Genomic DNA, 55,432 nt, shown 5'->3' on the forward strand with positions numbered 1-55,432 from the left:
GGAAGCTAAGCCTTTCAGCGCCGATGGTACTGCAGGGGGGACCCTGTGGGAGAGTAGGACGCCGCCGAACAATTTTTCCGGGAAAGCCCCGTGCCTTGTGGCACGGGGCTTTTCTGCGTTCTGAACGTCTAGGGTCGAACCATGCGCTACGAACTGGTCATCTTCGACAACGATGGTGTGCTCGTCGACAGTGAGCCGCTTGCCAACACCGTCCTCTCCCGCTACCTGACCGAACTCGGTCACCCCACCTCGTACGACGAGTCGCTCCGTGACTACATGGGGTCCGCCGTGCACCGGGTCCACGATCTCGTCGAGGAGAGGACCGGGCAGAAGCTGCCCGAGGACTTCGACTCCACGCTCAACACCCGTACGTTCGCCGCTTTCCAGCGGGAGCTCGTCGCGATCCACGGGGCCGAGGAACTGCTCGGGAAGCTCGTCGCGGACGGGGTGGACTACTGCGTCGCCTCCTCCGGGAGCCACGAGCGGATCCGGGTCGGGCACCGCAAGACGGGCATCGACCAGTGGTTCGAGGAGGAGTGGATCTTCAGCTCGGAGGATGTCGGGCGGGGAAAGCCGGCGCCGGACCTGTTCCTGTACGCCGCCGAGCGGATGGGGGTCGCTCCGGAGAGGTGTGTCGTCATCGAGGACAGCCCGCTCGGGGTGGAGGCGGCCCGTGCCGCGGGGATGGACGTGTACGGGTTCACCTCGATGATGCCCGCGGACCGGCTCGTCGGAGTGACCGGGCACTTCTCCGACATGGCTCACCTTCCCGAACTGCTCACCTGATCCCTCTACCCCCGGGTAGAGCCTGGCTCTACGCTCGCGGCCATGACTGATGCGGGGTTGCGGCACGGCAGGGCCTCCCTGGGGTTGAGCTTCGGCGTTCAAGGGGTGACCTTCGCCCTTCTGGTGACGCGCATCCCCGCCGTTCAGGACCAGTACGGGATATCCGACGGGCTGTTGCCCGTCTTCCTCGCCGCTGTCCCGATCCTGGCGGGGGCCGGCAGCGTGGCCACCGGGAAGGTGGTCGCCCGGGTGCGGCCCGGTGTCGTCCTGCGGTGGTCCCAGCCCCTGGTCCTGCTCGCCCTGCTCGGGGTGGGTGCTGGGCGGGAGGTGTGGCACGTCGCCGTCGCGCTCGGCGTCTTCGGGCTGGCCGTCGGAGCGCTGGACGCCTCCATGAACATGCTGGGCGTCAGCCTCCAACGGGCTTACGGGCGCAGCATCATGATCGGCTTTCACGCCGTCTACAGCCTCGGCGGGATCGCGGGGGCGTCCCTGGCGTGGGCCGGGGCGCGGTGGGACCTGTCGTTGCTCGTGTCCTACCTGCCCGTCGTGGTGGTGCTGTTGCCCGCCGCGCTGGTCGGGAGCCGGTGGTACACGGAGGGAAGGAGGCCGCGGGGGAAGGAGCCGCGCCCCGCCGACGCCGGTGGGGCGCTGTCGTTCAGGCTGCTGCTGCCGCTGTGCCTCGTCATGAGCTTCGCGTACATCGGGGACTCCACCGTCTCCAACTGGAGTGCCAAGTACCTCCAGGACGTGCTGGGCGGTTCGGAGGAGCTTGCGACCGTTCCGTACAACGTCTACATGGTGACGACCCTGCTGGGGCGGGCCGTGGGGGACCTCGGGGTGCGGCGGTTCGGGGCGGTCGCCGTGGTGCGGGGCGGGAGTCTGCTGGCGGCCGGCGGGTTCGCGGTCGTGGCGGTGGCTCCCGGGGCCCGGGCGGGGATGCTCGGGTTCACGATGCTCGGGTTCGGGCTCTGTGTGATCGTTCCGCAGACCTTCGCGGCGGCCGGGCGGATGTTCCCGGGGAACAGCGACGCGGCCGTGGCCCGGTTGAACATCTTCAACTATGTGGGGTTCTTGGTCGGTTCGCCGCTGGTGGGCGCTCTGGGGGATGTGTGGAGTTATCGCGGGGCCATGCTCGTACCGATGGTTCTGGTGCTGGCGACGCTCGTGTACGCCCGCGCGTTCGGGCCGGAGCCCGCCCGATACGGTGGCGGGCATGAGCGGCCGCACACAGCTGATGTGGGATGACGCAGTCACGGGGTACGACTTCGGGGAGACGCACCCCATGGACCCGGTCCGGCTGGCCCTGACGATGGGGCTGGTACGGGCGTTCGGGCTCGACGGTGCGGTGGATCTGCGGTCGGCGAAGTCCGCCGGGGACTCCACCCTGCGGCTCGTGCACCGTGAGGACTACGTGGCGGCGGTGCGGGCCGCCTCCGTGGATCCGCGGGCTGCCGACCAGGGCTACGGGCTCGGGACCGTGGACGATCCGGCGTTCACCGGGATGCACGAGGCGTCCGCTCTGATCGCCGGGCTGTCGGTGGGCGCCGCCGAGGCCGTGTGGCGGGGGGAGTGCGAGCACGCGGTGAACTTCACCGGGGGGCTGCATCACGCCATGCCCGGGTCGGCCGCCGGGTTCTGTGTCTACAACGACCCCGCTCTCGCCATCGCGAGGCTGCTGGAGCTGGGCGCCGAGCGGGTCGCGTACGTCGATGTGGACGTCCATCACGGGGACGGGGTGCAGGCCGCGTTCTGGGAGGACCCGCGCGTCCTGACGATCTCGCTGCACGAGCACCCGAGGACCCTCTTCCCGGGGACCGGGTGGCCGGAGGAGACCGGGTCCGGGTCGGGTGAGGGCGCCGCGGTCAATGTGGCGCTGCCGGCCGGGACCGGGGACGCGGGGTGGCTGCGGGCGTTCCACGCGGTGGTGCCCGAGCTGCTGGCCGACTTCCGGCCCCAGGTACTCGTCACCCAGCACGGGGCCGACACGCACTTCGAGGACCCGCTCGCCCACCTCGCGGTGTCCCTGGACGCGCAGCGGTCGGTCATGGAGTCCTGCCACGAACTGGCCCACCGGTACGCGGACGGCGGGCGTTGGGTGGCGCTGGGAGGCGGCGGGTACGCGGTGGTGGATGTGGTGCCCCGGTCGTGGACGCATCTCGTCGGGATCGCGGCGCACGCGCCCGTCGATCCGGCGGCGGTGGTGCCGCAGTCCTGGCGGGACCTGGTCCACGCCCGTACGCGGCAGTTGGGGCCGGGGAGGATGACGGACGGGCGTACGCCGTCCTGGAAGGCCTGGGAGGACGGGTACGACCCGGCGGACCGGCTGGACCAAGCGGTGCTGGCGTCCCGGAAGGCCTCGTTTCCGCTGCGGGGGCTGCTGACCTGAGGTCCGGGCGGCGCGGGGGCATTGTGCCGTGCGTTACGCCAACGGTGGGGCGTAACGGGATTCCCGCCCGCCGGGTCTCCGCCGTACGGCAGCATCCCAGGGGTGTTGAGCACCGGGGCGCTGCGCGCCCATCTGCTGGCGGCCCGGCTGGCCGGGCCCGTGGCCACTTCGCGCGAGACCAGTCTGCGCAGCTACCGGCTGTTCGCCGCACGGGATCCGCGGGTGATGCTGGGACTGGCGCCCGAACGGGCCTGGGGCGAGGGCGAGTTGTTGCGGCTGATGGCGGACCGGTGCGGGGTCTCGGCCGATCCCGCGCATCTGAGCGGGCCCGACGTGATCGATCCGGAGCGGACGGTGGCCGCGCTGGACGCGTTCGCCGAGCGGTTGGCGCTGCTGGCGGAGCGTCGGGCTCCGGTGCTGCTGGGGACCGGCCATCCGCACCGGCTGCTCGGTTTCTACGCCGGGCTGGCAGACGCTCTGTCGGCGGCGGGCTGTCCTGTGCTCACCCCCGCGCAGGGCAGATGTGTCGACATAACGACCCGGTTTGGCGTACGTACGTACCACCTCGACTACGTACGGGGTGTCGCCCTGGTGCGCGAACCGGGGGGGCGGCCCACGGGGGGCGAGACCGGCGCGCACACGCATTCGCCGCTTCCGGTGCGGCTCGCGCTCCAGGACGCGGCGGAGCGGCTCGGGGTGCTGCCGGAGTTGGTGATCGGGGATCACGGCTGGGTCTGCGGCGCAGGTCAGCTGGGGATCGAGGCGATAGGGCCCGCGGACACGGACGATCCGGCGCTGTTCGTGGGCGAGGCCGAGGGGCGGGTGTCCCTCGTCGTTCCGTTCGACGACGGCGTACGGGCGCCGTTTTACCGGCCGTTGACGCGCTATGTACTCAATCGGGCCCGTCTGTCACCGTAGGCCGTTGGCCGCCCCTCCTCTTCCCCACTCGCACCACGCGCCCCTAATCTGTGGAGTGAGCGCACAGCGACGAAGAGTCACCGGAGGGGAAGCCGGTGCGCGTCCGGTGCGGAAGGTACAGGTGGGTCATGGCTGCTGGCAGCGAGAGGCCTCTCAACGAGGTCAAGTTTCTGACCGTGGCGGAAGTCGCCTCGGTCATGCGAGTGTCGAAGATGACCGTGTACCGCTTGGTGCACAGCGGTCATCTGCCGGCGATCCGGGTGGGCAGGTCCTTCCGGGTGCCGGAGCAAGCGGTTCACACGTATCTCCGCGAGTCCTTTGTGGGGGTGGAATCAGCCTGAGGTTGCCTGCGGATTACGCCCCTCGGACGGTGGCGGGTAGGCTAGGCCGACGTAGGTCGTGTGGGCCCAGACGCCCCGCACCAGTGAAAATGAAGTGAGCGAGGGTAGTCGTGGGCTCTGTTATCAAGAAGCGGCGCAAGCGGATGGCCAAGAAGAAGCACCGCAAGCTGCTCAAGCGCACGCGCGTTCAGCGTCGCAACAAGAAGTAAGCGAACGCAGTTCGTGAGATCCGCAGCCCTTTCGCCGTCCTGGCGGGAGGGCTGCGGTGCGTTTCGGAGCCCGGGGTCGTCACAGGGCGGCGTCCACCCGCTACGGTGACGGCCAGGGAAGTCACCGCGGGAAGCAGGGGAGCCGGGTCTTGGGAAAGGTCGTGCTCGTCACAGGAGCGGCCCGGCAGCTGGGCGGCCGTTTCGTCCGGCGCGTCCAGTGCGAGCCCGGGGTGGACCGGGTGGTCGCCGTCGACGCGGTCGCGCCCGCGCACGAGCTGGGCGACGCGGAGTTCGTGCGGGCGGATATCCGGCAGTCCGCCCTGGCGCGGATCCTGGCCGAGCACGCCGTCGACACGGTCGTGCACCTGGACGTCTCCGGCAAGGCGCTCGGCGCCGGCGGCCGGACGGCGATCAAGGAGACGAACGTCATCGGCACCATGCAGCTGCTCGGCGCCTGCCAGAAGTCCCCGACGGTGCGCCGGCTCGTGGTGAAGTCCAGTACGAGCGTGTACGGGTCGGCGCCCCGCGATCCCGCCGTGTTCACCGAGACCACTCCGCCCAAGTCGTTGCCCAGCGGTGGCTTCGCGAAGGACGCGGTGGAGGTCGAGGGATACGTACGGGGCTTCGCCCGCCGGCGGCCCGACGTGGCGGTGTGCGTGTTGCGGTTCGCCAACATCCTGGGGCCGCGGCCGGACTCGCCGCTCGCGGACTATCTGTCGCTGCCCGTCCTGCCGACCGTCTTCGGCTACGACCCCCGGCTCCAGTTCGTGCACGAGGACGATGTGATCGATGTGCTGGGGATCGCGGCGGGCGAGCCCCGGCGCGGGACGCTGAACAGCGGCACGTTCAACATCGCCGGCGACGGTGTGCTGCTGCTGTCGCAGTGCTCGCGGCGGCTGGGGAGGCCGACCGTCCCGGTGCTGCTGCCCGCCGTCACGTGGGTCGGCTCGGCGCTCCGTACGATCGGCATGACCGACTTCTCGCCGGAACAGATCCGCCTGCTCACCCATGGCAGGGTGGTCTCGACGGCGCAGATGCGCGAGACCCTCGGTTTCCGGCCGGAGTTCACCACGGCGGGGACGTTCGCGGAGTTCGCGCGGAGCCGGGGTCCGGGGCTGCTGCCGCCGGGGACGGTGGGCAGGGCGGTGGACCGGCTGGCGGCGTTGCCGCTCCCGGGAGGCGCCGGACCGCGGGAGCGCGGGGCCGGTGCGGTACAGACGACTCACGGCGCCAGGTAGAGGAGCGCATCGACGATGGCGGACGCCAAGGTCATTCCGTTCGACGAGGACCGTTCGCGGTCCGGTGGCGCGTCGCGTCCGGCTCGGCGCCGGACCGGGGCGGGCGGCCGGGGTGACGGCTCCGCGGCTCCGGTGAGCGCGCTGCCGGGGGCGCAGGTCCCCGAGCTGTCCGGGCTGGCTCGGGAGGCCGGGGAGGGGGATCAGGAGCTCCGTCAGGACGCGGTGGGCACGGACGGTTCCCCGGCCGGCGGCTGGGAGCGGCGGATCGCGGGCGGGCTCGCGTTCCTGCGGCGGCGGGTCACCGGTGACTACGACGTCGACGAGTTCGGTTACGACGAGGAGCTCACCGACCAGGTCCTGATGTCGATGCTGAGGCCGCTGGCCGACAAGTACTTCCGGGTCGAGGTGAAGGGTATCGAGAACATCCCGTCGGACGGCGGGGCGCTCATCGTGGCCAACCACTCCGGGACGCTGCCGCTGGACGGGCTGATGCTCCAGGTCGCGGTGCACGACAACCATCCGGCGGACCGGCATCTGCGGCTGCTCGCGGCGGATCTGGTCTTCCATCTGCCGGTCGTCAACGAGCTGGCGCGCAAGGCGGGGCACACGCTGGCCTGTGCGGAGGACGCGCAGCGGCTGCTGGAGCTGGGCGAGATCGTCGGGGTGATGCCGGAGGGGTTCAAGGGCATCGGCAAGCCGTTCGGTGAGCGTTACAAGCTTCAGCGCTTCGGCCGGGGCGGGTTCGTGTCGACGGCGCTGCGGGCGGGTGCGCCGATCGTGCCGTGCTCGATCGTGGGCGCGGAGGAGATCTACCCGATGATCGGGAACGCGAAGACGTTGGCCCGGTTGCTGGGCCTTCCGTACTTCCCGATCACGCCGACGTTCCCGTGGTTGGGGCCGTTGGGCGCGCTGCCGCTGCCGACGAAGTGGACGATCCAGTTCGGTGAGCCGATTGCGACGGACGGGTATCCGCCGGAGGCGGCGGAGGATCCGATGCTGATGTTCAACCTGACGGACCAGGTGCGTGAGCAGATCCAGCACACGCTGTACAAGCTGCTGGTGCAGCGGCGGTCGGTGTTCTTCTGATCTGCTGGGCCGGCCGGATGAGAAGGGGGCCGGTACGCGGATCGCGTACCGGCCCCCTTTTTTCTGTGCGCCGGGCCGGTCGTTCTACGGCCTGAGGTTCTCGCCGTCGATGCCGAGGCCGGGGAGGAGCCCCGGGAGGAGCGGGGGCAGGGTGACGTCCGGGGCGTCGGGTGCGCCTGGCCGGTCTTCGGGGGAGGGCGGGGCGAGGCCGTCCGTCGGGAGGTCGTCCAGCAGGCTGTCCGTACCGCCGCCCAGCAGACCGTCCTCCGGGGTGGCGTCGGCTGAGTCCGACGGGCCGGAGGGCTCGGGGGTGGTGCTGCCGTCGGTGCGGTTCCCGGGCTTCTCGGGGGTGGCGGGGGGTGCGGGGGGGCCGGTCCGGGGTGAGCCGGTGTCCGGGGTGGTGGCGTCGGAGCGTCCGGTGTCCGATCCCTTGCCCGGGGGGCGGGGGAGGAGGGACTGGAGTGGTGCGACTTCGTCCTCTATGGCGTCGAAGACGGAGCTGACCTCGTCGCGGACGTCGGTGAGCTGGACGGGCAGCCGGTCGCGCAGGCTGCTCCAGGCGTCGCGGTGCGAGCGGGAGAAGGTGTCCAGGGTCTGGATGGGGCCGATCGCTCCGTCGCGCTGGTAGGCGGAGTGGAGCAGTCGGTGGCCCTCGGAGGCGTCGTGGGACATGCCGTTGAGCGCGCGTCTGACGGCGCCGAGGGATTCGTGGTCGAGGGCGCCGGACCGGCCGCGCTCCATGAGTCTGCGGGCCTCACTGAGCCGGGTGGAGGCCTGGTCGAGATAGGCCTCGCCGCGGTCGGCGTCGCCCTTGGCCATGCCGAGGCTGATGTCCTCCATCCCGCGCTTCAGTCCGTAGAGCGAATCACCGGGGAGGGCGTCGGAACTGGCGGCGGCCACGCCGCCGAACGCTCCCGCGGCCACGCCGACGGTGAGCCCGCCGGCAGTGAGCCCCTTCGCCCAGCGTGAGCGGGGTCGCAATTTCCGCAGTGGTGAGGCCCGGTGGGCCCCTTTGCCCCGTTGCACGGGCACCGTAGTGCCCGTGGGCGCGCCGCCCTCGGCGAGCATGGTCTCCATGGCCGCGACGAGCTGGGCTCGCTGCACCATTTTGACCTCGGGGTCCAACTGCGGCTTCGGTAGCTCGCCGAGGCCGTTCGCCAGGGCCAACAGCGGTCCGCGGTCGGCCTGGTCGGCCGGCTCCGCGGGCTGTACGGCCGCCGCACCCTGGGGGGTCTGTTCTTCCAGGGCCTGGGCGAAGGCGTTCGCCCGCCGGTGTGCCGAAACGTTTGCGATCACTGGCGGCACCTCCTCTCGTCATGACGGTCGACTCCCCTGACGGTCCGGAAGGTTGCGCACCTTGAGCGTTTCCACTCGATGGAGTGAGTGGGTACGGACAAGGGGCGACGGCAGGGGGCCTGCAACCGGCACAACGAGACGCTCGGCACTTGGGTTACGCACGAAAGATGATCGGACCAGTGCGTGACGGGACGGTCACGCGGAGGCCGGATCAGCGGGCGTCGTCCGGCAGGAGTCGGGCGAGCGTCCGTACGGCTCGGTACTGGAGGGTCTTGATCGCGCCCTCGTTCTTGCCCATCACCCGGGCGGTCTCCGCGACCGAGAGGCCTTGGAGGAACCGCAGGGTCACGCACTCCTGCTGCTGGGGGTTGAGTCGCCGCACGGCCTGGAGCAGTGCGGCGTTGGAGAGGGACTCCAGGACGGAGTCCTCGGGGCTGCGCGCCACCTCGTTGGCGTCGAGCATTTCGCCGGTGGTCACTTCCAGTCGGAATCGACTGGATTTGAAGTGGTCGGCGACCAGGTTGCGAGCGATCGTGACCAGCCAGGCGCCGAAATCGCGGCCCTGCCAGGTGAACGTGGAGATGCGGCGCAGCGCGCGGAGGAAGGTCTCGCTGGTGAGGTCCTCCGCGGTCGCCTTGCCGCCCACGCGGTAGTAGATATAGCGGTACACGGTGTCGCTGTACTGGTCGTACAGGCGGCCGAAGGCATCCGCCTCACCGGCCTGTGCGCGTTCGACGAGATCCATCATGCGCGCGCTGTCGCTGTCGGCGGTGGGACGGCGGACGGTCGACGTGGTCGAGGCGGCGCGGGTGCCGCGTCTTCCGACCGCCGCACCGCGTTCGGCCAGGGCGTAGCAAGGGCCGGCAGGTGCAGGGGTGGCAAATGCGGGGACGGCGTACGCGGTGGGGACGAGGCCGCGCAAGCGGTCAATGACCGATGCGCGCAGCGTAGCCAGGCCCGAGGCGTCAACCCCGACGTGTGGGTACACGGGACTCCCAGAGGCAGAGCTTCCATCACGAGCAGTTCGAAAAACGTCACCCGTGGAAGCGGGTGGCGGTGTCCATGGTGCGTCTGAGGAGAATAACGCTTCGTGCAGGCGGCACTACACCCAGTTGTCTAAATCACCGATTCCGTCGCTTCTGTTATCACTAAGTGACGTATCAAGTGGCACATGGTGACCGTTTGTTGATCGAATTACTTCGTGATCTGTCTATGGGGGCGACGGGTTGTGGCCGGGCGTCGGCGATCCGGCTGGCCGGAGCGGGTCCTGCCCGTGTCGGCTCACCGGCTCGCGATCGGGGCTCCGGCTCCGGGCGTGGCTGCGCCCCGTGACCGATCGCGGTGGGCGCGGAGGGTGCGGAAGGGGGCGGGTCAGCGGCGGCGGCGGTGGAGGGCGACGGCGGCGGCGGTGCCCCCCGCGAGCGCGCCGACCCCGGCGGCGGCCGGGATGCCGACCTTGGCCGCCTTGCGGCCGGTGCGGTAGTCGCGCAGCCGCCAGTCGCGGGCGCGGGCGTACTTGCGGAGTTTGGTGTCCGGGTTGATCGCGTAGGGGTGGCCGACCAGCGAGAGCATCGGGATGTCGTTGTGCGAGTCGCTGTAGGCGGCGCAGCGCCCCAGTTCCAGGCCCTCCGCGGCGGCGAGGGCGCGGACGGCCTCGGCCTTGGCGGGGCCGTGCAGGGGTTCGCCGACCAGGCGGCCGGTGTAGACGCCGTCGACCGATTCGGCGACGGTGCCGAGCGCGCCGGTCAGGCCGAGGCGGCGGGCGATGATGGTGGCGGTCTCCACGGGGGCCGCGGTGACCAGCCAGACCTTCTGTCCGGCGTCGAGGTGGGCCTGGGCCAGGGCCCGGGTGCCGGGCCAGATGCGGTCGGCCATGTACTCGTCGTAGATCTCCTCGCCGATGGACATCAGCTCGGACACGCGGTGGCCCTTGACGATGGACAGGGCGCTGTCGCGGGCGTCCTGCATGTGTTCGGGGTCCTCGACGCCGGCCAGTCTGAACCAGGCCTGCTGCCAGGCGAACCGGGTGAGCTCGCGGCGTTCGAAGAACTTCCGCTTGTAGAGGCCGCGGCCGAAGTGGAAGATCGCGGCGCCCTGCATGACGGTGTTGTCGAGGTCGAAGAAGGCGGCGGCGCGGTCGTCCCCGGCGACGGGGAACGCGGGCTCCCGCGGAGGCGTCGCGTCCGCCTCTTCCGGGGCCTTGGCCAGGAGGGCGGATTCGTCGTCGGCGGCCGAGGTCCTGCGCGCGGCCTCGGCGGCGGCCTCGCCTGCCAGGACGCTCCGTGCGGTAGCGGAACGCCTACGGGGTGTGAGCCATCCAAGAGCGGCCATGCCGTGAGCATAACCAGTCCGTCCGCACCTGCCCGACCTGCCGCGATGCGCGGGCGTGAACGGTGCGGGGCGGAAGGGTGAATCGGTCGATTCCGGGCGGTCCGGGGTGGTGGCCGGCGGGCGCAGAATGAAGGCATGAGTGCTCTGTTGCGACGTAAGAGGAAGAGGCCCGCCGAGCGGGTGGTCACGCTGGTGGGGAAGCCCGGGTGTCATCTGTGCGAGGACGCGCGGGCGGTGGTGAGCGCGGTCTGCGAGGAGACCGGCGCGTCGTGGGTGGAGAAGGACATCACCGAGGACGAGGGGCTGCACGAGAAGTACTGGGAGCAGATTCCGGTGGTGCTGATCGACGGCGAACAGCACACGTTCTGGCGCGTGGACCCGGCCAGACTGCGCAAGGCGCTGGGTGCGGACGTGAAACCCGGTTAATATTGCGGGCGCTTTGCGTGGCCTCGGGGGCTGAGTTGTGAGGAGTGTGTACCGCTTTGCCCCCTTGGAGGCTGCAACGGGCCGGTGCGGTCCCTGGTTCCGGGATCGCGCGGGAAATGCGCGTGACCCCGGTCACTTTGACCGGACAAAGCGGACACCATCTTTGTGCACGCGTTCACAAAGACATAGCCTGCATTCGACGGGGCGGTCTTGGGACATACGGCCGCCTGCAGCCCCGCTCATCCCGCAGGAGCACCGTGGCAACTGGCCGAACTCACCGACCGGCGACCCGTAGCCGAGGAATTCCCGAGGCCACCGTCGCCCGACTTCCGTTGTATCTGCGCGCCCTGACCGCGCTCTCCGAGCGATCGGTCCCCACGGTCTCCTCCGAGGAGCTGGCCACGGCGGCCGGGGTCAACTCGGCGAAGCTGCGCAAGGACTTCAGCTACCTGGGGTCCTACGGCACCCGCGGCGTCGGGTACGACGTCGAGTATCTCGTCTACCAGATCTCGCGCGAGCTCGGGCTCACCCAGGACTGGCCGGTCGCCATCGTCGGTATCGGCAACCTCGGCGCGGCCCTCGCCAACTACGGCGGCTTCGCCTCGCGCGGCTTCCGGGTCGCGGCGCTGATCGACGCGGACCCCGCCATGGCCGGTACGCCGGTGGCCGGGATCGCCGTCCAGCACACGGACGACCTGGACCGGATCATCAGCGACAACGGTGTGTCCATCGGCGTGATCACCACCCCGCCCGGCGCGGCCCAGCAGGTCTGCGACCGGCTCGTCGCCGCCGGTGTGACCTCCATCCTGAACTTCGCGCCGACCGTGCTGTCGGTGCCCGAGGGCGTCGACGTGCGCAAGGTCGACCTCTCCATCGAGCTCCAGATCCTGGCGTTCCACGAGCAGCGCAAGGCGGGCGAGGACTCCGCCGCCGAGGACGAGGGCGCGCCCCCGATGCGCGCCACGCCCGTCGGCCGGAAGGGACCTGACGGGGACATGCCCGCGGTGATGCCCGCATGAGCCTCCTCGTCGTCGGGCTGAGCCACCGCAGCGCCCCCGTCTCCGTACTGGAGCGGGCCTCCCTCGCTGTCGAGACCCAGGCCAAGCTGCTCCAGGACACCCTCGCCGCGGAACCCGCGACCGAGGCCGCCGTGCTCGCCACCTGCAACCGCATCGAGCTGTACGCGGACGTGGACAAGTTCCACGCGGGCGTCGCCGAGCTGTCCACGCTGCTCGCCCAGCACAGCGGTGTCGGTCTCGAAGAGCTCACTCCGTATCTCTATGTGCACTACGAGGACCGGGCCGTCCACCACCTCTTCTCGGTGGCCTGCGGGCTGGACTCGATGGTCGTCGGCGAGGGCCAGATCCTCGGCCAGATCAAGGACGGGCTCGCGCGCGGCCAGGAGCTGCACACCGCCGGACGGCTGCTGAACGACCTCTTCCAGCAGGCCCTGCGGGTCGGCAAGCGCGCCCACAGCGAGACCGGGATCGACCGGGCCGGGCAGTCCCTCGTCACCTTCGGGCTCCAGCAGCTCGCCGCGGGGGCCGACCCCGAGCGCTGGGCCGGCGGCAAGCGCGCCCTGGTCATCGGTGCCGGCTCGATGTCCTCGCTGGCCGCCGCGACCCTCGCCCGCACCGGCGTCGCCGACATCGTCGTCGCCAACCGGACCCGCTCCCGCGCGGACCGCCTGGTGGAGATCCTCCAGCAGGGCGACGGCACGGCGGTGCGCGCCCGGGCCGTCGAGATGTCCGCGGTCGGTGACGAACTGACACGTGCCGACATCGTCGTCTCCTGCACCGGCTCCACGGGCCTCGTGCTCACCGCCGACGTCCTCGCCGACGCGCTGGGCGTGACCGTGGGCGCCGCGCCCGAGCGGCCGACGGTCACCGTCACCCCGGCCCCGGCCGACGTCGACCAGCACGCCGCCTGGGTGGAGAACGGTTCCTCCGCCGCGCAGGCCGCTCCGGCGACCGTGCCGCGCCGGGTCACCGTGCCCGCCCAGTCGACCGGCCCGGTCCGGCTCGCCCTGCTCGACCTCGCCATGCCGCGGGACATCGACGGCGCCGCCCACCGCATCGACGGTGTGCGCCTCGTCGACATCGAGTCGCTCGCCGAGGCGTCCGCCGATGCCCCGATGGCCGCCGATGTGGACCGGGTCCGCACCATCGTCTCCGACGAGGTGGCCGCCTTCGGCGCCGCCCAGCGCGCCGCGCACGTCGCCCCGACCGTGGTCGCCCTGCGCACCATGGCCGCCGGTGTGGTCGCCGGCGAGATCGCCCGGCTGGACGGCCGCCTTCCCGACCTGGACGAGAAGCAGCGCGCCGAGATCACCCAGACCGTGCGCCGCGTCGTCGACAAACTCCTGCACGCGCCCACCGTGCGGGTCAAGCAGCTCGCCAGCGAGCCCGGCGGCGCCGGGTACGCGGACGCGCTGCGAGAACTCTTCGACCTCGACCCGCAGACGGTGGCCGCCGTCTCCCGGGCAGACCTGAACGACCCGAATAGAGGGCGGTCATGACCGACAACTCACCCCCGGGCGCGCGGAACCCCGCGCCGCTCCGGCTGGGTACCCGGCGCAGCAAGCTCGCCATGGCCCAGTCCGGACTCGTCGCCGAGGCGGTTCGCGAGGTGACCGGGCGCGCCGTCGAGCTCGTCGAGATCACCACGTACGGGGACACCTCCCGCGAGCACCTGGCACAGATCGGCGGCACCGGTGTGTTCGTCGCGGCCCTGCGCGAGGCGCTGCTGCGGGGCGAGGTGGACTTCGCCGTCCACTCGCTCAAGGACCTGCCGACCAGCCAGCCCGACGACCTCGTGCTGGCGGCCGTGCCGCAGCGCGAGGACCCGCGCGACGCGCTGATCGCCCGGGACGGGCTGACCTTCGGGCAGCTGCCCGAAGGCGCCCGCGTCGGCACCGGTTCGCCGCGCCGCATGGCGCAGCTCAACGCGTACGCCCGTTCCCACGGACTGCGGATCGAGACCGTCCCCATCCGGGGCAACGTCGACACGCGGATCGGGTTCGTGCGCGACGGGGAGCTCGACGCGGTGGTTCTCGCCGCCGCCGGGCTCAGCCGTCTCGGCCGGAGCGGTGAGGTGACCGAGTTCCTCCCGGTCGACACCGTCCTGCCCGCTCCCGGCCAGGGAGCACTGGCGATCGAGTGCGCCGCGTCCAGCGCCGACCTCGCCGCCGCGCTCGCCGAGCTCGACGACCCGTTCACCCGGGCCGCCGTGACCGCCGAGCGTGCCCTGCTCGCCGCCCTGGAGGCCGGCTGCTCCGCACCTGTGGGTGCGCTGGCCGACCTCCTGGTCGACGGGCAGGTTGTCAACGAACTGCGCCTGCGCGGAGCCGTCGGTACCACCGACGGTTCCTCGTTGGTACAGCTGTCCACCACCGGTCCCGTCCCCACGTCGCACGACGACGCGGCGGCCCTCGGTCGCGAACTCGCGGCCGAGATGCTCGCCAAGGGTGCGGCCGGTCTTATGGGGGAGCGAGCACTTTGAGCCCCACCGGCCCCGCCGCATCCGACTTTCCTGCCCTGTCCGCCCAAGGCCAGGTCACCTTCCTCGGCGCCGGTCCCGGCGACCCGGGACTGCTGACCCTGCGCGCCGTCGAGGCGCTCGCGAGCGCGGACGTCCTTGTCGCCGAGCCCGATGTGCTCGACGTCGTCCGCAGCCATGCGCGGGCAGGCGTGAGCATGCCTGAGCTGACGGTTGCTGACACCTCGTCAACAACCGTCGGTGTACCCGTTCTCAGGGATGCGGCCAATCTTGTCATGGAGGCCGCGAAGGGCGGCAGGCGGGTGGTCCGTGCTGTCGCGGGCGACCCGGGCCTGGACGGGGAAGCGGGGGCGGAAATGCTCGCCTGCGCCGCCGCCGGGGTGCCCTTCGAGGTCGTCCCGGGCGTCGCGAACGCCGTCGGCGTGCCCGCGTACGCCGGGGTGCCGCTGCGGGACGCGCAGGGCGCGGACGTCCGCTTCGTCGACGCCCGTACGGCCTCCGACCGGTGCTGGAGCGAGGTCGGCGCGAGCGATGCGACCGCCGTCGTCTCCACCACACTGGACTCGGTCGCCGCCGCCGCCGGTGAGCTGGTCTCCGCGGGCCGCAAGCCCGACACCCCGCTCACCGTGACGATCGCGGGCACCACCACCCGCCAGCGCACCTGGACGGCGACCCTCGGGACGATCGCCCAGGTCCTCAAGCAGGCCAAGGTGCTGCCCTCGCCCGAGGGGCACCGGCCGGTCATAGCCGTGGTCGGAGAGCGCAGCTCCGCCGCCCAGCGCGACCAGCTCTCGTGGTTCGAGTCGAAGCCGATGTTCGGCTGGAAGGTGCTCGTCCCGCGTACGAAGGAGCAGGCCGCGTCGCTCTCCGACCAACTGCGTTCCTACGGTGCGGTGCCGCACGAGGTCCCGACGATCGCCGTCGAGCCGCCGCGTACGCCCCAGCAGATGGAGCGCGCGGTCAAGGGCCTGGTCACCGGGCGCTACGAGTGGATCGCCTTCACCAGCGTGAACGCCGTCAAGGCGGTCCGGGAGAAGTTCGAGGAGTACGGGCTCGACGCCCGTGCCTTCGCCGGCATCAAGGTCGCCGCCGTCGGCGAGCAGACGGCCGCGGCGCTGATCGACTTCGGCGTGAAGCCGGACCTGGTGCCGTCCGGCGAGCAGTCCGCCGCCGGGCTGCTGGAGGACTGGCCGCCCTACGACCCGGTCTTCGACCCGATCGACCGGGTGTTCCTGCCGCGTGCGGACATCGCCACCGAGACCCTGGTGGCCGGGCTCATCGAGCTGGGCTGGGAGGTCGACGACGTCACCGCGTACCGCACGGTCCGCGCCTCGCCGCCGCCGGCCGACACCCGCGAGGCGATCAAGGGCGGCGGTTTCGACGCGGTCCTGTTCACCTCGTCCTCGACGGTGCGCAACCTGGTCGGCATCGCGGGCAAGCCGCACAACGTGACCGTGATCGCGTGTATCGGCCCGGCCACCGCGAAGACCGCCGAGGAGCACGGCCTACGGGTCGACGTGCTGTCCCCGGAGCCGTCCGTGCACAGGCTCGCCGAGGCGCTCGCCGCCTTCGGCGCGCAGCGCCGGGACGCGGCGAAGGAGGCCGGTGACCCGGTGACCAGGCCGAGCGAGCGGCGCCCGGGTGCGCGCAGGCGTCGGACGACGACGTAGTGGTACGAGGGTGAGCGGGCCCGGTCGCTTCGGCGGCCGGGCCCGCTGTCTTCGCCGGGGCCGGTCGGCGGGGCCGGTCGGCGGGCCTTTCCCGGCGCGGGTGTCGGTAAGACCTGACCGCGTACAGGTCTATCGTCGAAGGATGACTGCGTACGGAAACTTCCCCGGCTCCCGCCCCCGGCGGCTGCGGACGACCCCGGCGATGCGGCGGATGGTCGCCGAGACACGGCTCGACCCCGCGAACCTGATCCTTCCCGCGTTCGTGCGGGAGGGTATCGACGCCCCGGTCGCCATCTCGTCGATGCCCGGTGTGTACCAGCACACCCTGGACACCCTGCGGAAGGCCGCCGTCGAGGCGGTCTCGGCCGGGGTCTCGGGGATCATGCTCTTCGGTGTGCCGGAGGACGCGAAGAAGGACGCCCGGGGCACGGCGGGCACGGACCCGGACGGCATCCTCCAGGCCGGACTGCGCGCGGTACGCGAGGAGGTCGGCGACGACCTGGTCGTGATGTCGGACCTGTGCCTGGACGAGTACACCGACCACGGCCACTGCGGGGTCCTCGACGAGGACGGGCGCGTGGACAACGACGCGACCCTGGAGCGGTACGCGGAGATGGCCCAGGTCCAGGCGGACGCCGGGGCCCATGTGGTGGGCCCCAGCGGGATGATGGACGGCCAGGTCGGCGTGGTCCGCGACGCCCTGGACCAGACCGGGTACGAGGACGTGTCGATCCTCGCCTACACCGCGAAGTACTCCTCCGCCTTCTACGGCCCCTTCCGCGAGGCTGTCGGTTCCTCGCTCACCGGCGACCGCAAGACCTACCAGCAGGACCCGGCCAACGCCCGCGAGTCGCTGCGGGAGCTGGCGCTGGACCTGGGGGAGGGCGCGGACATGGTCATGGTGAAGCCCGCCGGACCGTATCTGGACATCCTCGCCAAGGTCGCCCAGTCCGTGGACGTGCCGGTCGCGGCGTACCAGATCAGCGGCGAGTACGCGATGATCGAGGCCGCCGCCGAGCGGGGCTGGATCGACCGGGACAAGGCGATCCTGGAGAGCCTGACCGGGATCCGGCGGGCCGGGGCGCAGATGATCCTCACCTACTGGGCGACCGAGGCCGCCCAGTGGCTCGGGCGGGACGCGCGGCGCTGAGCCGCCCCGCCAAGGCCTCTCGTTCGAAAGACCCCAGGCCTGTCGTGGTTCACGGCCCACCCGCTCCGGTGTCCGACCGCTCTCTGGCCGAGAGGCTCTTGTCCGGTGCCGTCATGTCCTCTCCCGTGGTGTCCTCTTCCGTGGTGCCTGGTCCCGCTGCCTGTGGTTCCGCTGTCTCTGGTGCCGCCGGGTCTAGTCCCACCAGAACGACCACGCTTCCTGGTTGAGCACGGCCTTCTCGGCGTAGACGCCGAGGTCGTACGGCGGGGACTGGTCGATGGTGTCCGGGCAGAACGCGTAGTGCTCGGCGGCCAGGGCGCGGGCCTCCTCCATCGTGGCGGGCGGGCGGCCCACGGACACGATCATCGTGTCGAAGCCGAGCACCACGACCCGGGCGTCGTACCGGTCCTCCCAGGAGCGGAGCACCGCGCAGAGCCGCGCCACGTCGTTCTCGTGGTTCATCGGGCCCGACCAGCCGATCGCCGCCGGTATGTCGGCGCTGCGGCGGGCCGGCACGAGGGCCGTCCGCGCCCCACCGAGCCACGCGTCCGGATCGGCGGCGATCACGCCCGCGAGGCCGGCGGCCACCGTGTCCGCGTCCTCCGTCGCCTCCCGGGCGGGGACGGGCGCGAGACCGGGCCAGGGGCCGGGTCCCCCGGACCGCTCCCCGCTCTCCCCGGCCGCAGTGCCGTCGCCCACCTCGTCGTCCGCGTACTCCGTCCAGTAGCCCGCGAGGACCTCCTCGGCGTCGTGGTCGCCGGGATACGACGTGCCGTCCGGGCAGAGGTCCCACTCCTCGGGCCACTGCTCGCGCCGGCCGCCCGTGACCAGCACCGGCAGCAGCCCGACCCGCCGCCCGGCCGTCCGCAGTGCCGACCAGTCGCGCAGGCCGGCCGGGCCGTCCGCGTACCAGAGCAGCGGCTCGTGCCAGGGGCCGTCCAGCGTGGCGTCCACCAGGGAGCCGGGCGGGAGGTCCAGGCCGGAAGTGGCCAGGGAGGGCAGTGGATTCGGGAGAGTCGCCATGGTGGTGAGCCTAGGCGGCGGCACTGACAACGCGTCCGGGGCCGCGAGGAGCGGGCGGGGGACCGTACGGAGGAGCGGGCCGGGGAGCGTACGGCTGGACGGGCGCGGCTAGGGCCCGGTTGTCGGTGCCCGGGGCTATCTTCGAGGCCCGTTGCGCGCCGCCCGGTCGTCCCCGTCGGCCGGGCCGATCCGGCAGGAGCCGCTGTGAACAGGATCGTCACGTCCATCTCGCTCTCCCTCGACGGATTCTTCGAGGGGCCCGACCACGACATCGACTGGCACACCGTCGACGAGGAGGTGCACCAGCACTTCAACGACTACTTCCGGACGATGGGCGGCTTCGTCGAGGGGCGTGTCACCTACGAGCTGATGGAGGAGTTCTGGCCGACCGCCGATCAGGACCCGGACAGCGAGGGCCCGATGGCCGAGTTCGCGGGGATCTGGCGGGACATGCCGAAGTTCGTCTTCTCGCGGACGCTGGAGAGCGTGGGGCCGAACGCGACGCTGCTGCACGAGGTCGACCCCGAGCAGGTGCGCGGTCTGCGGGACGCCGCGTCGGGTGACCTGGCGGTGGGCGGGGCGGATCTGCTGGAGTCGTTCCGGCGGGCCGATCTGATCGACGAGTACCGGATCTACGTCCACCCGGTCATCCTCGGCCGGGGCCGCCGCTTCTTCCGGGACACGGAGGACCGGCAGCCGCTCCGGCTGGTGGAGACCCGGACCTTCGGGAACGGGGTCGCGATGCTCCGTTACAAGACGGTCCGGGCGGGATGACGACGGTGAGGGGTCAGGCGGTGGCCGCGTAGGCGGCGAACGCCGACCAGGCGGTGGGCGCGACGGTGAACGTCGGGCCCTCGATGTCCTTGGAGTCACGGACGTGGACGGCGGCGGGGTGGGCGGCGATCTCGACGCAGGCCCCGCCTTCGTCGGCGCTGTGGCTTGACTTCTGCCAGTTGTACGCGACTTCGAGGCACTGGCCGCCCTCGCTGCCGCTGTGGCTCGACTTCCGCCAGTCGTAGGCGACTTCGAGGCATTGGCCGCCTTCGTCGCTGCTGTAGCTCGACTTGAACCAGCTCAGTGCGGTGCTCATGTCTCTCCCAGTAAGCGGGCCAGTAGGCGCAGGGTCTCCACAGGGCTGAGCGCCTAGGCTCGCAGCATCGCATATTTCTGGGCGAGGATGCTGACCTCATTCCGGTCGGAGATCAGCTGGCTGCCGCGTTGGGTCTCGGTGTACGCGACGTGTTGGTGGTCCGGGGTCTCCAGGAGGGTGAAGGGGCCGGCGAGGCCCGCGTGGACCCTGCTGTCGAGGGGCAGTACCTGGAGGCAGACCCCGGGCAGTTGGGCCATCGCGTAGAGGTGGCGCAGCTGTTCCCGGTGGTCCTCGTCCGAGGTCAGCTTCATCATCAGGACCGGTTCCCAGATCACGATGCTGGTGGTCGGCGGCTTCTTCCGGTCCAGGATCTGCTGGCGTTGCAGCCGCGTCGCCGTCTGCGTCTCGATCTCCTCCGGGCTGTAGACCGGGATCTTGTTGCCGAACACCGCCTGCGCGTACGCCTTCGTCTGGAGCAGGCCCGGGATGACCTGGTTGTCGTACCAGGACAGCGCCAGCGCGTCCTGCTCCATGTCGATGTAGTCCTCGGCCCACAGCGGGATCAGGTCGACTTCCGGCATGTTGTCGACCGCCGTCGCCAGCGCGCCCTTGGTGTCCAGCAGATCGTCGATCGCCTCCGCCAGATCCGGGACGAGTGACCGTCTGCCCTGCTCGACGGAGGCGATCGTGTCCTCCTGTACGCCCGAGGCCAGGGCCAGTTCGACCTGGGTCATGCCCGCCTCGGTACGGAACCGGGCGAGGAGCTTGCCCACGAGCTTCATCGTCGACGCGTTCTTACGCTGTCGCTTTCTGGGGTGCATACGGTTCCCACTCCCACCCCGGGACCCGGTTCACGCATGCGCGACCCGTACAACAAATCTGTACGGGTCGCGCACAGTTACCGCACGTCAGGCACTGGCCTGGGATGGGTCGTTCGCTCAGTACATCAGGGCGCTCTCGACGTCCGACTGCCAGTAGGTGACGAAGCCCAGGCCGTCCGTGTAGGTCTCCGCCGGGAGCTTCACCGTGGACTCGCCCTTCGACCGGTTGTTCTTGTCGACCATGCCGACGCCGAGGTTCGCGCTCTTGACCGGCTCGTTCTGGCCGGGCTCCCCGAGGAGCGCGATGCCCGCGTACGCCTTCTTGCCGGGGGAGAGCGTGACGACCGCCTGCGGCTTGCTGTCGTCGAGGACCGGGTAGACCGCCTGCGCGCCGTCGAAGCGGAGGAACGGCGCGTAGTAGGCGTGGCAGGTGGTGGAGCCGGTGTTGGTCACCGTGAGCAGCAGGTGGTTGATCGGGCGGCTCACCGAGGAGACCTTGACCGTGGAGTTCTTGGGCGTGCAGGCGGGGATCGCCGCCGCGGCCTTCTTGTTCGGCGCGGTCTCCGGCTTCCTGCCCTTGTTGTCGCCGTTGCCGTTGCCCCCGGCGTGCTTCCCCGCGGCGGGGACGGTCTGCGTCTCGGGCAGGCCGGCCTCCGGTGCGTCTGGCCGCGCCTTGTCGTCGGTGCTCGTCGCCGCGGGCTTCGCCGTCCCGGTCGAGGCGGCCGCCTCGGTCCCCATGGCCTTGTCCTCGCCGCCGCCGCAGGCGGTGAGTGAGAGAGCGGCGGCGAGGGCGGTGGCGGCGAGGGCGGTGGTGCGGATGCGGTTGGTGCGCATGGCGGTGGTACTCCCCGTGATCGATTGACGTGTGGGTCCGGTTGAACGGCCGGTCCGCGGTGGTGCTGCCGTGGTCTGGTCCGAGCTTGTGGGGCGGCGGATTCCGGCCGCAACGCCTGGCGAACCATTGGGGACGCTGGAACGTCTACCCGTACGGTGACCTGCGGGAATTCCGCGTCCCTGGAACGCCGTTCCGGGACGCACGAGGAAGGGGAACGCCGTCGTGGCGACGCCGGAGGCCGTTGAGTTCGCGGCTCTGCTGAAGGATCTGAAGGACCGTTCGGGGCGCAGCTACGGTGTGCTGGCGGGAAGGCTGCACGTCAGCACGTCGACCCTCCACCGGTACTGCAACGGGGACGCCGTGCCGAACGAGTTCGCTCCGGTGGAGCGGTTCGCGCGGGTTTGCGGGGCGTCGCGCGACGAGATGGTGGAGGTGCACCGGCGGTGGATCGTGGCCGACGCGGCCCGGCGACGTCCACCGGCGGGGCCGGGGGCGGCGGCATCCGCCCCTGCCGCTGTGCCTGTCGCCGGCCCTGTTCCGGTGCCTGTTGTTGCTCCCGAGGCCGCTGGGCCCGCTGAGTCCGCTGAAGCCGTCAAGCCTTCCGATCCGTCCGAACCGATCGTCGCGTCTGGTGGCGGTGGCGCTCGACCGGGGGCGGGCTCCCGGTGGTCCCGGCTCTCCCGGCGTACCCGGGTGTTCATCGCCGCCGCCGGGGTCGCCGCGCTCCTCGTGCCCACCACCGTCGTCGCCGCCGATCTCGTCGGGTCGGAGAAGAAGGGCGGCGGGAGTGCCGCTGCGGAACGGGTGGAGGACGCGGGCGGAGACCTTGTAGCGGCGCCGGAGGGCTCCGTCCCGGCCGCGCCCCGCCCCTCCGCGAGCCCGAGTTCGGCCGCTCCTTCGGCGAGTGCCTCCGCTTCCCCCTCGGGGCCGCCGTCCGTGAAGCCCTCGGCGGGCTCCGGGCCGGGGCGGTCGCAGGGCGGTGGCGGCTACAGCGGTGGCGGTACGGGCCTCGGGGCTCCGCCGGCCGTCAGCATCTCCTCGTACAACTGGGACGAACCCTGCGGCCAGCACTACCTGGTGAACCGGGGGCCCGACGAGCTGGACCCGCCGCCCGCGCCGCAGGACCGGCGCGGCTGGGCGCAGTCCTACGGCGGGGTCGATGCCGGGAACATGCTGCTCCAGCTCACCGTCCAGGGGACCTCGCGCGAGGCGGTCGTCCTCAAGGGCATGCACGTCCGGGTGCTCTCCCGCAAGGCTCCGCTGCCCTGGTCGGCGTATCTCATGGGCAACGGCTGCGGCAGCGGGATCATGCCCCAGACGTTCGTCTCCCACCTCGACGCCGGGCATCCCACCCTCCGGCCGGTGCCGGGCAAGCAGGGAGACACGGTGGTACCGGCCGTGGACTTCCCGTACAAGGTGACGTCCGAGGACGTGGAGGTCTTCAACCTCGACCTGAAGGCCGTCGGTTACGACGTCACCTGGTACCTGGAGCTGGAGTGGAGCAGCGGCGGGAAGGAAGGGTCGTTGCGGATCGACGATCGCGGGAAGCCGTTCCGGCTGAGCGGGATGAAGGGGCGGCCGGAGTACGTGTACGGCAACGAGGAGGTCGGGTGGCAGCCCGCGTCCTGACGCGCGGCCAGGACACTATCCGAGTGATCTGTCCGATGCCCGCTGGGAGTTGATCGAGTCGGTCCTGCCCGCGTGGCGCTTCCAGCGCAGGCCCGCGCCGAGGCCCGAAGCTGACCCGATGCGCGGGAGCCTCTCCGGGGCCGGGAAACCGCCTGGACCGCCACGGGTCCGGGCAGCGGCTCAGGTTTCCCGGGACCGGTAGCGTGCCGCCACGGCGGAGATCCACACCATCGCGGTGATCGCGCCGATCGCCAGTGTCAGGGTCCCGGCAGTGCCTCCGCTCATTGCCCAGCCGTTGCCGAGCAACAGTGCGGTCGCGGCGACGCGGGAGGCGATCGCCCGTCCCCGCTCCGCGGTGCGGGAGAAATGCCGGCCGAGCACGTAGTTGGTGGCGATCAGTGAGGTGAAGGTCAGCGTTCCGGCGGCCATGTGTGCGTAGCTCGGCCAGGTGAACTCGGTGGGCGTTCCCAGCGGGGTGCCGGTCGGGAAGCCGTCCGCCGGGTCCATCACGAAGGCTCCGGCCGCTATCAGGCCGATTCCGCTGAGCAGGGTCAGCCGGGGTGCCCAGACGCCTCCGGGGGTGCCCCGCAGGACTCGGCGGAGTCCGATCGAGCCGATGACGGTCAGGACCCCGGTGAGCAGGAAGTTGCTGATCTGGAGCCAGCCGAGCGGGCCGTTGCTGAGGATGCTCAGTGGATGGCGGAGGAGGCTGAACCCTTCCCGGGTCGCGGCCTGGGTGAGGGAGAGCACGGCCCACAGGGGCGCTGCTGCGGCGGCGGATCCCAGCAGGGCCCGGGTGGAGATACGGGCGTTCACGGTGGTGGCGTGTGCGGTGGTGGTCATAGCGGCGGGTCCCTCGTCTGTTCGGTGGGTGATCGCTTGTTCTGCCTTCACGTCGAAGAAGGTGATGTGACAGGGAATCCCGCCATTCCCTGTCACATAAGCTGTTCGACGTATGGGCAGAACAGCGATCACCCACCGAGCAGACGGAGATCCCCATGCGCTACCTGATGACGACCAAGCCGAACGATGTCGCCCCCGACGAGAACCTGTTCGCCGCGATGGGCGCGTTCGTGGAGGAGCTGACCGCCTCCGGCGTTCTGCTGGCCACTGGCGGGCTCGCCCCGAACGGAGTGCGCCTGGTCTCCTGCGGCGACGAGATCACCGTCACCGACGGCCCCTTCGCCGAGGCCAAGGAAGCCGTGGCCGGGTTCGCGCTGATCGAGGTCCGCTCCGAGGACGAAGCCGTGGAGCTGGCCCGCCGCTTCCGCCGGATCGTCGGCGACGGCGAGAGCGTTATCCAGCAGGTCTTCGGCCCGTGACCACGCAGACCCCGCCCGCGGAAACCCGAGCGCGACGGATCTGCGCTCCATGAGCGAAAGCGCCCTCCCGGCCGGCGTCCACCCGGCGGAAGCCGGTCATCGGGTCGATCCGCACCGAACCGTCGACGCGGTCTGGAAGCTGGAGTCCGCCAAGATCATCGGCGGACTCACCCGGATGGTCCACGATGTCGGCCTCGCCGAGGAACTGGCACAGGACGCGCTGGTCGCGGCGCTCGAACAGTGGCCCCGGTCAGGCGTCCCGGAGAACCCGGGCGCCTGGCTGGCGGCCATCGCCAAACGCCGTGCCGTCGACCACATCCGCCGGGCCCGCCGCCTGGACGAGAAGCACCACCAACTCGCCCACGAGCAGGACCAGAGGGAGCAGCGGGGCCGGTTCGCCGAGGAACCGGCCCAGGACGACGCCCTGCGGCTGATGTTCCTGTCCTGTCACCCGGTGCTGCCGACCCCCGCCAGGGTCGCTCTCACCCTTCGCCTTCTCGGAGGACTCACCGCGGGGGAGATCGCCCGGGCCTTCCTCCTCCCCGAGACCGCGATCACCCGCCGCATCGCCGACGCCAAACGCGGGCTCGCCGAGGCCCGCGTCTCCTTTGAACTCCCCGACGACAGAGCGGAACTGGCTGACCGGCTCTCCTCGGTCCTCGAAGTCATCTACCTGATCTTCAACGAGGGGTACTCGGCCACTTCCGGCGACGACCTGTTGCGCCCCGGACTCACCCTGGAGGCTTTGCGCCTGGGCCGTCTGCTCGCCGAGCTCGCTCCCGACGAGCCCGAGGCTCATGCCCTGGCCGCTCTGATGGAGATCCAGGAATCCCGCTCGGCCGCCCGGACCGGCCCCTCCGGCGAGCCGGTCCGCCTCCATGAGCAGAACCGGGGCCGCTGGGATCCGCTTCTGATCCGCCGGGGCTTCGCCGCCATGCTCCGGGCCCGCGACACCCAGCACGGCTGCCCGCCGGGCCCGTACCTCCTCCAGGCGGCGATCGCCGTCACCCACGCCCAGGCGCGCACCGCCGAGGACACCGACTGGCCACAGATCACCGCGCTCTACGAAGCGCTGGAGCGGCTGATCCCCTCTCCGATCGTCCGCCTGAACCGCGCGGTGGCCCTCTCCATGGCCCGGGGGCCCGGGGCCGGCCTCGCCCTGCTGGACTCCCTCACCACCGACCCGGCACTGCGTGACTACCATCTGCTGCCCGCCGCCCGGGGCGATTTCCTCGTGAAGCTGGGGCGATATGGGGAGGCACGCCCCGAATTCGACCGCGCGGCGGCCCTCACCCGCAACTCCGCCGAACGCGCGTTCCTGAGGCGCCGCGCGCAGGACCTCGCCCTGGCCGAGACCGAGGGCCCCACCCTGGGCGAAGCGGCGACCGCGTTCCTGGCCCGGGACGGTCTGGACGCCTCCACCGTTCGCGCATACGGCCAGACCCTGCGCCGTCTGTGTACCGCCTTCGGGGAGCGGCATCCCCTGGCCGACCTCACCGCCGACCAGATCACCCGGACTTTCACCACCGCCTGGGGCGGTGCAGCCGCCGCCACCTGGAACCGCCATCGCTCCGCCGCCCGCTCCTTCGCTCTCTGGGCCTCGCTGGGTGACCTGGCGGCCGGGCTGGAACGACGCACCGAACCCCCCTCGCGTACGCTGCCGATCCCCTCGGAGCGACTCGCTGCGCTCTGGTCCCGACCGGGGCTCCCGTTGCGGGAGCACTCCCTCTGGCGCCTGCTTCATGAATCGGGTGCCACGGTGAAGGCCGTGCTGCTGCTGGACGTCGGGGACGTGGATCTCGCCGACCGCCGTGCCCGCACCCCGGACGGGTGGGTGACCTGGCGCTCGGGCACGGCCCGTCTGCTGCCGATGCTGATCGCGGACCGCACCCGGGGCCCGCTCTTCCTCACAGACCGGCGGCCCGGCCCGGCCCGCCGCCCGCGCGACACCGATCTGGACCCGGAAACAGGCCGGGTCCGGCTCTCCTACGAACGCGCCGAGTACGTGTTCAAGCGGGCCACCACCTCGCTCGACCCAGCGGGCAACGGCTGGACGCTGAGCCGGCTCGGAGCCAGGTGACCGGGTACTTGTGGACGTGCAGCGGAAACAGCAATCGGCATCCATCTCTTCGACGGAGGAGAAGTTCGAGGAACTGCACCTGCGGCACCTGTGCTTGTCCTCACGTCAGCGCGAGAGCCGTGGCGGGTTGGCGGGCAGCGCCGGGCCGAGTGTGCGCCCTGGTGCTGGTGTCCTGGCGGTATCCGGACCGAGTGCGGGGTCGGGGGTCCGGCGGTGTTCTTCGAGGAGCACGGTAAGGAGCGGCCCGTTGAGGGTGTCTGTGCCGAGTGCGGCGGACGGCCGGAAGCAAGGGCCCTGCCACGGCGCTGGAAGCGCCACGCGGGCAGGACCGGCTCGATCAACTCCCAGCGGGCATCGGACAGATCACTCGGATACGCACGTCGCTTCGGCATGCATCCGGCGTACCGCGCCGGACCGAATGCGCCCAGGCGCACAACGATGACGACGGAAGCACACAACCGCGAAGACCGAACATCCTGGGATGAGACAGGAGTACGTAGCCTTCCGCCCCATCTGCAACCCCACCCGCCCCGCAGGCATCGCCCGCTACCGCCGACCCCGACTTCGCCTCCCGCACTCGGGACGCGCGCGAGCAGACCGTGCAGCCGGTCACCCCGAACCCGGCGGTCTACGACGTCGTCGTGGAACTCACCGCTCCCTGACCCGGACGGACCTACGTGTGTGGGCCCCGGCACATCACCCGTGCCGGGGCCCACACACGTAAGAACGTTTCGGGTCAGAGCCGCTCGGGCGTCCGGATGCCCAGCAGCGCCATCCCCCGGTGCAGGGTCCGGGCGGTCAGCTCGACCAGGAAGAGCCGGTTCTCGACGACCTCCGGGGCGTTGTCGGGGCTGAGCACCTGGCACTGGTCGTAGAACGTGGTCAGGTGGGACGCCAACTGGTAGAGATACGCGGCCAGCTTGTGCGGCTCGTACCCCGCCCCGACCTCGGCGAGCACCTCGCCGAACTGGTCCAGGTGCAGACCGAGCGCCCGCTCCGCCGGGGCCAGCTCCAGCTCCGGGTGGGCGGCCGGGACCGCGTCCCCCGCCTTGCGCAGGATCGACTGGATCCGGGCGTACGCGTACTGGAGGTACACCGACGTGTCGCCGTGCAGCGCCACCATCTGGTCCAGGTCGAACTTGTAGTCCCGCACGGCGGAGGTCGACAGGTCCGCGTACTTCACGGCGCCGATGCCGACGTACCGGCCGTTCTCGACGATCTCCTCCTCGGACAGGCCCACCTTGTCGGCCTTGTCCCGGACGACCGCCGTGGCCCGCGTGACCGCCTCGTCGAGGAGGTCCTCCAGCCGCACGGTCTCGCCCTCACGGGTCTTGAACGGCTTGCCGTCCTTGCCGAGGACCGTGCCGAACGCGAGCTGCACGGCCTTGACGTCCTCGTTCAGCCAGCCGGCCCGCCGGGCCGTCTCGAAGACCATCTTGAAGTGCAGCGACTGCCGTGCGTCCACCACGTACAGCAGGGTGTCCGCCTTGAGGTCCCGCACCCGGTTCCGGATCGCGGAGAGGTCGGTCGCCGCGTAGCCGTAGCCGCCGTTCGTCTTCTTCACGATGAGCGGGACCTTGTTGCCGTCCGGGCCCTTCACATCGTCGAAGAACACGCACAGCGCACCCTCGGAGCGGACGGCGACGCCCGTCTCCTCCAGGATCCGGCAGGTCTCCTCCAGCATGTCGTTGTAGCCGGACTCACCGACGATGTCCGGGTCGTGGATCTCCATGTCGAGCTTGTCGAACACCGAGTGGAAGTAGATCTTCGACTCGTCGACGAAGCGGTGCCACAGCTCCAGCGTCTCGGGGTCCCCGGCCTGGAGGGCCACCACCCGGTCCCGGGACCGGGCCTTGAACTCCTCGTCGGAGTCGAACAGGGCCCGCGACTCCTTGTAGACCCGGTTCAGCGTCGACATCGCCGCCTCGCCGTCGCTCGCGCCGCCCTCGTGCCTCAGCGCGCCCGGGTGCTCGATCAGATACTGGATGAGCATGCCGAACTGGGTGCCCCAGTCGCCGATGTGGTGCCGCCGGACCACGTTCTCGCCGGTGAACTCCAGGATCCTGACCACGGCGTCGCCGATGACCGCCGACCGCAGATGGCCGACGTGCATCTCCTTGGCCACGTTCGGCTGGGCGTAGTCGATGACCGTCGTGCCGGCGTCGTCCTTCAGCGGCACGCCGAGCCGGCCGCCGCCGTCCGCCGCCCGGGCGGCCAGCGTCTCGATGATCGCCCTGTCGGTGAGCGTGATGTTGAGGAAGCCGGGCCCGGAGACCTCGATGTCCTTGATCAGCCCGCCCGCCGGGAGGGCGTCGGTGACCTGGGCGGCCAGCTCACGCGGATTGCCCTTGAGCTTCTTGGCGAGCGCCAGGATGCCGTTGGCCTGGAAGTCCGCCCGGTCGCTCCGGCGCAGCAGCGGGTCCGCGGCGCCGGCGTCCGGCAGTGCTGCCGTCAGGGCGTCCGCCAGCTGCTGCTGGAGCGTGGAGGCGAGGGAAGGGACCGAGCCGTGCTCAGGCATGGGACGGGCTGCCGTTTCCTTAGGGGTACAAGGGATCACTCCAGTATCCCACGGGGCGTAAAGCCGTTTTCGCGCTGCGGGGGGTAGCTGGGACACTGGTCCGTACCCCATCGGGAAACGACAGACGAGAGAAGGACGTGCCGACCGTGGCCGAGAGTCAGACCAGCACCGAGACCGACTGGGTCTCCCGCTTCGCGGACGATGTCATCGCCGAATCGGAGCGTCGTGCGCCTGGCAAACCGGTCGTCGTCGCCTCCGGACTGTCCCCCTCGGGCCCGATCCACCTCGGCAACCTCCGCGAGGTCATGACCCCGCACCTGGTCGCCGACGAGGTCCGCCGCCGCGGGTACACCGTGCGCCACCTGATCTCCTGGGACGACTACGACCGCTTCCGCAAGGTCCCGAACGGTGTCCCGGGCGTCGACACGTCCTGGGCCGAGCACATCGGCAAGCCGCTGACCTCGGTGCCCGCCCCGGCCGGCTCCGCGTACCCGAACTGGGCCGAGCACTTCAGGGCCGCCATGACGGCGGCCCTGGACGAGCTGGGCGTCGAGTACGACGGCATCAGCCAGACGGAGCAGTACACCGCCGGGACCTACCGCGAGCAGATCCTGCACGCGATGAGGCACCGCGGCGACATCGACGCCGTCCTGAACCGCTACCGGACCAAGAAGGACCCGGCGGCCCAGGGCAAGGGCGGCAAGAAGCCGCAGCAGCAGAAGAAGGTCGACGAGGCCGAGCTGGAGGCCGCCGAGGGCTCCGGCGCCGCCGCCGAGGACGACGGCAGCGGCAACACCGCCGGCTACTTCCCGTACAAGCCCTACTGCGGCAACTGCGAGAAGGACCTCACCGTCGTCACCTCCTACGACGACGACACCACCGAGCTGAACTACACCTGCTCGGCCTGCGGCTTCGCCGAGACGGTCCGTCTCAGCGAGTTCAACCGCGGCAAGCTCGTCTGGAAGGTCGACTGGCCGATGCGCTGGGCCTACGAGGGCGTGATCTTCGAGCCCAGCGGCGTCGACCACTCCTCGCCCGGCTCCTCCTTCGTCGTCGGCGGCCAGATCGTCCGCGAGGTCTTCGACGGCGTCCAGCCCATCGGGCCCATGTACGCCTTCGTCGGCATCTCCGGCATGGCCAAGATGTCCTCCAGCAAGGGCGGGGTGCCCACCCCGGCCGACGCGCTGGAGATCATGGAAGCGCCGCTGCTGCGCTGGCTCTACGCCCGCCGCAGGCCCAACCAGTCCTTCAAGATCGCCTTCGACCAGGAGATCCAGCGGCTGTACGACGAGTGGGACTCGCTGGGCCGTAAGGTCGCCGACGGCACGGTGCTGCCCGCCGACGCCGCCGCGTACTCCCGGGCCGTCCGCACGGCGGCCGGGGAGCTCCCGAGCACCCCGCGCCCGCTGCCGTACCGGACGCTCGCCTCGGTCGCCGACATCACCGCCGGCGCCGAGGACCAGACGCTGCGCATCCTCGGCGAGCTGGACCCGGAGAACCCGCTGACCTCGCTGGACGAGGCCCGCCCGCGCCTCGACCGGGCCGAGAACTGGATCACCACCCAGGTCCCGGCCGAGGCCCGCACCATCGTCCGGGACGAGCCCGACAAGGAGCTGCTGGGCTCGCTCGACGAGCAGGGCCGTGACTCGCTGCGCCTCCTCCTGGAGGGGCTGGACGCGCACTGGTCGCTGGACGGGCTCACCACGCTCGTCTACGGGGTGCCGAAGACGCTGGCGGGCCTGGAGCCGGACGCCAAGCCGACGCCCGAGCTGAAGGCCGCCCAGCGGTCCTTCTTCGCGCTGCTCTACCGGCTGCTCGTCAGCCGCGACACGGGCCCGCGCCTGCCCACGCTGCTGCTCGCGGTGGGGGCGGACCGGGTGCGCAGGCTGCTGGGCGCGTAGCGCCCTCGCGCGTACGGACGCCAAGGGCCGCCGGCCGGGAATCCCTCCCGGACGGCGGCCCTTCGCCGTGCTGTGCGGCTGTGCGTCAGGCGCTCTGGTCGGCCGTCGTGCGCTGGGTGTAGAGGTTCCTGAACTGCGGCATCAGGCCCTGGAGCAGCTCCGTGGAGCGAGGGTGGTGCACGTCGCGCTTGTCGGCCAGGGTGATGTCGAGGGCTTCGAGGCTCGGGTACTGACCCTCCTGATCGGTCAGCGCTGTGTACTCCTCGAACGCCCGGTTGGCGAAGTCCTCGTCCTCCTGGGACCAGGGCTCCAGCTGTGGCGCCTCTTCGGGGACGGCGGGCTCTCCCTCGTCGGCGGTCTGCCGGACGGGCTGGGCCTGTTGGGCCTGTTCGCCCTGTTGGGCCTGCTGTACGGGTTCCGGGGTCTCGTGGAAGTCCTCGTCGAGGTCTTCACGGCGGGGGTGCGGGACCGCGCCGATCGTGCCGACGTCGCCGAGGGGCCGGGTACGGCCGGGGCCCAGGGGGACGGCGGCGGGGGTGGGCTCCAGGCCGTCGGCGTGCTGCGGGTCGTACGCGCTGGCGTGCGCGGCCTCCGGAAGCTTCTGGGGGGCGAACCAGGGGCTGTCATGGGTGGGCGGGGCCTGCGGGGTCTCCAGGGCCTGCTCAGGTTGCTGTTGTTGCTGCTGTTCCTGGTGCTGCTGGTGCTGCTGGTCTTGGTGTTGGTGTTCCTGGAGAGCCTGCTTCTGGAGCGGCATCGGGTGCTGCCGCTGATGTCGTGGGTGCTGCTGGGCCTGCTCCTGCGCGGGCTCCCGCTCCTCGTGCCCCTGCTCGCGCTCCCGCTGGGGCTCGTACACCAGCTCCGCCTTCGGGCGGGACCCCTCGACCGGTGGCAGCAGGGCCGGTTCGATGCCCGCGGCGGCGAGTCCGGCCGGCGCGGTCTCGGCGAGCGGAACGCCGTACTTCGCCAGGCGCAGCGGCATCATCGACTCGATCGGGGCCTTGCGCCGCCAGTTGCGGCCGAAGCGGGCCTGGAGCCGGGCCTGGTAGATCAGCCGGTCCTGTTCGAGCTTGATGACCTGCTCGTAACTGCGCAGCTCCCACAGCTTCATCCGCCGCCACAGCTTGAACGTGGGGATGGGGGAGAGCAGCCAGCGGGTGAGGCGTACGCCTTCCATGTGCTTGTCGGCGGTGATGTCCGCGATCCGGCCCACCGCGTGCCGGGCGGCCTCGACGGAGACGACGAACAGCACCGGGATCACCGCGTGCATCGCGGTGCCCAGCGGGTCGGGCCAGGAGGCGGCGCCGTTGAACGCGATCGTCGCGGCGGTCAGCAGCCACGCCGTCTGGCGCAGCAGCGGGAACGGGATCCGCATCCACGTGAGCAGGAGGTCCAGGGCGAGCAGGACGCAGATGCCCGCGTCGATGCCGATGGGGAAGACCAGGGCGAATCTCCCGAAGCCCTTGTCCTCCGCGAGCTCGCGCACGGCGGCGTAGGAACCCGCGAAACCGATCGCGGCGATGAGCACCGCACCGGCGATGACGACCCCGATGAGTATGCGGTGCGTGCGTGTCAGCTGCATCGCGGCCACGCGCGATCCCCTTCCCGACCTCTGCTGCCCGAACCCGGCTTCTGTTCCCGGCGTTGGTTTTCAGCCGAACATCAGACGCCCGGCGATGGCACAGCCTGGCACATGTGTGCGAGTTGCGTTGCGCGGGGAGGGGGAAAGCCCGGCCCCCATGGGAGCCGGGCTTTCCAACGTGCTTACTGGAGCTGCGGATCGGCGACCTGTGCGGCCGTCAGGTCACGTCGCGTGTGCGACGCCCGGGCGGATCGTCAGCTCGACTTCGCCTTCGGCTTCGTCGCCGACTTGGGGTTGTCGATGTCGCTGCCGCCGCCCTTGGCCGTGTCCTTCTTGGGGTCCTTCTTGCTGTCCTCGGCGCCGCCCTTCGCCGGGGGCGTGAGCTTGGCGTCGGCGGTGTCGGCGACAGCGGCGACCGCTTCCTTCGCCGCCTTCTGGGCGCCCTTGACGATGGTCGCGGACGAGGGCTTCTTCGCACCCGCGTAACCCGCGCCGTTGTACGTCAGGGTGACGACGACATTGCCCGTGCGTGCCACGACGGTGCCGTACGTGAAGTCCTCGTCCGTCTTGCTGAGGCCGTAGGTGACGAGGGTGGCCTCCTCGCCGATGCCCGCGGCGGGCTCGGCGGCGACCTTCTCGGCACCCTCGGAGGCCTTCGCCTTGGCGACCTGCTTCGTGTACTCGGCGGTGGCGCGCTTGGCGCCGCTGCCCAGCGACTGGTCCGAGTCGAAGCGGGTGAAGCCGACGTCCAGCCAGCGGTACTGCGAGCCGTCGACGCCCTTGTCGTCCAGGCCGTTCCAGGAACAACTGCTCCGGGCGGAGAGGTCGTTGGACCGGCCGGCCGTGCCGTTCTTCTTCTTGGCCTCGGGCACCAGGTCCTTGATCGTCTTCTTCGCGACCGAGGAGCACGAGTCGGGCAGATCGTCGAACCTCGCCGCTTCGACGGTGGGCTCCGAGGGCTTGGCGCTGGGGGTGCCGGACGACGAGGAGCCCGCGTTCTTCTTGCTGTCGGAGTCGGAGTCGGAGTCCGACGAGCAGCCGGCGGCTACGAGCATCACCGGAACGGCGGCGCAGGCGAGGATGCGGGACAGGCGCGGGGCTGATCGGTGCATGGTTCCTTCACTCGGATGGCACGGAGCCCTCGGTGCTGGAGGTCTCGGTTCGTGCGGTGTACGGGTGGGCTCGGTAGCGGGGCGGTACGTCTTCCGGACAGCCACGGTACGACGGCCGGCGGCCGTCCCGTGCCGCCGCCGAGGGACCCCGGAGACCGGAATCCGGCCGGTGGGGGCCCGTCGGGCGGGGTCTATTCGCTGAGCGTCTCGGCCAGCTTCCGGGCCAGTGCCTGGGCCTTCTCCTGGAGTTCCCTGCTGTCGGGTACCTGTGTGACGAGGGCCGGCTGCTCGGCGTACCGGACGGTCACGACCACGTTGGATGTGCGGAATACCACGCTCACCGTGCGGTGCTGTGCGGTGGAACCTGCCGGAGTGGGCAGATCGTGCAGAAATGCGGCATCTCCGAGGTCGTCGAGGACGCGCGAGGGGAGGGCGTCCTCCAGCCCGGCGCCGCTGCCCCCGGTGTCGCCTCCGCCGGACGAGGAGGGGGACGAGGGGTCCGCCGAGGCCGTGGCGTCCCCCGCCGCGTCCTCGGACTTCTCCCCGTCGGCGCCCTTGCCCTTCTCGCCCGGGGTCCCGGTGTTCTTCTCCGCGTCCGGCCCGGGGGTCGCCGACGACGACAGGCCGGCGGCCCTCTCCTTCTTCGCGTACACCGTGTCGGCGCGGTCGTCGTCGCTGACCGCGAGGTCGTAGGAGACGACGCGCTCGAAGTCGATGGACAGGCTCCGGGTGGCGTTGGGCCCGTCGGACTTCCAACCGCAGCCGACCTTGCGGTCGGTGTCGTACGTGACGGACGCCGACCCCCGGAACACCTTCTCCTGCTGGTCCCCGGGCAGTTCGGCGGCGCCGGGCAGCAGGTCCTTCAGCGTGGAGCGCGGCACGGCACGGCAGGGGGCGGGCAGGGTCTCGTACTTGCCCGGTGGTGCGGGGGTGACCGTCGGGCCGTCCGCCTTGCTGTCGGCGCCGTTCGCGTTGCTGTCGGAGCCGGCGCTGCAGCCGACGACGAGCGCTGCCAGAAGCGCGACGCCGGGTACGTACGCCATGTCTCGCACCGTCCCAGGCTCCCTTCGGTACGGAAAACGGGTTGCCGCCCGAAGGCGGCCGATGGACACAATGTGTATCGCACGCGCCGCTGTGAATGCCGGTCGGCCAACAGGTTTGCCGATCTTGGCACCGGTTTTGCGCTTTCAGTCTTTTCGGGGGAATCGAGGAGTTATGTCGTACGTGGAGGTACCGGGGGCGAAGGTTCCCATCCGGATGTGGGCGGACCCCGCGTCGGTCGAGGACGTGGCGATGCAGCAGCTGCGCAACGTCTCCACGCTGCCATGGATCAAGGGTCTCGCCGTCATGCCCGACGTCCACTTCGGCAAGGGGGCGACGGTCGGGTCGGTGATCGCGATGCAGGGCGCGGTGTGCCCGGCCGCGGTCGGGGTGGACATCGGCTGCGGGATGTCCGCGGTCAAGACGTCCCTCACCGCGAACGATCTTCCCGGCGACCTGTCACGGCTGCGCTCCAAGATCGAGCAGGCCATTCCGGTCGGCCGGGGGATGCACGGCGACGCGGTGGACCCGGGGAAGCTGCACGGGTTCCCGACGGCGGGATGGGACGACTTCTGGGGGCGGTTCGGGGGGATCGCCGATGCGGTCAAATTCCGCCAGGAACGCGCCACGAAGCAGATGGGAACGCTCGGATCGGGAAATCATTTTATCGAGTTCTGTCTCGATGAGACCGGTTCTGTCTGGTTGATGCTGCATTCCGGTTCGCGGAACATCGGCAAGGAGCTGGCCGACTTCCACATCGGCCAGGCGCAGAAGCTGCCGCACAACCAGGACCTGATCGACCGCGATCTGGCGGTGTTCATCGCGGACACCCCGCAGATGGCCGCCTACCGCAACGACCTCTTCTGGGCGCAGGAGTACGCGAAGTTCAACCGGGCGATCATGATGGGGCTCTTCCAGGACGTGGTCCGCAGGGAGTTCAAGAAGGCCCGGGTGGCCTTCGATCCGGTCATCTCCTGCCACCACAACTATGTGGCGGAGGAGCGGTACGAGGGCATGGACCTGCTGGTCACCCGCAAGGGGGCGATCCGGGCGGGGTCCGGTGACTACGGGATCATCCCGGGGTCCATGGGCACCGGTTCGTACATCGTGAAGGGCCTCGGCAACGAGAAGTCGTTCAACTCGGCGTCGCACGGCGCGGGCCGCCGGATGAGCCGGAACGCGGCGAAGAAGCGCTTCTCGACCAAGGACCTTCAGGAGCAGACGCGCGGCGTGGAGTGCCGTAAGGACTCCGGTGTCGTGGACGAGATCCCGGCGGCGTACAAGCCGATCGAGCAGGTCATCGATCAGCAGCGGGATCTGGTCCAGGTCGTCGCGAAGCTCAAGCAGGTGGTGTGTGTGAAGGGCTGAGGCACTCCCGGGCCGAAGGAGCCCGCCCCGGCCCCGCCCCGCCCCCTGTACGTCGCGTGGTCCGGTGGTCCCGCCGGGCGCTACGGCGTTCCCGTCAGGTCCGCCTCCGTCAGGTCCGCCTCCGTCAGGGAGGCGACCAGCACCGTGCGCGGGCCCGGCTCGATGCCGGGCACCGAGGGGACGGCGAGCAGCCGGCACCCCGCGGCCAGGGCGGCGGCCGCGCCCGTGGGGGTGTCCTCGACGGCCAGGCAGTCCCGCGGGGCCACCCCGAGCGCGGCCGCCGCCGCCAGGTAGGGGTCGGGGTACGGCTTGCCGCGCGCGCTCTCGCCCGAGGCGACCGACGTGTCGAACCGGTGGCGGCCCAGGGTGTCGAGCACCAGGTCGGCCACATGCCGCTCGGACGCGGTCACCAGGGCCGTCGGCACCCCGAGCGCGCGCGCCCGGTCCAGGAGCCGGAGAGCGCCGGGCTGGACGGTCACCCCGGCCGCCACCCGCGCGGTGAACTCCCGGTCGAGCCGGGCGGCGGTCTCCGCCTCCGACAGGGCGGTGAGGCCGTCGTGCACGAGACGGCCGGCCGCGTCGGCCACCGCGGCGCCCGCGAACGGGGCGAGGGTGTCCGCGTCCGTCGGGAAGCCCTGCGTCCGCAGAAACCCGGCGACGGTGTCCAGCCAGGCGTGCTCGGTGTCGACGAGGGTGCCGTCCATGTCGCACAGCAGGGCGGCGGGGCGGGGAAGCGGGGGCATACGGGGCTCGCTGTTCCTGGAGGGTGGGGTGGACCGGGTGAACCCGCTGGTCCTTGTGGTCCGGCGGGGGTGGGGCCCGGGCCCTGTGGGGCGGAGACGGGGCGGGGCCGCCCCGCGTGTCAGTCGGCGGCGGTGCGCACCAGCGGATTGGCCTGCACCGAGTTGCGGACGGTGAAGACGACCGAGCCGGGCCGGTAGCGGTCGTCCGAGGTTTCGACGGGACGGCCCTCGGACGTGGTCGTGGTGCGGCGCACCCGCAGCAGCGGGGAGCCGCGCCGGACGCCCAGCTCCCGGGCGTCCGTGGTGCCGGCGGCGACCGCGTCCAGATGGTGCTCGCCGTGGTCCATGACCACGCCGGCCTCCTCGTACAGGCTCTGGGTGACCGACTCGCAGTCGTCCGGCAGCGCTTCGACGGCCGCCGCCGCCCACCCGGCGTACACCGTGCGCTCCAGAAGCGCCGGCTCGCCGTCCAGGGTGCGCACCCGCAGGACGTGCAGGACCGGGTCGCCCGGGGCGAGCCGGAGTTGGGCGGCCTGTGCCTCGGTCGCCTTCGCACGGCGTGACCGGAGCACCAGGCCGCCCGGAGTGCGGTCGCCGGCCCTGGCCCACTGGGCGAAGCTGCGCAGCTCGGTGAAGCTCTGGCTGGGTGTGGTGGACAGGACGGTCCGGCGGGCGCCCTGCCGGGACCCGATCAGCCCCTCCGACTGGAGCGTGCCGAAGGCCTGCCGGAGGGTGCCCCGGGATACGCCGTGGGCCAGGGCCAGTTCGGACTCGGACGGCAGCTCGGAGCCCACCGGGTGGGTGCCTTCGGCGATGGCGCGGCGCAGCTCATCGGCGATCTGCTGGTGCCGTCGGGTCACGTCTCTCCTGGGGGCTTGAGGCTCGGTGCTTCGGGCTGCCGGGCTTCCGGGGAGGGGATGCGCCGGACGCGCGGTGCGTGGTGGGTGCGCGGGGACGATCATGCCATCCGCGCGAGGCGCGGCGCATCTCCGGGCTGTGCGCAGCAGGTGGATTCCTCAAAAGTGTGAACCCTGCGTCTAACCGCTTTGGGGGCAGGTAAACCTACGTCTCTATAACGCTTCTGACCTGCACTTTTTACCTCATCAAAGCTTTACCCGCTGGTCACCTGACTGCTAACTTCGGCTGGCTTACTGACGATGGCTTGTCCATACAGGTGGCTCGCCGAAGACCCAGGAGTACGCATCGTGAAGGCACACCATCCCCGCCGCGTCCTGACCGCCGCGGCCCTCGCCGGCCTCACCGCCTTGGTGGCCACCGGCTGTGGCTCCGCACCCGAGGACGCCGGTGCGAAGAACAGCAGGGCCGCGAAGGCGGAGTCGGCCGCGGCCCTCGGCGGTATGGAGAAGCTCGTCGCGGCGGCGGAGAAGGAGGGCAAGCTCAACGTCTACGCCCTCGCGCCGGACTGGGCCAACTACGGCGAGATGATCGCGGCCTTCGAGAAGAAGTACGCCATCGAGGTCAACAACGAGGACCCGGGCGGCAGCAGCCAGGGCGCGTTGAACGCCGCGGCCAAACGCAAGGGCCAGGACCGTGCCGTCGACGCGCTGGACCTCGGCACCTCGTACATGCAGGAGGCCAGGAAGCAGGACCTGCTCGCGGCCTACAAGGTCGAGGGCTGGGACGACATCCCGGACACGCAGAAGCAGCCGGACGCCTCCTTCATGAACAACTACGGCGGCTTCATGTCCATCGGCTGCGACGCCAAGGCCGTCAAGAACTGCCCCGGGACGTTCGAGGACCTGCTGAAGCCCGAGTACCGGAACAAGGTCGCGCTCAACGGCGACCCGACCGAGTCCAGCTCCGCGCTGGCCGCCGTCGTCGCCGCGTCGCTGGCCAACGGCGGCTCCCTGGACGACGCGCAGCCGGGGCTCGACTTCTTCCAGGAGCTGAAGAAGAAGGGCAACTTCGTCCCCGCGAAGTCCACGCTCGCCACCATCCAGCAGGGCGAGACGCCGATCTCGATCGACTGGGACTACCTCAATCTGGGCTACGGTCAGAAGCTGAAGCCCAAGGGTGTCGACTGGCAGGTCGTGGTGCCCGCCGACGGTCCGTACTCGCGCTACTACAACCAGGGCGTCAACAAGCACGCCCCGCACCCGGCGGCAGCCCGTCTGTGGCTGGAGTTCGTCTACAGCGCCGAGGGCCAGAACATCTGGCTCAAGGGCTTCTCGCGCCCGGCGCTCCTCGACGCGATGAAGAAGGACGGCACCGCCGACAAGGCCGCCGTCGCCCAGATCCCCGAAGTCCACGGCACTCCCGAGGAGCCGACCGCGGACCAGGAGGCGAAGGCCAAGGAGACGGTCGTCCAGGGCTGGGGCAAGGCGGTCAGCTGACCATGGCCGACCAGACCGCACTCTCCGTCGCGGGCTCCGCGCCCGCGCCGGGCCCCACCGCTCCCGGGCCCTCCGCGCCGCCGGTACGGAACGACGGCGCCCGCCGCCGTGGCGCGCGGCGGCACCGGTGGCCCGTCGTCGTCCCCTTCTTCGCTTTTCTCGCGGTGTGCTTCGGGCTGCCCGCCGGGACCATGGTGTACGGGGCGTTCACCGTCGTGGACTCGGCGAGCGGCGCCGGCCGGTTCTCGACGGACAACGTCAGCGGGTCGCTGTCCGGGGCCTACGCGACCGGACTGACCGGCAGCGTCGAACTCTCGCTGGTGACCGCAGTGCTGGCGACGGTGATCGGCACGCTGATCGCTCAGGCTGTCGTCAGTTCGCCGCGGCCGGCGTTGCGGGGCATCGTCGTCTCGGCCGGCGGGGTGCTCGCCAACTTCTCCGGCGCGCCGCTCGCCTTCGCCTTCATCGCGACGCTCGGCACCACCGGCACGGTCACCCAGCTGTTCCACCTGGACCGTACGGGCTTCAGCCTCTACAGCTTCACCGGCCTGGTGCTGGCCTACCTCTACTTCATGGTCCCGCTGATGGTGGTGACCGTCCTGCCCGCGCTCGACGGACTGCGCGCCCAGTGGCAGGAGGCCGCCGCCTCCTGCGGGGCGACCCGGGGGCAGTACTGGCTCCACGTCGGTATCCCGGTGCTGACGCCCTCGCTGCTCGGCGGCACGGTGCTGATGTTCGGCACGGCGTTCGCCTCGCACGCCACGGCCGCCGTGATGGTCGGCTCGTCGCAGCCGCTGATCACCATCCAGATCGCCAACGCCCTCAACGGCAACGTCCTGGTGGGCCAGGAGAACCTCGCCCTCGCCATGAGCCTCAACATGGTCGTGATCGCGCTGCTCGTGATGGCCGTACAGATACCGCTGCAGCGCAGGAGTACCCGATGGCTCGGATGACGTTCACCTCGCGGGGCATCGTCCTGCCGCTCGCCGCGCTGTACTTCCTGGTTCCCATCGGCGCCTCGATCTGGTTCAGCGTCAACGAGGTGGAGGGCGTCAGCTTCGACGCGTACACGAAGGGGCTCGGCACCGAGGGGCTGACCACCAGCCTGATGCTCTCGGTGCGCCTGGGCCTGGCCACCATCGTCTGCGGACTGCTCCTGATGGTGCCGACCCTGGTCGCGGTCGCGCTCTATCTTCCCCGACTGCGCCGGACCGTCGAGATCCTGTGCATGATGCCGCTGGTCGTCCCGCCGATCGCGCTGGTCGCTGGTGTCACCACGGTGCTGTCCTGGGAACAGGACCTGGCCGACACCCCCCTGTACCTGACCTTCCAGCTCCTGCGGGACGAGGACTTCCCGCTGGTCCTCGTGCTCGTCTACACGGTCATGTCCCTGCCGTTCCTGTACCGCTCGCTGGACGCCGGGCTGCGCGCCGTCGACCTGCGCACCCTCGTCGAGGCCGCCCGCAGCCTGGGCGCCTCGCGCCCGCAGACCCTGTGGCAGGTCGTCGTGCCGAATCTGCGGACCGCCGTGGTGGGCGGCGCGGTCCTCAGCCTGGCCATGGTGTTCGGCGAGTACACCGTCGCCTCCGTGCTCTCCTACCGCCCGTTCTCCGTATGGATGGTGGAGGTCAAGGACTCCGAGGCACAGCTCTCGGTGGCGGCCGCGATGCTGAGCCTGCTGATCACCTGGGGGCTGCTGCTCCTGCTCACCACCCTGGCCGGCGGTCGCAGCCGCCGTCGTACGCGCAGGGACTCCGTCCGCGAGAACCGAAGGAAGACCGTGTCATGACCGTTCCCGTGCACCTCAAGCAACTGCGCCGGAAGTTCGGCTCCACGGTCGCTCTCGACGGACTCGACCTGGACATCGCCGCCGGTGAGATGGTCGCCCTGCTCGGGCCGTCCGGCTGCGGCAAGACCACCGCGCTGCGCATCATCGCCGGGTTCGAGAGCGCCGACGGCGGCGAGCTCCTGATGGACGGCCAGGACGTCACCCCGGTCCCGGCCAACCGCCGTGACATCGGCATGGTCTTCCAGTCGTACAGCCTGTTCCCGAACATGACGGCCGCCGAGAACATCGCGTACGGCCTGCGGGTACGCGGCCGGGCGAACGCCGAGCGCGAGGAGCGGGCGCGGGAGCTGCTGGACCTGGTCGGGATGCCCGGCCGCGAGGGTCACTACCCGCACCAGCTGTCCGGCGGCCAGCAGCAGCGCGTCGCGCTCGCCCGCGCGCTGGCGATCCGGCCCAGGGTGCTGCTCCTCGACGAGCCGCTGTCCGCCCTGGACGCCAAGGTCCGGCTCACCCTCCGCGAGGAGATCCGGCGCATCCAGCTGGATCTCGGCATCACCACCGTCTTCGTCACCCACGACCAGGAGGAGGCGCTGTCCATGGCGGACCGCGTCGCCGTGATGAAGGACGGGCGGCTCGAACAGTGCGCCGCGCCCGGCGAGTTGTACGACCGCCCGGCCACGCCGTTCGTCGCCGAGTTCGTCGGCGCCATGAACCGGCTGCCGGGCACCGTGCGGGACGGCGGGGTCGTCGAGCTGTTCGGGCGGCGGCTGCCCATCCACGGCGAGCTGCCCGCCGCCGGCGCCGAGGTCGACGTACTGCTGCGCCCCGAGGGCCTCGCGGTCGGCGCCGCCGACGACGGGGCGGGCACCCCCGCGACCGTACGGGTGGCGACCTTCCTCGGTGCCACGACCCGGCTGCACCTCACCACGGACTCCGGAGCCGCCTGCAAGGCGGACCTGCCCAGCTGGGAGGCGACCGCGCTGGTGCCCGGAGCGCGCTGCACGATCACCCCGCACGACCACCCGGTGCTCGTCGCCGCGCGAGGCGTCGCCGGGTCCGCGTCCGGGTCCGGTGCCGCGTCCGGGTCCGCGTCCGCGTCCGGGTCCGCGAAGAAGTGATGCGGGCTCACCCGGTGCGGTGGACCTTCGTGTTGGAGGCCTGGGCGCGGGGGCGGACCACGAGGAGGTCGATGTTGACGTGGCTGGGGCGGGTGACGGCCCAGCCGATCGTGTCGGCCACGTCCTCGGCGGTCAGCGGGGCATCGACGCCCGCGTAGACCTTGGCGGCCTTCTCCGTGTCGCCGCGGAAGCGGGTGGTGGCGAACTCCTCGGTCCTGACCATGCCGGGCGCCACCTCGATGACGCGGACCGGGGTGCCGACGATCTCCAGCCGCAGGGTCTCGGCCAGGACGTGTTCGCCGTGCTTGGCCGCCACGTAGCCGCCGCCGCCCTCGTACGCGGACAGCGCCGCCGTGGACGAGAGGATCACGATCGTCCCGTCGCCGCTCGCGGTGAGGGCGGGCAGCAGCGCCTGGGTGACGTTGAGCGTGCCGATCACGTTGGTCTCGTACATCTGACGCCAGTCGGCGGGGTCACCGGTCGCGACGGGGTCGGCCCCGAGCGCCCCGCCCGCGTTGTTGACGAGGACGGCGAGGGAGCGGAACGCGGTGGCGAACTCGTCGACCGCCGCGCGGTCGGTGACGTCCAGGGGGTAGGCCGTCGCCTGGTGACCGGCTTCGGTGATCTCGGCGGCCAGCGCCTCGATGCGGTCCTTGCGGCGGGCGGTCAGCACGACCCGGAAGCCGGCGGCGGCCAGCGTACGGGCGGTCGCGGCGCCGATGCCGCTGCTCGCGCCGGTGATGACGGCGATGGGGGTGGCGGCCATGGCGATCTCCTCGGACTGCTGATCGGGTACGGGGAGAAGGATAGGCAGGCGGTGCGGGGCGCCCCGTGCGCGGGAGGCCACGACCGGGGACCGCGCCGGGCCCGCGGCTCGCCGGTCCGGCATGATCCGAACGAAGGGCCCTACGCCGGCGCACCCCCGAATTCGGTCATCGCCTCGGACACGATCGTCTCCAGGTGACCGTGATGGGCGCCGCGCCAGTAGACCCGGGAGCACTCCGCGCACTGGGCGAACACGTCGTACGCCTCCTGGGTACCGTGTTCGAGCAGTCCGTTCACGGAGTCCTTCGTGGCCCCGGCCAGCGTGCCGTTGCACGCGGTGCAGCGGGTCCACGGTGCCAGGACCGGGGCGAAGCGGCCGAGGACGTCGCGGAGTTGCTCCGCGGGGCGGTCGCTGTAGACGTACGCCCCCGCCCAGAGCTCGCGGCGGCGCAGCAGCCCGCGGTCCCGGGAGAGCAGGACGCGCCGCTCCCGTGCGGAGAGGGTGGCCAGGGCGGGGTCGCCGATGTCCTCGCTCTCGTACGCCGCGTCGACGCCCAGGAGCCGCAGCCGGCGTGCCAGCGTCCCGAGATGGACGTCGAGGAGGAAGCGCAGGGGTGCGCCGGGGACCTGCTGGGGTCGTTCCACGGCGCGTACGTCGACGTGCTCGCCGGGGCCGGGCACATGCGAGCGGTCCGTCGGGGCGCCGTTCACCAGCAGCGTTCCGGCCTCGGTGAGCGGGACGCCGAGGGACTCGATGACATGGCCGAGGGTCGAGGAGCCGTCCGTGACGAGGGAGGTGGGCCCGCCGCGGCGGTCGTGCGGGACGAAGAGTCGCAGCTCAGAGGCTACTTCGAGGGTGATCTCGGGTCCGTTCACCCGGTCAGGATGCCACCGGGACGGGACGGGCTGCCACGGATTTGGCCGGGATTTGGTGCGGAGCGGCGGCGGGCTCGCGGCGGCGGAAGCGCACGTGCGCGAACAGGGCCGGGGCGCCGACGATGCCCCCGGGTGTCGCGGCGAGGTCCGGCGGCCATATCCCGATTCTGGTCCCGCGTCCTCCGCGCGCCTGTCGTGTTTCCTCAAGACGTCGGGCGCGCTCGGGCGCGGGGTGGGAGGCATGACACAGACGATCGGTGAGAGCGTGCTCGACGAACTGGGGCCGGCGCTGGCTCCGCAGGTCCGGGAGACGAAGGTGTTCGGTGAGCCGTTCCCGGTGGGGGAGGGGGCTAGCGCTTTCGAGCGGCTGCTGGCCGTGACGGGCCGCGACCCGGGGTGGCGCCCGCCGGGGCCCACCGGGGCGCCTGGGACTCATGGGGTGCCTGGGGCGTGAGCTCGGCGGGCGGTCCGGCGGGGCGTGGGGCGGCCGTGGCGTCGTAGAGGGGGCCGAGTGCGGCGTGCGCGTCGGCGACGATCTCCTCGGCCAGGAGCAGCATCTCCTGCTCCGCCAGCCGGGCCGCCCGGTGGGTGTAGGGGGAAGGGGGCGCCGGATGCCTGCGGCGCCACCAGCAGTCGCAGGCCGCGTAGATGCCGCTGCCGAAGACGAGCACGGGGATGGACAGGGCCAGCAGAACGTCGCCCACGACGGACCTCCTCGATGGTCGGGTGTCCTGTGCATCGGCGCCCGGGGCGGGTCGGCTGAAGACCGGCCGTCAGCCAAAACCGCGCAATATATGGCTGGATCTTGACCGAATATGTGCACGTGGGTGCGTCCGTTTGAACGCTTCGGCCAGTTGTGCGGGCCAGGTCCCCGGCGATGCCGGTCCCGATGGCCCGGCACGCCCGGCACGCCCGGCACGCCCGGCGGGTCCAGGCAGGCCGGCGGGTCAGGGCCAGACCAGGCAGTACGCCTGATGCCCCGCGTCGTGCAGCCGGTGGGAGAAGTCCTGCCACTCGTGGAGCAGCCGGTAGACGTGGAAGGCGTCGCGCGGCCCACCGCGATCGGGGACCGTGGACCAGATGAAGGCCGCCGCGCCGACCGACTCCTCGCCGACGCCGCGCAGCGGGTCGACGACGGTCATCGGGAGCTTGACCACGGCGTAGTCGGGGTGGAGGACGACCAGTTCGAGCGGGGGCACCTTGTGCAGGGGTATGCCCTGGATTCCGGTCAGGACCATGGCGGCCACGGTCTCCGGCTTGATCTTGGTGAACATGCCGCCCATGCCCAGCTCGTCACCGCCGAGCTCCTCCGGGCGCATCGAGATGGGCACGCGTGCGGCGGTGGCCCCGTCCGGGGCGCCGAAATACTTGTACGTCACCCCCATCCCGCCCCCGCTCCTGGTCCCGGGGGGCGGCGTGCTGTCCGCGCCCCTGCTCTGTGCGCGCTCCGCCCTGCGCCGGTGCCGCCCTCGCCGGGCAGGCTCGGGCCCCAGGTCGTCGGTCCCCTCGCCCACTCCGCCACCGCGATGCATATCTCATCCACCCGACTACTTCTTAGGAGGCACAGCCCCCGCCGCGCAACCCGATCATCGTGTCAGTGACCTCCCCCGCGGGCGTGCGGTGAAACACCTGCCCGCAAGACCGTCCGTGCCTCTGACACCATGGCATGTGTGAGCTTTCCCTATGACGCCCCAGTTTCGCAGATGCGAGGGGGCTGACGCTCTTTCGTGATACGAGGGGAGCGCGCTCCCTGCTCACCGGTGGCCGAGATTGTTAGGGATTTCCCGGCCCGGCCTCCCGATACCCGAATCGCAGATCAGGACCAAAGTGGCGTATTCATACGAAGCCCCAGTTTCGCAGTCGCTGTTCGACCGGGCGTCCGTCGTGACGCCCGGCGGCGTGAACTCTCCCGTGCGTGCTTTCCGGGCCGTGGGCGGTACACCCAGGTTCATGGTGTCCGGCACCGGTCCGTACCTCACCGACGCCGACGGCCGCGAGTACGTCGACCTCGTGTGCTCGTGGGGGCCGATGATTCTCGGCCACTCCCACCCCGAGGTCATCGCCGCGATCCAGGAGGCGGTCTCCCGGGGCACCTCCTTCGGTACGCCGGGTGAGGGCGAGGTCGCGCTCGCCGAGGAGATCGTGGCGCGCATCGAGCCCGTCGAGCAGGTGCGCCTGGTCTCCTCCGGAACCGAGGCGACCATGTCGGCGATCCGGCTGGCCCGCGGTTTCACGGGCCGGGCCAAGGTCGTGAAGTTCGCCGGCTGCTACCACGGGCACGTGGACGCGCTGCTCGCCGCCGCCGGGTCGGGCCTGGCCACCTTCGGGCTGCCCGACACCCCGGGAGTCACGGGCGCCACGGCCGGGGACACGGTCGTGCTGCCGTACAACGACCTGGACGCGGTGCGCGCCGCCTTCGCCGCGCACCCGGGCGAGATCGCCTGCGTGATCACCGAGGCCTCGCCCGGCAACATGGGCGTCGTCCCGCCGGCGGACGGCTTCAACGCCGGGCTCAAGGAGCTGTGCGCGGCGAACGGCGCGCTGTACATCTCCGACGAGGTCATGACGGGCTTCCGTACGTCGAAGACCGGCTGGTACGGCGTCGACGGTGTCCGGCCCGACCTGATGACCTTCGGCAAGGTGATGGGCGGCGGCTTCCCCGCCGCGGCCTTCGGCGGTCGCGGCGACGTGATGGCGCACCTGGCCCCGGCCGGCCCGGTCTACCAGGCGGGCACCCTCTCCGGGAACCCGGTCGCCACCGCCGCCGGGCTCGCCCAGCTGCGGCTGCTGGACGACGCGGCGTACGCGAAGCTCGACGCGGTCTCCGCCGAGCTGCGCGCTCTGGTGGGCGACGCGCTCGCCGAGGCGGGCGTCGCCCATACGGTGTCCGCCGCCAGCAACATGTTCTCCGTCTTCTTCACCGACGAGCCCGTCCGTGACTACGACGACGCCAGGAAGCAGGACGTCTTCCGCTTCTCCGCGTTCTTCCACGCGATGCTGGAGCAGGGCGTCTACCTGCCGCCCTCGGCGTTCGAGTCCTGGTTCGTCTCCACGGCCCATGACGAGCGGGCGGTCGAGCGCGTCGCCGCCGCCCTGCCCGCCGCCGCCCGTGCCGCGGCGGAGGCCACCGCATGAGCGAGAACGCGAACGGAAGGAATGGCGCCGACGCGAACGGCGAGAGCGTCAACCGCGACGAGCAGCTGACCGTGGTGCACGTGGTCCGGCACGGCGAGGTGCACAACCCGGACGGCGTGCTCTACGGTCGCCGCCCCGGCTACCACCTTTCCGACCTGGGCCGGAAGATGGCCGACCGGGTCGCCGACCACCTGGAGAAGCGCGACATCACCCATGTCGTGGCCTCCCCGCTGGAGCGCGCCCAGGAGACGGCCGCCCCCGTCGCCAAGGCGCACGGACTGGACCTCGCCACCGATGCCCGGCTGATCGAGGCGGCCAACGTCTTCGAGGGCAAGACCTTCGGCGTCGGCGACGGCGCGCTGCGCAGGCCGGACAACTGGAAGCACCTCACCAATCCGTTCAAGCCGTCCTGGGGTGAGCCGTACATCGAGCAGGTCGTCCGGATGATGGGCGCGATCGACGCCGCCCGGGACGCGGCGCGCGGGCACGAGGCGGTCTGCGTCAGCCATCAGCTGCCGATCTGGATCCTGCGCTCCTTCGTCGAGCGCCGCCGCCTGTGGCACGACCCGCGCAAGCGGCAGTGCACGCTCGCCTCGCTGACGAGCTTCACCTACCGGGGCGACCGGATCGTCTCGGTCGGCTACTCGGAGCCGGCCCGGGACCTGGTGCCCGTGCACCTGCTGGCCGGGGCCAAGCCGGTGAAGGGGAAGCCGGGGCAGTCCAAGGCGTTCGGCGCGTAGCCACCGCCGCGAGGAGCCCCTGGGGCCGGGACACTCCGGGGACACGGCAGGGCGATCCGGGCCACCCCGTACGGCCTGGCGGTGCTCAGCCTGCGCCGGCCCCACCAGAGGTTCGGTAGGGAGGAACCTCCCGGAGGCCTCGCCGCCTCCACCCTGTCGGCGGTGTTCGGGCTGTAGCCGTGGAGGGGTTGGTCAGGCCTCGTCGGGCGCTCGGCGCCGGGGTGTGCCCGAGCCGGCGCCGAGCACACTGTCGACATGGGCCGCGAGTGCGGCCCGCAGGTCGTGGGGGGACATCTTCCGGTGGTCGATCAGGTGGGCGACGAGGTCGGCGCGGACGGCGGCGAGCAGCGCGTGGGAGGTGAAGTCCGCGTTGTGGACACCGGGCACTTCAGCCAGTTCCGTGCGCAGGGTGTCGTGCCACCAGCCGTAGTGGTCGGCCTGGTAGGGGCTGCTGAGTCCGGCGTCCTCTGCGGCCGACATCAGGTTCCGGTTGTCGATCTTGAAACTCAGCGAGGCGTCGAGGAGTTCCCGCACACGTCGGTGCGGTGAGGATCCGGTCGCCTCCTGGGCTTTCCGTACGGCTTGCTGCAGGGGTTCGAGGCGGGAAGCGATGACGGCGCCGATCAGGCCGGCGCGGTCGCCGAAGCGGCGGAAGAGGGTGCCCTTGCCCACGCCCGCGGCCGCGGCGATGTCGTCCATCGACACGCTGTGGGGGCTGCGGCTGGCGGCGAAGAGGCCGTCGGCGGCGGCAAGGACGGCCTCTCGGTTGCGCAGGGCGTCCGCGCGCTCCGGGCGCTGGGTCATAGGTCCTCCGTGGTCTTCGGCCCGTCCGCGGCGTGGCGTCCGACCGGCTGGAGCGTGTCGTCGAGCCAGTCGAAGATACGCGCTACGGCGAGGCGGATCGCGCCAGGGTGACAGTGGGCGTCGGCTCCCTCTTCCTCAGTGAACGTCAGAAGCGTCTTGGATGCGGTGAGGTGCCGGTACAGCCTGCGCGGATCGGATTCCCCGGCGGCGGGCTGCCCGGGGCCGTCGAAGGTGAGGACGTGGTAGCCGCGTTCTTGTCCGGCGAGTGCGCCGAGGAAGTGGAGTTCCTCGGCGGCGCCGTCGAATCCGTTGTGCATGACCAGCGTCGGCCTCGGGCCTTCGTCGGCCGCCCGGTAGAAGTAGCCGCGCAAGACGGTGTCCTCGTACGGGATCTCGACGGGCGTGACGTCGGGGAGGTGGGCGATGGCGTCGCGGAAGCAGGCGCTCGGCGGTGGACAGCCGGGCGTCGTGCCAGCCGTCGTAGTCGCCGGAGGTGATGCGTGAGGCGGTGGCGATGACCTCGCCGACGTCGGAGCCGCCTATGCGGCGAGACCGAGGTTGCGCAGTGTCTCGAACCAGAACGCCGGATCGTCGTGGAACATCAGCCGTCTCATCGGACCTCCCGTTCGGCGAACGCGCGCAGCGTCCCCGCGGGGCGGCCGGTGAGGCGCTCGACGGTGTCGGTGGTGCGGTCCTCCGCGCCGTCGGCGATGGCACGGTCCATGCCGGCCAGCATGGTGGCGAACTCCAGCGGGATCTCGGCCGCCCAGCGGTCGCGCAGCTCCTCGAAGGTCAGGTGCCGGTGCGTGACGGGCCGGCCGGTGACCTCGGTGATGATCGCGGCGACCTCGTCGTAGCTCAGCGCCTGGGGCCCGGTCAGGATCAGGTCGGTGTCGGGGGCCTGCTCGTCGGTCAGGGCGCGTACGGCGACGGCGGCGATGTCGGACGCGTCGATGAACCCGACACGGCCGTCCCCCGAGGCCGTCCGGATGGCGCCCTCCTCACGGATGCTGCGCGCGTGGGGGGTGTGGCCGGCGAAGTTCTGCATGAACCAGGACGGACGCAGCACGGCCCACTCCTGGAACAGGCCGGGCAGTTCCTCGTGGACCTGCCCGACCGCCGGGCCGCCCGCGGGGATCGCGGAGGAGCTGAGCAGCGCCGCGCGGCGCACGCCCGTCGCGCGGGCTTGGCGCAGGAAGGGGAGCATGACCACGGCCGGGTCGGAGGAGCCGATGGGCGGGACGAGGTAGACGCGATCGACGTCGGCGAGGGCCCCGTCCCAGGTCGCGGGCTCGTTCCAGTCGAAGCGGACGGCCTGCGCGCCGTCGACCGGGGTGGCCTTGCGGCCGGCGGCCTTGACGCGGTGGCCTTCGGTGATCAGGCCGGCGGTGACGCGGCTGCCCGTGGTGCCGGTGGCCCCGATGACAAGAGTGGCGTTGGTGGTGGTCATCGGTTCGCTCCCACGAAGTCGGCGCCGGGCTGCTGAACGGACAGGGGGTTCCAGTAGTCGCGGTAGGAAGTGATGAGCCCGTCCTTGACCGTGACCACGGCGATGTAGGTCATGTCGAAGGGGCTGCCGCTCTCCACCAGGCGTCCGACCCCGCGCATCTCCACCACGATCGTCTCCGGCGCGGTGGTCTGGTGGACCGTCACCTCGGGGAAGTCGTGCAGGTCGACGTGGTCGGGGTAGTGGCGCATGTACGCGCCGACCGCGGCCTTCCCCTCCAGCCGTACGGGCCAGCCCTCGGGCGCGAAGGGGAACTCCAGGACACCCTCCTCGTCCCACAGGTCCACCCAGCCCGCGATGTCCTTCTCCAGCAGCAGGCGCAGACCGTGGTGGTACAGCTCCGCGGCTGGCATCGGCGTTGTCATGATCAAGCCTTCCATCCCGTTCGAAGACACGGCGATCGCGGCCCGGTGGGTACGGCCGTTCATCACGGGACCGGCCCGGACACGCGTGATAGCTCCTCCTGGCAGGCCACCCGAAAGGACGGGACGCCGGACCAAAACGGACTGTCGGTCCGTATGAGTGTGACCATACGGACCGCTGGTCCGATTCGCAAGGCCGAGGCCTGACCCCGCTCCTCGTCGGGGCGGTCTCGCTTTGTCAGGCCGGCAGGACGATCACAGGACGAGCATGAGCTTGCCGCCGGGTCGGCGGGACTGGCTGAGCTCGGCCGCTTCCTGGATCTGGTCGAGCGTGTAGGTGCGGGCGACCGGTACGACCAAGATGCCTTCGCCGGCGAGCCGGGCGAACTCGTCCATCTGCTCATAGCGGATCTCGGTGGTGGTCCGGACGCCCAGCTCGGCCGCGGCGGCGAAGTCCGAGACGGTGAGCACACGGTCGGGATCCCCGGTCAGCCCGATCAGGGCCGGTAGCGAGCCGCCGGCCGGACTTGGCCGGTCGGCGCGGTCGATCCGGCCCCCGGTCGGCGCCGTGTCCAGGGCGCGGTCGACGCGGCCCCCGGCCAGTGCGCTGACACGTTCGGCCATGCCCTCGCCGTAGGCGGTCACCCGGGCGCCGATCTCATCCAGGACCGCGGCCCGAGTCGGCCCGGCGGTGGCGATCACCCGAACGCCCCGGTGCAGCGCGAAGCGCACCGCCGCCTCACCCACGGTGGTACCCGCGCCGTGGACGAGCAGCAGCTCATCCGGCTGGACGTCGAGGTCCTCGAGCGCGCGCCACGCCGTCTCGGCCGCCATCGGCAGCGCGGCGGCCTGCTCGGCGGTGACGCCTTCGGGGATGCGTGCCCAGGCCGGCATCAGCGCGTACTCGGCGGCGCCGGCCGTCGGGCCGTGGAAGGTGGCCGGGCCGAACACGCGGTCGCCGATCCGGACGCCGGTGACGCCCTCGCCGAGCGCGTCGACGGTGCCCGCGATCTCCAAGCCGAGCCCGCGCGGCAGCGGCGGCAGATGGTCGGCGAGGAGACCGTCGACGACGTGCCAGTCGGCCGGTGTCAGGCCGCACGCCCGCACGGCGATCCGGATCTGACCGGGTCCCGGCTCCGGCTGTGGGACGTCGCGGAGCACGATCACGTCCGGGGGCCCGAACCGGTCGAACTGAAGAGCCTTCATGACGGTCTCCCAAGTGATAACAGCATCTGTTGTCATCGACGATATCAGCGTGACGACAGATGCTGTTGTCGTACCCTGGTGGGTATGCCGAGATGGGAATCCGACGCACAAGGCCGACTCGAGCGCGCGGCGCTCGAGCTGTTCGAGACACAGGGATTCGAGCGCACCTCGGTCGCGCAGATCGCGGGCGCCGCCGGTCTGAAGGAGCGCTCCTTCTACCGTTACTTCCCCGACAAGCGGGAAGTCCTCTTCGCCGGTAACGAACTCGAGGCCCACCTCGTCGCCCAGGTCGAGGCGACCGACCCGGGCCTCACGCCGATCGAGGCGCTGCTGACCGCGCTGAGATCCGCCGAGGGGATCTTTCGCCCGCGCGAGTTCCTGCTGCGCCGCGTCAGAGTGATCGCCGCCAACCCGGCACTGGCTGAGCGCGATCTGATCAAACTCGCCGACATCGCCGACGCGCTGGCGTCGGCGCTGGAGCGCCGCGGCGTCGAGCCCGGCAAGGCGCGCTTCATCATCGACGTGGTGCTGGCGATCCACCGGCGCGCCACGTCCCGCTGGCTGGCCTCCCCGGACGCCTCCCTCTCCCAGCTCATCTCCCAGGCCTCCGACGAGTTGCGCGAGGCGGTCACGCTGTCGGCTCCGACGGCCCGCTGAGTCGGCCCAGGACTCCCGAAGCTGTCCGCGACGGACCTGAAGGTGCCCCGTCCCTGGTCGGCCGACATGGCCTGACCGAAGTGGCCCCTTCCCGCTGCGCGAACCCTGCAACAAGGTCGTGACCAGCGGCAACGCACTACCTTGCGCTTGGCCTCGCCGGCCGGTGCGGGCACGGACAACACGATGTACCGGCTCGGCGACCAGCTGCTCATGCGGCTGCCGCGCACCCCGGACAACGCGCAGGCCGTCCGGAAGGAGCGGGCATGCCACAACGGCGGCCGCGACCACGCCTGCTGGCAGGGGCTCCTGGCCGACGCCCTGGTGGAAACCTTCCAGTAGGGCGACCCAGGGGTGGTCCAGAGGCGGTCCAGAGGCGGCCGGCAGGTGGCCGCCGGGCGGTCTCCGTGCCCGCGCGCGAGTTCGACGATCCAGGAAAGCCGATCCGGCGGTACCGGCCGGTGGCCTCAAACCATCGGCACTGACCGGGGGCACCGGCCGTCGGCTCTGACCGGTGGCCCCCGATGCCGGCCGGTGATCCGTCGGTCGACGGCAGAACTGCGGAGGGCCACTCCTGCGTCCCCCACCAGGGCTGCCCGTAAAGACGTGCGAGCGCCGTACATGCGTAGCACCGAGATCAGGCGGACGGCCGGTCGGCTCGCAAGGTAAAGCGTAAAAAAAGTCCCCAAATGCACGGAACCGACGTGTTACGCGCCTCATCTAACCCTTCAGCAGTTTGTATGAGCTTGAGATAAAACGACCGCAGATGGGGATGGCATGCGCGACATCGATCGAAGGGGCCTGCTCGGGGCGGGGCTCGGCGCCGCAGCCGCGATCGGCCTCGCCGGCTGTGGCTCCTCGGGCTCCTCCGGCGACGGAGGGCCCGGCCAGGGCGGCAGAGGCGACACCGGTGGCAACGGCAACAGCACCGGAAACGGCGCGTCGAAGAAGAAGGTCCGGCTGATCGGTGACGGTTCGACGGCCGACACCGGCAAACAGCCCAACCAGCCGCAGGCGCCTGTTCCGCTCGAACCCGGCCAGAAGCCGCCGCAGTTCGTGATCTTTTCCTGGGACGGTGCGGGTGAGGTCGGCAACGGGCTCTTCCCGCGCTTTCTCGAACTGGCCAAGGAACACGACGCGGCCATGACGTTCCTCCTCTCCGGCATCTATCTGCTGCCCGAGTCGAAGAAATCCCTCTACCGTCCGCCGAACAACCCCCGCGGCGCCTCCGACATCGGCTATCTCACCGACGATCACGTCAAGGACACGCTGAAGTACGTGCGCCAGGCGTGGCTGGACGGCCACGAGATCGGCACCCACTTCAACGGGCATTTCTGCGGTGGTTCCGGATCCGTGGAGCGCTGGACGCCCGCCCAATGGCACAGCGAGATCAATCAGGCCGTGTCGTTCGTCACGGAATGGCGGACGAACACCGGCTGGGAGGACGAGGATCCGCTTCCGTTCGACTATCGCAAGGAACTGATCGGCGGCCGCACTCCCTGCCTGCTCGGCCAGGACAATCTCCTGCCGACCGCGAGCAAACTGGGCTGGCGCTACGACGCCAGCTCGCCGGGCGGCCGTCAGACCTGGCCCGTGAAGCGCGGCGGTGTCTGGGATCTGCCGCTACAGGCGATGCCGTTCCCCGGACACTCCTTCGAGGTGCTCTCGATGGACTACAACATCCTCGCCAATCAGTCGAAGAATTCGACGAAGGGCATGCCCTCGCGTTATCCGGGTTGGCGGACCCAGGCGGCCGGGGCGTATCTCGCCGGTTTCCAGCGCGCGTACGAAACGAATCGCGCACCGTTCTTCATCGGCAACCACTTCGAGGAGTGGAACGGCGGCATCTATATGGACGCCGTGGAAGAAGTGATCAAGAAGGTGGCGGACAAGGACGACGTGCGTCTCGTCTCGTTCCGGCAGTACGTCGACTGGCTCGACGTACAGGACCCCGCCGTGCTCGCCAAGCTCCGGACGCTGGACGTCGGACAGGCGCCCACCGGCGGCTGGAACTCCTTCTTTAAACAGGCTTGACAAGGGGCTTTACGGGCACTGAGGGGGGCGCGGGGGAGCCCGGAATCTGCCATGCGAAACTTTTCACATGAGCTTTGGCCGCGCATCCCGACGCCGCTTCACCCTGCTCGCCGCCACCGCTGTGGCCGGTGCCCTGACGCTGTCCGCGTGCAGCGGGGGCAGTAAGGCCGGAGGCGGCGGCAACACCAACTTCATCGCCGGCAGCGGAGGCGTCTCCACCGTCGCGAAGGGCGACCGGGTGGCGGCGCCGAAGCTCGACGGCGAGGCTCTGGACGGCAAGCCGCTCGACCTCGCCGACTACAAGGGCGACGTCATCGTGCTCAACGTCTGGGGCTCCTGGTGCGGCCCCTGCCGGCTGGAGGCGAAGTACTTCGCGCAGGTATCCGAGGAGACGGCGGACCAGGGCGTCCAGTTCGTCGGCATCAACACCCGGGACACCGAGCGGGACGAGCCGATCAACTTCGAGAAGGACTACGGGGTCGAGTACCCGAGCTTCTACGATCCGATCGGCAAGCTCATCCTCCGCTTCCCCAAGGGCACCCTGAACCCGCAGGCCATCCCGTCCACCGTGGTCATCGACCGGGACGGGAAGATCGCGGCCCGCACGCTCCAGGCGCTCGACGCGGACGGGTTGCGCAAGATGATCGACCCGATCATCGCGGAGAAGTGATCCAGTGATCCCGTTCGCCGCCCACCACGAGACCGTCACGCTGGCCGCGTACAACGAGACCGTCATGACCGGGACGCTCCTGGTGTCCCTGCCCATCGCCCTGCTGGCCGGTCTCATCTCGTTCTTCTCCCCGTGCGTGCTCCCCCTCGTGCCCGGCTATCTGAGTTACGTCACCGGGGTCAGCGGCACCGACCTGGCCGACGCGCGCCGAGGCCGCGTCGTGATGGGGGCCACCCTCTTCGTGCTCGGCTTCACCGCCGTCTTCGTCTCGGGCGGGGCCCTCTTCGGCTACTTCGGCCAGGAGCTCCAGTCGCACGCCGGGGTGCTCAACAAGATCCTCGGCGTCCTGATGATCCTCATGGGGATCTTCTTCATGGGGCGCCTGCCGGGGGTGACGCAGCGCGAGTTCCGGTTCCACAAGCGGCCGGTGACCGGACTGGCCGGCGCACCGGTGCTGGGCGCGCTCTTCGGGATCGGCTGGACCCCCTGCATGGGGCCGACCTTCGCCGCCGTGAGCACGCTCGCTTTCACCGAGGGCACCGCCGGACGTGGCGCGATACTGACCGTCGCGTACTGTCTCGGTCTCGGTGTCCCGTTCATCCTCGCCGCGGTCGCCTTCCGCAAGGCGCTCGGAGCGTTCGGCTGGATCAAGCGCCACTACGCATGGGTGATGCGGATCGGCGGCGGCATGATGATCGTGACCGGAATCCTGCTGCTGACCGGTGTGTGGGCCACGTTCATGCAGCACATGCAGAGCTGGACCACCGGCTTCGTTGTAGGGATCTGAGTTCATGGGCAAGTCGAACAGCACGCGGACGCGGCAGCGCGAGGACGAGCGCGGCCAGGGCTCCGCCCACGGCGCGGCGGGCGAACAGCTCTCCACCGCGCCCCGCGAGGAGCGCCCCGACACCGGGGCGGGCGTGCCCGCGATGAGCGTGATCGGCTGGGCGCGCTGGTTCTGGCGTCAGCTCACCTCGATGCGGGTCGCCCTGATCCTGCTCTTCCTGCTCTCCCTCGGTGC

The 55,432-nt window shown here is 71.0% G+C and carries 55 protein-coding genes, 1 rRNA gene and 2 pseudogenes (1 of these 58 cut by a window edge); 34 read left to right on the forward strand and 24 right to left on the reverse strand.

Annotated elements, in window-relative coordinates:
- The 9 genes from rrf to ACZ60Q_RS28650 form a co-directional block, all read left to right on the forward strand.
- Positions 1-70: ribosomal RNA gene (gene rrf / locus ACZ60Q_RS28610) — 5S ribosomal RNA — on the forward strand; the annotation flags it as partial.
- A gap of 71 nt (positions 71-141) precedes the next feature.
- The gene (locus tag ACZ60Q_RS28615; RefSeq protein WP_469640272.1) at positions 142-786 is read left to right on the forward strand and encodes an HAD family hydrolase; all 645 of its coding nucleotides are present in this window, start codon (positions 142-144) and stop codon (positions 784-786) included.
- 42 nt (positions 787-828) lie between these two features.
- On the forward strand, positions 829-2,031 hold the full coding sequence (locus ACZ60Q_RS28620; RefSeq protein WP_469640274.1) for an MFS transporter: 1,203 nt from the start codon (positions 829-831) through the stop codon (positions 2,029-2,031).
- Entirely contained in the window at positions 2,000-3,172 is a 1,173-nt protein-coding gene (locus tag ACZ60Q_RS28625; RefSeq protein ID WP_469640276.1) for an acetoin utilization protein AcuC, read from the forward strand. Before ACZ60Q_RS28620 ends, ACZ60Q_RS28625 begins: the two co-directional genes overlap by 32 nt.
- Positions 3,173-3,274: 102 nt before the next feature.
- A complete protein-coding gene (locus ACZ60Q_RS28630; protein WP_469640278.1) occupies positions 3,275-4,090 on the forward strand; it encodes a phosphatase in 816 nt (271 codons plus the stop codon).
- A gap of 128 nt (positions 4,091-4,218) precedes the next feature.
- A complete protein-coding gene (locus ACZ60Q_RS28635; RefSeq protein ID WP_215111323.1) occupies positions 4,219-4,431 on the forward strand; it encodes a helix-turn-helix domain-containing protein in 213 nt (70 codons plus the stop codon).
- Positions 4,432-4,541: 110 nt separating this feature from the next.
- Positions 4,542-4,640: a 30S ribosomal protein bS22 gene (locus ACZ60Q_RS28640; protein WP_003948845.1), complete on the forward strand. Its 99-nt coding sequence runs from the start codon at positions 4,542-4,544 to the stop codon at positions 4,638-4,640.
- A 149-nt stretch (positions 4,641-4,789) separates the two neighbouring features.
- The gene (locus ACZ60Q_RS28645) at positions 4,790-5,878 is read left to right on the forward strand and encodes an NAD-dependent epimerase/dehydratase family protein (protein WP_469640280.1); all 1,089 of its coding nucleotides are present in this window, start codon (positions 4,790-4,792) and stop codon (positions 5,876-5,878) included.
- A gap of 15 nt (positions 5,879-5,893) precedes the next feature.
- On the forward strand, positions 5,894-6,964 hold the full coding sequence (locus tag ACZ60Q_RS28650) for a lysophospholipid acyltransferase family protein (protein WP_469640282.1): 1,071 nt from the start codon (positions 5,894-5,896) through the stop codon (positions 6,962-6,964).
- A gap of 84 nt (positions 6,965-7,048) precedes the next feature.
- Here the strand turns inward: ACZ60Q_RS28650 and ACZ60Q_RS28655 are convergent, their stop codons facing one another.
- From ACZ60Q_RS28655 to ACZ60Q_RS28665, 3 genes are all read right to left on the reverse strand, one after another.
- Positions 7,049-8,260 carry a DUF5667 domain-containing protein gene (locus ACZ60Q_RS28655; protein WP_469640284.1) on the reverse strand — a complete coding sequence of 404 codons (1,212 nt, stop codon included), beginning with the start codon at positions 8,258-8,260 and terminating at the stop codon, positions 7,049-7,051.
- 211 nt (positions 8,261-8,471) lie between these two features.
- Complete coding sequence (locus ACZ60Q_RS28660) at positions 8,472-9,248, reverse strand: ECF subfamily RNA polymerase sigma factor, BldN family (RefSeq protein ID WP_469640286.1); 777 nt, start codon at positions 9,246-9,248, stop codon at positions 8,472-8,474.
- 383 nt (positions 9,249-9,631) lie between these two features.
- Positions 9,632-10,591, reverse strand: a complete 960-nt coding sequence (locus ACZ60Q_RS28665) for an HAD family hydrolase (protein ID WP_469640288.1) — start codon at positions 10,589-10,591, stop codon at positions 9,632-9,634.
- Between the two features lie 135 nt (positions 10,592-10,726).
- Here ACZ60Q_RS28665 and ACZ60Q_RS28670 point away from each other — a divergent pair, with 135 nt between their 5' ends.
- The 6 genes from ACZ60Q_RS28670 to hemB all read left to right on the forward strand — a co-directional run bounded on the left by ACZ60Q_RS28670 (position 10,727) and on the right by hemB (position 17,335).
- Positions 10,727-11,017, forward strand: a complete 291-nt coding sequence (locus ACZ60Q_RS28670) for a glutaredoxin family protein (RefSeq protein WP_469640290.1) — start codon at positions 10,727-10,729, stop codon at positions 11,015-11,017.
- 257 nt (positions 11,018-11,274) lie between these two features.
- Positions 11,275-12,036 carry a redox-sensing transcriptional repressor Rex gene (locus ACZ60Q_RS28675; protein WP_469640292.1) on the forward strand — a complete coding sequence of 254 codons (762 nt, stop codon included), beginning with the start codon at positions 11,275-11,277 and terminating at the stop codon, positions 12,034-12,036.
- Entirely contained in the window at positions 12,033-13,535 is a 1,503-nt protein-coding gene (locus ACZ60Q_RS28680; RefSeq protein WP_469640294.1) for a glutamyl-tRNA reductase, read from the forward strand. Before ACZ60Q_RS28675 ends, ACZ60Q_RS28680 begins: the two co-directional genes overlap by 4 nt.
- Positions 13,532-14,518, forward strand: coding sequence for a hydroxymethylbilane synthase (gene hemC / locus ACZ60Q_RS28685; RefSeq protein ID WP_469640296.1), 987 nt, complete (start codon positions 13,532-13,534; stop codon positions 14,516-14,518). Before ACZ60Q_RS28680 ends, hemC begins: the two co-directional genes overlap by 4 nt.
- A complete protein-coding gene (locus tag ACZ60Q_RS28690) occupies positions 14,515-16,185 on the forward strand; it encodes a bifunctional uroporphyrinogen-III C-methyltransferase/uroporphyrinogen-III synthase (protein WP_469640298.1) in 1,671 nt (556 codons plus the stop codon). The genes hemC and ACZ60Q_RS28690 overlap by 4 nt, the downstream gene beginning before the upstream one ends.
- Before the next feature lie 142 nt (positions 16,186-16,327).
- Entirely contained in the window at positions 16,328-17,335 is a 1,008-nt protein-coding gene (gene hemB / locus ACZ60Q_RS28695) for a porphobilinogen synthase (protein WP_469640299.1), read from the forward strand.
- 192 nt (positions 17,336-17,527) lie between these two features.
- On the opposite strand, the gene ACZ60Q_RS28700 is transcribed toward hemB, so the two are convergent.
- The gene (locus ACZ60Q_RS28700; RefSeq protein WP_469640301.1) at positions 17,528-18,358 is read right to left on the reverse strand and encodes a DUF4253 domain-containing protein; all 831 of its coding nucleotides are present in this window, start codon (positions 18,356-18,358) and stop codon (positions 17,528-17,530) included.
- Positions 18,359-18,562: 204 nt separating this feature from the next.
- On the opposite strand from ACZ60Q_RS28700, the gene ACZ60Q_RS28705 reads away from it, so the two are divergent.
- Positions 18,563-19,132 carry a dihydrofolate reductase family protein gene (locus ACZ60Q_RS28705; protein ID WP_469640303.1) on the forward strand — a complete coding sequence of 190 codons (570 nt, stop codon included), beginning with the start codon at positions 18,563-18,565 and terminating at the stop codon, positions 19,130-19,132.
- Between the two features lie 13 nt (positions 19,133-19,145).
- Here the strand turns inward: ACZ60Q_RS28705 and ACZ60Q_RS28710 are convergent, their stop codons facing one another.
- The 3 genes from ACZ60Q_RS28710 to ACZ60Q_RS28720 form a co-directional block, all read right to left on the reverse strand.
- Entirely contained in the window at positions 19,146-19,448 is a 303-nt protein-coding gene (locus ACZ60Q_RS28710; RefSeq protein WP_469640305.1) for a DUF397 domain-containing protein, read from the reverse strand.
- A gap of 53 nt (positions 19,449-19,501) precedes the next feature.
- Complete coding sequence (locus tag ACZ60Q_RS28715; protein ID WP_469640560.1) at positions 19,502-20,230, reverse strand: helix-turn-helix domain-containing protein; 729 nt, start codon at positions 20,228-20,230, stop codon at positions 19,502-19,504.
- 156 nt (positions 20,231-20,386) lie between these two features.
- Positions 20,387-21,103, reverse strand: a complete 717-nt coding sequence (locus ACZ60Q_RS28720; protein WP_469640307.1) for a DUF4232 domain-containing protein — start codon at positions 21,101-21,103, stop codon at positions 20,387-20,389.
- Positions 21,104-21,326: 223 nt separating this feature from the next.
- Here ACZ60Q_RS28720 and ACZ60Q_RS28725 point away from each other — a divergent pair, with 223 nt between their 5' ends.
- A complete protein-coding gene (locus ACZ60Q_RS28725) occupies positions 21,327-22,733 on the forward strand; it encodes a helix-turn-helix domain-containing protein (protein WP_469640309.1) in 1,407 nt (468 codons plus the stop codon).
- Positions 22,734-22,913: 180 nt separating this feature from the next.
- On the opposite strand, the gene ACZ60Q_RS28730 is transcribed toward ACZ60Q_RS28725, so the two are convergent.
- Positions 22,914-23,576, reverse strand: coding sequence for a DUF998 domain-containing protein (locus ACZ60Q_RS28730; RefSeq protein ID WP_469640311.1), 663 nt, complete (start codon positions 23,574-23,576; stop codon positions 22,914-22,916).
- 155 nt (positions 23,577-23,731) lie between these two features.
- On the opposite strand from ACZ60Q_RS28730, the gene ACZ60Q_RS28735 reads away from it, so the two are divergent.
- Together ACZ60Q_RS28735 and ACZ60Q_RS28740 are read left to right on the forward strand one after the other, a co-directional pair.
- The gene (locus tag ACZ60Q_RS28735) at positions 23,732-24,055 is read left to right on the forward strand and encodes a YciI family protein (protein WP_469640313.1); all 324 of its coding nucleotides are present in this window, start codon (positions 23,732-23,734) and stop codon (positions 24,053-24,055) included.
- A 49-nt stretch (positions 24,056-24,104) separates the two neighbouring features.
- Positions 24,105-26,135, forward strand: a complete 2,031-nt coding sequence (locus tag ACZ60Q_RS28740; RefSeq protein ID WP_469640315.1) for a sigma-70 family RNA polymerase sigma factor — start codon at positions 24,105-24,107, stop codon at positions 26,133-26,135.
- A 272-nt stretch (positions 26,136-26,407) separates the two neighbouring features.
- Here ACZ60Q_RS28740 and ACZ60Q_RS28745 read toward each other — a convergent pair.
- Positions 26,408-26,527, reverse strand: a pseudogene (locus ACZ60Q_RS28745) (IS5 family transposase); the annotation flags it as partial.
- A gap of 344 nt (positions 26,528-26,871) precedes the next feature.
- Entirely contained in the window at positions 26,872-28,653 is a 1,782-nt protein-coding gene (argS, locus tag ACZ60Q_RS28750) for an arginine--tRNA ligase (RefSeq protein WP_469640316.1), read from the reverse strand.
- A gap of 137 nt (positions 28,654-28,790) precedes the next feature.
- On the opposite strand from argS, the gene lysS reads away from it, so the two are divergent.
- Entirely contained in the window at positions 28,791-30,554 is a 1,764-nt protein-coding gene (gene lysS, locus ACZ60Q_RS28755; protein ID WP_469640318.1) for a lysine--tRNA ligase, read from the forward strand.
- 85 nt (positions 30,555-30,639) lie between these two features.
- Here the strand turns inward: lysS and ACZ60Q_RS28760 are convergent, their stop codons facing one another.
- From ACZ60Q_RS28760 to ACZ60Q_RS28770, 3 genes are all read right to left on the reverse strand, one after another.
- Positions 30,640-32,142, reverse strand: a complete 1,503-nt coding sequence (locus ACZ60Q_RS28760) for a DUF2637 domain-containing protein (RefSeq protein ID WP_469640320.1) — start codon at positions 32,140-32,142, stop codon at positions 30,640-30,642.
- Positions 32,143-32,387: 245 nt separating this feature from the next.
- Positions 32,388-33,245, reverse strand: coding sequence for a DUF3558 domain-containing protein (locus ACZ60Q_RS28765; protein ID WP_469640322.1), 858 nt, complete (start codon positions 33,243-33,245; stop codon positions 32,388-32,390).
- A gap of 191 nt (positions 33,246-33,436) precedes the next feature.
- Positions 33,437-34,288, reverse strand: a complete 852-nt coding sequence (locus ACZ60Q_RS28770; protein WP_469640323.1) for a DUF3558 domain-containing protein — start codon at positions 34,286-34,288, stop codon at positions 33,437-33,439.
- Between the two features lie 172 nt (positions 34,289-34,460).
- Here ACZ60Q_RS28770 and ACZ60Q_RS28775 point away from each other — a divergent pair, with 172 nt between their 5' ends.
- Positions 34,461-35,654 (forward strand): RtcB family protein, encoded by a 1,194-nt coding sequence (locus tag ACZ60Q_RS28775; protein WP_469640325.1) that lies wholly within the window; start codon positions 34,461-34,463, stop codon positions 35,652-35,654.
- Positions 35,655-35,734: 80 nt separating this feature from the next.
- Here ACZ60Q_RS28775 and ACZ60Q_RS28780 read toward each other — a convergent pair whose 3' ends face one another.
- Both ACZ60Q_RS28780 and ACZ60Q_RS28785 read right to left on the reverse strand, forming a co-directional pair.
- The gene (locus ACZ60Q_RS28780; RefSeq protein ID WP_469640327.1) at positions 35,735-36,397 is read right to left on the reverse strand and encodes an HAD family hydrolase; all 663 of its coding nucleotides are present in this window, start codon (positions 36,395-36,397) and stop codon (positions 35,735-35,737) included.
- A gap of 119 nt (positions 36,398-36,516) precedes the next feature.
- On the reverse strand, positions 36,517-37,257 hold the full coding sequence (locus ACZ60Q_RS28785; protein ID WP_469640329.1) for a GntR family transcriptional regulator: 741 nt from the start codon (positions 37,255-37,257) through the stop codon (positions 36,517-36,519).
- 345 nt (positions 37,258-37,602) lie between these two features.
- Between ACZ60Q_RS28785 and ACZ60Q_RS28790 the strand changes: the two genes are divergently transcribed.
- From ACZ60Q_RS28790 to ACZ60Q_RS28805, 4 genes are read left to right on the forward strand one after another with little or no spacing between them, the layout of a single operon-like run.
- Entirely contained in the window at positions 37,603-38,751 is a 1,149-nt protein-coding gene (locus ACZ60Q_RS28790) for an extracellular solute-binding protein (RefSeq protein ID WP_469640331.1), read from the forward strand.
- Between the two features lie 2 nt (positions 38,752-38,753).
- The gene (locus ACZ60Q_RS28795; RefSeq protein WP_469640333.1) at positions 38,754-39,704 is read left to right on the forward strand and encodes an ABC transporter permease; all 951 of its coding nucleotides are present in this window, start codon (positions 38,754-38,756) and stop codon (positions 39,702-39,704) included.
- Positions 39,692-40,540: an ABC transporter permease gene (locus tag ACZ60Q_RS28800; protein ID WP_469640335.1), complete on the forward strand. Its 849-nt coding sequence runs from the start codon at positions 39,692-39,694 to the stop codon at positions 40,538-40,540. The genes ACZ60Q_RS28795 and ACZ60Q_RS28800 overlap by 13 nt, the downstream gene beginning before the upstream one ends.
- Positions 40,537-41,658: an ABC transporter ATP-binding protein gene (locus tag ACZ60Q_RS28805; RefSeq protein ID WP_469640337.1), complete on the forward strand. Its 1,122-nt coding sequence runs from the start codon at positions 40,537-40,539 to the stop codon at positions 41,656-41,658. Before ACZ60Q_RS28800 ends, ACZ60Q_RS28805 begins: the two co-directional genes overlap by 4 nt.
- A gap of 7 nt (positions 41,659-41,665) precedes the next feature.
- On the opposite strand, the gene ACZ60Q_RS28810 is transcribed toward ACZ60Q_RS28805, so the two are convergent.
- Together ACZ60Q_RS28810 and ACZ60Q_RS28815 are read right to left on the reverse strand one after the other, a co-directional pair.
- A complete protein-coding gene (locus ACZ60Q_RS28810; protein WP_018961603.1) occupies positions 41,666-42,424 on the reverse strand; it encodes an SDR family NAD(P)-dependent oxidoreductase in 759 nt (252 codons plus the stop codon).
- 140 nt (positions 42,425-42,564) lie between these two features.
- Positions 42,565-43,299, reverse strand: a complete 735-nt coding sequence (locus tag ACZ60Q_RS28815) for a Mut7-C RNAse domain-containing protein (RefSeq protein ID WP_469640338.1) — start codon at positions 43,297-43,299, stop codon at positions 42,565-42,567.
- A 262-nt stretch (positions 43,300-43,561) separates the two neighbouring features.
- On the opposite strand from ACZ60Q_RS28815, the pseudogene ACZ60Q_RS28820 reads away from it, so the two are divergent.
- Positions 43,562-43,723, forward strand: a pseudogene (locus tag ACZ60Q_RS28820) (TIGR03086 family metal-binding protein); the annotation flags it as partial.
- On the opposite strand, the gene ACZ60Q_RS28825 reads toward ACZ60Q_RS28820, so the two are convergent.
- Positions 43,650-44,003 carry a hypothetical protein gene (locus tag ACZ60Q_RS28825; RefSeq protein ID WP_469640340.1) on the reverse strand — a complete coding sequence of 118 codons (354 nt, stop codon included), beginning with the start codon at positions 44,001-44,003 and terminating at the stop codon, positions 43,650-43,652. The pseudogene ACZ60Q_RS28820 and the gene ACZ60Q_RS28825 overlap by 74 nt on opposite strands.
- Before the next feature lie 243 nt (positions 44,004-44,246).
- Positions 44,247-44,831 carry a hypothetical protein gene (locus ACZ60Q_RS28830; protein WP_469640342.1) on the reverse strand — a complete coding sequence of 195 codons (585 nt, stop codon included), beginning with the start codon at positions 44,829-44,831 and terminating at the stop codon, positions 44,247-44,249.
- A 331-nt stretch (positions 44,832-45,162) separates the two neighbouring features.
- On the opposite strand from ACZ60Q_RS28830, the gene hemL reads away from it, so the two are divergent.
- Complete coding sequence (gene hemL, locus ACZ60Q_RS28835) at positions 45,163-46,434, forward strand: glutamate-1-semialdehyde 2,1-aminomutase (RefSeq protein ID WP_469640562.1); 1,272 nt, start codon at positions 45,163-45,165, stop codon at positions 46,432-46,434.
- Positions 46,431-47,174: a histidine phosphatase family protein gene (locus ACZ60Q_RS28840; protein WP_469640344.1), complete on the forward strand. Its 744-nt coding sequence runs from the start codon at positions 46,431-46,433 to the stop codon at positions 47,172-47,174. Before hemL ends, ACZ60Q_RS28840 begins: the two co-directional genes overlap by 4 nt.
- 192 nt (positions 47,175-47,366) lie before the next feature.
- On the opposite strand, the gene ACZ60Q_RS28845 is transcribed toward ACZ60Q_RS28840, so the two are convergent.
- The 5 genes from ACZ60Q_RS28845 to ACZ60Q_RS28865 all read right to left on the reverse strand — a co-directional run bounded on the left by ACZ60Q_RS28845 (position 47,367) and on the right by ACZ60Q_RS28865 (position 51,053).
- Complete coding sequence (locus tag ACZ60Q_RS28845; protein ID WP_469640345.1) at positions 47,367-47,978, reverse strand: TetR/AcrR family transcriptional regulator; 612 nt, start codon at positions 47,976-47,978, stop codon at positions 47,367-47,369.
- Positions 47,975-48,349, reverse strand: coding sequence for an alpha/beta hydrolase family protein (locus tag ACZ60Q_RS28850; protein ID WP_469640347.1), 375 nt, complete (start codon positions 48,347-48,349; stop codon positions 47,975-47,977). The genes ACZ60Q_RS28845 and ACZ60Q_RS28850 overlap by 4 nt, the downstream gene beginning before the upstream one ends.
- 239 nt (positions 48,350-48,588) lie before the next feature.
- A complete protein-coding gene (locus tag ACZ60Q_RS28855; protein ID WP_469640349.1) occupies positions 48,589-49,428 on the reverse strand; it encodes an NmrA family NAD(P)-binding protein in 840 nt (279 codons plus the stop codon).
- Complete coding sequence (locus ACZ60Q_RS28860) at positions 49,425-49,850, reverse strand: nuclear transport factor 2 family protein (protein WP_469640350.1); 426 nt, start codon at positions 49,848-49,850, stop codon at positions 49,425-49,427. The genes ACZ60Q_RS28855 and ACZ60Q_RS28860 overlap by 4 nt, the downstream gene beginning before the upstream one ends.
- Before the next feature lie 252 nt (positions 49,851-50,102).
- A complete protein-coding gene (locus ACZ60Q_RS28865; protein ID WP_469640352.1) occupies positions 50,103-51,053 on the reverse strand; it encodes an NADP-dependent oxidoreductase in 951 nt (316 codons plus the stop codon).
- An 84-nt stretch (positions 51,054-51,137) separates the two neighbouring features.
- On the opposite strand from ACZ60Q_RS28865, the gene ACZ60Q_RS28870 reads away from it, so the two are divergent.
- The 6 genes from ACZ60Q_RS28870 to resB form a co-directional block, all read left to right on the forward strand.
- Positions 51,138-51,710: a TetR/AcrR family transcriptional regulator gene (locus tag ACZ60Q_RS28870; protein ID WP_469640354.1), complete on the forward strand. Its 573-nt coding sequence runs from the start codon at positions 51,138-51,140 to the stop codon at positions 51,708-51,710.
- Between the two features lie 147 nt (positions 51,711-51,857).
- A complete protein-coding gene (locus tag ACZ60Q_RS28875; RefSeq protein ID WP_469640356.1) occupies positions 51,858-52,049 on the forward strand; it encodes a hypothetical protein in 192 nt (63 codons plus the stop codon).
- Positions 52,050-52,484: 435 nt separating this feature from the next.
- A complete protein-coding gene (locus ACZ60Q_RS28880) occupies positions 52,485-53,741 on the forward strand; it encodes a polysaccharide deacetylase family protein (RefSeq protein WP_469640358.1) in 1,257 nt (418 codons plus the stop codon).
- Between the two features lie 67 nt (positions 53,742-53,808).
- Positions 53,809-54,411: a TlpA family protein disulfide reductase gene (locus ACZ60Q_RS28885; RefSeq protein WP_469640359.1), complete on the forward strand. Its 603-nt coding sequence runs from the start codon at positions 53,809-53,811 to the stop codon at positions 54,409-54,411.
- A gap of 64 nt (positions 54,412-54,475) precedes the next feature.
- Positions 54,476-55,198 carry a cytochrome c biogenesis CcdA family protein gene (locus ACZ60Q_RS28890; RefSeq protein ID WP_469640564.1) on the forward strand — a complete coding sequence of 241 codons (723 nt, stop codon included), beginning with the start codon at positions 54,476-54,478 and terminating at the stop codon, positions 55,196-55,198.
- Between the two features lie 4 nt (positions 55,199-55,202).
- A protein-coding gene (resB, locus tag ACZ60Q_RS28895; RefSeq protein WP_469640361.1) for a cytochrome c biogenesis protein ResB crosses the window boundary here: on the forward strand, positions 55,203-55,432 show its start. The gene runs 1,591 nt beyond the window's last position; only the first 230 of its 1,821 coding nucleotides appear in the window; it begins with the start codon at positions 55,203-55,205; the stop codon falls past the right edge of the window.

The sequence above is a fragment of the Streptomyces sp. NPDC104313 genome (assembly GCF_055583985.1).

Bases quoted from the DNA above. Each gene is read 5' to 3' on its own strand.
- ACZ60Q_RS28635 (WP_215111323.1), top strand. From the start codon at position 4,219: ATGGCTGCTGGCAGCGAGAGGCCTCTCAACGAGGTCAAGTTTCTGACC.
- ACZ60Q_RS28865 (WP_469640352.1), bottom strand. From the start codon at position 51,053: ATGAAGGCTCTTCAGTTCGACCGGTTCGGGCCCCCGGACGTGATCGTG.
- ACZ60Q_RS28625 (WP_469640276.1), top strand. From the start codon at position 2,000: ATGAGCGGCCGCACACAGCTGATGTGGGATGACGCAGTCACGGGGTAC.
- ACZ60Q_RS28680 (WP_469640294.1), top strand. From the start codon at position 12,033: ATGAGCCTCCTCGTCGTCGGGCTGAGCCACCGCAGCGCCCCCGTCTCC.
- ACZ60Q_RS28665 (WP_469640288.1), bottom strand. From the start codon at position 10,591: ATGGCCGCTCTTGGATGGCTCACACCCCGTAGGCGTTCCGCTACCGCA.
- ACZ60Q_RS28710 (WP_469640305.1), bottom strand. From the start codon at position 19,448: ATGAGCACCGCACTGAGCTGGTTCAAGTCGAGCTACAGCAGCGACGAA.
- ACZ60Q_RS28885 (WP_469640359.1), top strand. From the start codon at position 53,809: ATGAGCTTTGGCCGCGCATCCCGACGCCGCTTCACCCTGCTCGCCGCC.
- argS (WP_469640316.1), bottom strand. From the start codon at position 28,653: ATGCCTGAGCACGGCTCGGTCCCTTCCCTCGCCTCCACGCTCCAGCAG.
- ACZ60Q_RS28700 (WP_469640301.1), bottom strand. From the start codon at position 18,358: ATGGCGACTCTCCCGAATCCACTGCCCTCCCTGGCCACTTCCGGCCTG.
- ACZ60Q_RS28805 (WP_469640337.1), top strand. From the start codon at position 40,537: ATGACCGTTCCCGTGCACCTCAAGCAACTGCGCCGGAAGTTCGGCTCC.
- ACZ60Q_RS28890 (WP_469640564.1), top strand. From the start codon at position 54,476: ATGACCGGGACGCTCCTGGTGTCCCTGCCCATCGCCCTGCTGGCCGGT.
- ACZ60Q_RS28880 (WP_469640358.1), top strand. From the start codon at position 52,485: ATGCGCGACATCGATCGAAGGGGCCTGCTCGGGGCGGGGCTCGGCGCC.
- ACZ60Q_RS28615 (WP_469640272.1), top strand. From the start codon at position 142: ATGCGCTACGAACTGGTCATCTTCGACAACGATGGTGTGCTCGTCGAC.
- ACZ60Q_RS28810 (WP_018961603.1), bottom strand. From the start codon at position 42,424: ATGGCCGCCACCCCCATCGCCGTCATCACCGGCGCGAGCAGCGGCATC.
- ACZ60Q_RS28870 (WP_469640354.1), top strand. From the start codon at position 51,138: ATGCCGAGATGGGAATCCGACGCACAAGGCCGACTCGAGCGCGCGGCG.
- ACZ60Q_RS28730 (WP_469640311.1), bottom strand. From the start codon at position 23,576: ATGACCACCACCGCACACGCCACCACCGTGAACGCCCGTATCTCCACC.
- ACZ60Q_RS28800 (WP_469640335.1), top strand. From the start codon at position 39,692: ATGGCTCGGATGACGTTCACCTCGCGGGGCATCGTCCTGCCGCTCGCC.
- ACZ60Q_RS28765 (WP_469640322.1), bottom strand. From the start codon at position 33,245: ATGCACCGATCAGCCCCGCGCCTGTCCCGCATCCTCGCCTGCGCCGCC.
- ACZ60Q_RS28740 (WP_469640315.1), top strand. From the start codon at position 24,105: ATGAGCGAAAGCGCCCTCCCGGCCGGCGTCCACCCGGCGGAAGCCGGT.
- ACZ60Q_RS28855 (WP_469640349.1), bottom strand. From the start codon at position 49,428: ATGACCACCACCAACGCCACTCTTGTCATCGGGGCCACCGGCACCACG.
- ACZ60Q_RS28620 (WP_469640274.1), top strand. From the start codon at position 829: ATGACTGATGCGGGGTTGCGGCACGGCAGGGCCTCCCTGGGGTTGAGC.
- ACZ60Q_RS28735 (WP_469640313.1), top strand. From the start codon at position 23,732: ATGCGCTACCTGATGACGACCAAGCCGAACGATGTCGCCCCCGACGAG.
- ACZ60Q_RS28845 (WP_469640345.1), bottom strand. From the start codon at position 47,978: ATGACCCAGCGCCCGGAGCGCGCGGACGCCCTGCGCAACCGAGAGGCC.
- ACZ60Q_RS28830 (WP_469640342.1), bottom strand. From the start codon at position 44,831: ATGCATCGCGGTGGCGGAGTGGGCGAGGGGACCGACGACCTGGGGCCC.
- ACZ60Q_RS28715 (WP_469640560.1), bottom strand. From the start codon at position 20,230: ATGAAGCTCGTGGGCAAGCTCCTCGCCCGGTTCCGTACCGAGGCGGGC.
- ACZ60Q_RS28780 (WP_469640327.1), bottom strand. From the start codon at position 36,397: ATGCCCCCGCTTCCCCGCCCCGCCGCCCTGCTGTGCGACATGGACGGC.
- ACZ60Q_RS28795 (WP_469640333.1), top strand. From the start codon at position 38,754: ATGGCCGACCAGACCGCACTCTCCGTCGCGGGCTCCGCGCCCGCGCCG.
- ACZ60Q_RS28770 (WP_469640323.1), bottom strand. From the start codon at position 34,288: ATGGCGTACGTACCCGGCGTCGCGCTTCTGGCAGCGCTCGTCGTCGGC.
- hemC (WP_469640296.1), top strand. From the start codon at position 13,532: ATGACCGACAACTCACCCCCGGGCGCGCGGAACCCCGCGCCGCTCCGG.
- ACZ60Q_RS28860 (WP_469640350.1), bottom strand. From the start codon at position 49,850: ATGACAACGCCGATGCCAGCCGCGGAGCTGTACCACCACGGTCTGCGC.
- hemB (WP_469640299.1), top strand. From the start codon at position 16,328: ATGACTGCGTACGGAAACTTCCCCGGCTCCCGCCCCCGGCGGCTGCGG.
- ACZ60Q_RS28720 (WP_469640307.1), bottom strand. From the start codon at position 21,103: ATGCGCACCAACCGCATCCGCACCACCGCCCTCGCCGCCACCGCCCTC.
- ACZ60Q_RS28650 (WP_469640282.1), top strand. From the start codon at position 5,894: ATGGCGGACGCCAAGGTCATTCCGTTCGACGAGGACCGTTCGCGGTCC.
- ACZ60Q_RS28775 (WP_469640325.1), top strand. From the start codon at position 34,461: ATGTCGTACGTGGAGGTACCGGGGGCGAAGGTTCCCATCCGGATGTGG.
- ACZ60Q_RS28670 (WP_469640290.1), top strand. From the start codon at position 10,727: ATGAGTGCTCTGTTGCGACGTAAGAGGAAGAGGCCCGCCGAGCGGGTG.
- ACZ60Q_RS28840 (WP_469640344.1), top strand. From the start codon at position 46,431: ATGAGCGAGAACGCGAACGGAAGGAATGGCGCCGACGCGAACGGCGAG.